Origin of the sequence: Marinobacter sp. F3R08, from assembly GCF_018860425.1 — a bacterium.
In the GTDB taxonomy this organism is placed as follows: domain Bacteria; phylum Pseudomonadota; class Gammaproteobacteria; order Pseudomonadales; family Oleiphilaceae; genus Marinobacter.
On sequence record NZ_JAHKPI010000008.1, the window covers coordinates 171,529 to 228,094 of the forward strand.

Annotated in this window: 60 protein-coding genes and 1 pseudogene (1 of these 61 cut by a window edge); 13 read left to right on the forward strand and 48 right to left on the reverse strand. The window is 52.6% G+C overall.

Features of this window, described 5'->3' with window-relative positions; genetic code table 11:
* The 8 genes from rpsA to purU form a co-directional block, all read right to left on the reverse strand.
* Positions 1-1,190 carry the 5' portion of a 30S ribosomal protein S1 gene (gene rpsA / locus KO499_RS02555; protein WP_215982150.1) on the reverse strand. It extends 505 nt beyond the left edge of the window, so only the first 1,190 of its 1,695 coding nucleotides appear in the window; it begins with the start codon at positions 1,188-1,190; the stop codon falls past the left edge of the window.
* A gap of 130 nt (positions 1,191-1,320) precedes the next feature.
* Positions 1,321-2,001, reverse strand: a complete 681-nt coding sequence (gene cmk / locus KO499_RS02560) for a (d)CMP kinase (RefSeq protein WP_215982151.1) — start codon at positions 1,999-2,001, stop codon at positions 1,321-1,323.
* On the reverse strand, positions 2,001-4,229 hold the full coding sequence (locus tag KO499_RS02565) for a bifunctional prephenate dehydrogenase/3-phosphoshikimate 1-carboxyvinyltransferase (RefSeq protein WP_215982152.1): 2,229 nt from the start codon (positions 4,227-4,229) through the stop codon (positions 2,001-2,003). Before KO499_RS02565 ends, cmk begins: the two co-directional genes overlap by 1 nt.
* A 1-nt stretch (position 4,230) precedes the next feature.
* Positions 4,231-5,355: a histidinol-phosphate transaminase gene (gene hisC / locus KO499_RS02570; RefSeq protein ID WP_215982153.1), complete on the reverse strand. Its 1,125-nt coding sequence runs from the start codon at positions 5,353-5,355 to the stop codon at positions 4,231-4,233.
* Between the two features lie 45 nt (positions 5,356-5,400).
* Positions 5,401-6,498 (reverse strand): prephenate dehydratase, encoded by a 1,098-nt coding sequence (gene pheA, locus KO499_RS02575; RefSeq protein ID WP_215982154.1) that lies wholly within the window; start codon positions 6,496-6,498, stop codon positions 5,401-5,403.
* 2 nt (positions 6,499-6,500) lie between these two features.
* A complete protein-coding gene (gene serC, locus KO499_RS02580) occupies positions 6,501-7,583 on the reverse strand; it encodes a 3-phosphoserine/phosphohydroxythreonine transaminase (protein ID WP_215982155.1) in 1,083 nt (360 codons plus the stop codon).
* A 50-nt stretch (positions 7,584-7,633) separates the two neighbouring features.
* The gene (gene gyrA / locus KO499_RS02585) at positions 7,634-10,246 is read right to left on the reverse strand and encodes a DNA gyrase subunit A (protein ID WP_215982156.1); all 2,613 of its coding nucleotides are present in this window, start codon (positions 10,244-10,246) and stop codon (positions 7,634-7,636) included.
* A gap of 128 nt (positions 10,247-10,374) precedes the next feature.
* Positions 10,375-11,229 carry a formyltetrahydrofolate deformylase gene (gene purU / locus KO499_RS02590; protein ID WP_215982157.1) on the reverse strand — a complete coding sequence of 285 codons (855 nt, stop codon included), beginning with the start codon at positions 11,227-11,229 and terminating at the stop codon, positions 10,375-10,377.
* Positions 11,230-11,372: 143 nt separating this feature from the next.
* Between purU and ggt the strand changes: the two genes are divergently transcribed.
* The 3 genes from ggt to ftsH are packed head-to-tail and all read left to right on the forward strand — an operon-like array spanning position 11,373 to position 15,337.
* Entirely contained in the window at positions 11,373-13,136 is a 1,764-nt protein-coding gene (gene ggt, locus KO499_RS02595) for a gamma-glutamyltransferase (protein ID WP_215982158.1), read from the forward strand.
* Positions 13,137-13,178: 42 nt separating this feature from the next.
* A complete protein-coding gene (locus KO499_RS02600) occupies positions 13,179-13,427 on the forward strand; it encodes a thiamine-binding protein (protein WP_215982159.1) in 249 nt (82 codons plus the stop codon).
* Positions 13,424-15,337: an ATP-dependent zinc metalloprotease FtsH gene (ftsH, locus tag KO499_RS02605; protein WP_215982160.1), complete on the forward strand. Its 1,914-nt coding sequence runs from the start codon at positions 13,424-13,426 to the stop codon at positions 15,335-15,337. The genes KO499_RS02600 and ftsH overlap by 4 nt, the downstream gene beginning before the upstream one ends.
* A gap of 13 nt (positions 15,338-15,350) precedes the next feature.
* Here the strand turns inward: ftsH and KO499_RS02610 are convergent, their stop codons facing one another.
* From KO499_RS02610 to KO499_RS02640, 7 genes are all read right to left on the reverse strand, one after another.
* Positions 15,351-16,664: an MFS transporter gene (locus KO499_RS02610; RefSeq protein ID WP_228339728.1), complete on the reverse strand. Its 1,314-nt coding sequence runs from the start codon at positions 16,662-16,664 to the stop codon at positions 15,351-15,353.
* Positions 16,665-16,802: 138 nt separating this feature from the next.
* The gene (locus KO499_RS02615) at positions 16,803-17,900 is read right to left on the reverse strand and encodes a sulfate/molybdate ABC transporter ATP-binding protein (RefSeq protein WP_215982161.1); all 1,098 of its coding nucleotides are present in this window, start codon (positions 17,898-17,900) and stop codon (positions 16,803-16,805) included.
* A 9-nt stretch (positions 17,901-17,909) separates the two neighbouring features.
* On the reverse strand, positions 17,910-18,740 hold the full coding sequence (cysW, locus tag KO499_RS02620; protein ID WP_215982162.1) for a sulfate ABC transporter permease subunit CysW: 831 nt from the start codon (positions 18,738-18,740) through the stop codon (positions 17,910-17,912).
* A gap of 3 nt (positions 18,741-18,743) precedes the next feature.
* On the reverse strand, positions 18,744-19,616 hold the full coding sequence (gene cysT, locus KO499_RS02625) for a sulfate/thiosulfate ABC transporter permease CysT (protein WP_215982163.1): 873 nt from the start codon (positions 19,614-19,616) through the stop codon (positions 18,744-18,746).
* 18 nt (positions 19,617-19,634) lie between these two features.
* Positions 19,635-20,669: a thiosulfate ABC transporter substrate-binding protein CysP gene (gene cysP / locus KO499_RS02630; protein ID WP_215982164.1), complete on the reverse strand. Its 1,035-nt coding sequence runs from the start codon at positions 20,667-20,669 to the stop codon at positions 19,635-19,637.
* A gap of 164 nt (positions 20,670-20,833) precedes the next feature.
* Positions 20,834-21,106: a hypothetical protein gene (locus KO499_RS02635; RefSeq protein WP_215982165.1), complete on the reverse strand. Its 273-nt coding sequence runs from the start codon at positions 21,104-21,106 to the stop codon at positions 20,834-20,836.
* 67 nt (positions 21,107-21,173) lie between these two features.
* Positions 21,174-22,226 (reverse strand): YHYH protein, encoded by a 1,053-nt coding sequence (locus KO499_RS02640; protein ID WP_215982166.1) that lies wholly within the window; start codon positions 22,224-22,226, stop codon positions 21,174-21,176.
* 454 nt (positions 22,227-22,680) lie between these two features.
* Between KO499_RS02640 and KO499_RS02645 the strand changes: the two genes are divergently transcribed.
* Both KO499_RS02645 and KO499_RS02650 read left to right on the forward strand, forming a co-directional pair.
* Entirely contained in the window at positions 22,681-24,165 is a 1,485-nt protein-coding gene (locus KO499_RS02645; protein ID WP_215982167.1) for a hypothetical protein, read from the forward strand.
* The gene (locus KO499_RS02650) at positions 24,162-25,202 is read left to right on the forward strand and encodes a succinylglutamate desuccinylase (RefSeq protein ID WP_323133308.1); all 1,041 of its coding nucleotides are present in this window, start codon (positions 24,162-24,164) and stop codon (positions 25,200-25,202) included. Before KO499_RS02645 ends, KO499_RS02650 begins: the two co-directional genes overlap by 4 nt.
* 63 nt (positions 25,203-25,265) lie before the next feature.
* Here the strand turns inward: KO499_RS02650 and KO499_RS02655 are convergent, their stop codons facing one another.
* From KO499_RS02655 to KO499_RS02665, 3 genes are all read right to left on the reverse strand, one after another.
* A complete protein-coding gene (locus KO499_RS02655; RefSeq protein WP_215982169.1) occupies positions 25,266-25,616 on the reverse strand; it encodes a RidA family protein in 351 nt (116 codons plus the stop codon).
* A 193-nt stretch (positions 25,617-25,809) separates the two neighbouring features.
* Positions 25,810-26,361 carry a hypothetical protein gene (locus KO499_RS02660; RefSeq protein ID WP_215982170.1) on the reverse strand — a complete coding sequence of 184 codons (552 nt, stop codon included), beginning with the start codon at positions 26,359-26,361 and terminating at the stop codon, positions 25,810-25,812.
* A 25-nt stretch (positions 26,362-26,386) separates the two neighbouring features.
* Entirely contained in the window at positions 26,387-27,427 is a 1,041-nt protein-coding gene (locus tag KO499_RS02665) for a YHYH protein (RefSeq protein ID WP_215982171.1), read from the reverse strand.
* 405 nt (positions 27,428-27,832) lie between these two features.
* Between KO499_RS02665 and KO499_RS02670 the strand changes: the two genes are divergently transcribed.
* Positions 27,833-28,915: a hypothetical protein gene (locus KO499_RS02670; protein ID WP_215982172.1), complete on the forward strand. Its 1,083-nt coding sequence runs from the start codon at positions 27,833-27,835 to the stop codon at positions 28,913-28,915.
* Between the two features lie 49 nt (positions 28,916-28,964).
* Here KO499_RS02670 and KO499_RS02675 read toward each other — a convergent pair whose 3' ends face one another.
* The 5 genes from KO499_RS02675 to KO499_RS02695 form a co-directional block, all read right to left on the reverse strand.
* Positions 28,965-29,144, reverse strand: a complete 180-nt coding sequence (locus tag KO499_RS02675) for a FeoB-associated Cys-rich membrane protein (RefSeq protein WP_215982173.1) — start codon at positions 29,142-29,144, stop codon at positions 28,965-28,967.
* A 23-nt stretch (positions 29,145-29,167) separates the two neighbouring features.
* Positions 29,168-30,988 (reverse strand): ferrous iron transporter B, encoded by a 1,821-nt coding sequence (gene feoB, locus KO499_RS02680; RefSeq protein ID WP_323133310.1) that lies wholly within the window; start codon positions 30,986-30,988, stop codon positions 29,168-29,170.
* A 58-nt stretch (positions 30,989-31,046) separates the two neighbouring features.
* Positions 31,047-31,355, reverse strand: a complete 309-nt coding sequence (locus KO499_RS02685) for a FeoA family protein (protein WP_215982175.1) — start codon at positions 31,353-31,355, stop codon at positions 31,047-31,049.
* Between the two features lie 191 nt (positions 31,356-31,546).
* A complete protein-coding gene (locus KO499_RS02690; protein WP_215982176.1) occupies positions 31,547-32,065 on the reverse strand; it encodes a hypothetical protein in 519 nt (172 codons plus the stop codon).
* Positions 32,066-32,068: 3 nt separating this feature from the next.
* Positions 32,069-33,766, reverse strand: a complete 1,698-nt coding sequence (locus KO499_RS02695) for a YHYH protein (RefSeq protein WP_215982177.1) — start codon at positions 33,764-33,766, stop codon at positions 32,069-32,071.
* 295 nt (positions 33,767-34,061) lie between these two features.
* On the opposite strand from KO499_RS02695, the gene rlmF reads away from it, so the two are divergent.
* On the forward strand, positions 34,062-34,991 hold the full coding sequence (gene rlmF / locus KO499_RS02700) for a 23S rRNA (adenine(1618)-N(6))-methyltransferase RlmF (RefSeq protein WP_215982178.1): 930 nt from the start codon (positions 34,062-34,064) through the stop codon (positions 34,989-34,991).
* An 86-nt stretch (positions 34,992-35,077) separates the two neighbouring features.
* Here the strand turns inward: rlmF and KO499_RS02705 are convergent, their stop codons facing one another.
* Positions 35,078-35,908, reverse strand: a complete 831-nt coding sequence (locus tag KO499_RS02705) for a mechanosensitive ion channel family protein (protein WP_215982179.1) — start codon at positions 35,906-35,908, stop codon at positions 35,078-35,080.
* 78 nt (positions 35,909-35,986) lie between these two features.
* Positions 35,987-37,120, reverse strand: coding sequence for a YbfB/YjiJ family MFS transporter (locus KO499_RS02710; RefSeq protein ID WP_323133311.1), 1,134 nt, complete (start codon positions 37,118-37,120; stop codon positions 35,987-35,989).
* A gap of 162 nt (positions 37,121-37,282) precedes the next feature.
* Between KO499_RS02710 and KO499_RS02715 the strand changes: the two genes are divergently transcribed.
* Positions 37,283-38,152, forward strand: a complete 870-nt coding sequence (locus tag KO499_RS02715) for a LysR family transcriptional regulator (RefSeq protein ID WP_215982181.1) — start codon at positions 37,283-37,285, stop codon at positions 38,150-38,152.
* Positions 38,153-38,226: 74 nt separating this feature from the next.
* Here the strand turns inward: KO499_RS02715 and KO499_RS02720 are convergent, their stop codons facing one another.
* Entirely contained in the window at positions 38,227-38,577 is a 351-nt protein-coding gene (locus tag KO499_RS02720) for a winged helix-turn-helix transcriptional regulator (RefSeq protein WP_215982182.1), read from the reverse strand.
* A gap of 109 nt (positions 38,578-38,686) precedes the next feature.
* On the opposite strand from KO499_RS02720, the gene KO499_RS02725 reads away from it, so the two are divergent.
* Positions 38,687-39,454: an SDR family NAD(P)-dependent oxidoreductase gene (locus tag KO499_RS02725; RefSeq protein ID WP_215982183.1), complete on the forward strand. Its 768-nt coding sequence runs from the start codon at positions 38,687-38,689 to the stop codon at positions 39,452-39,454.
* Positions 39,455-39,557: 103 nt separating this feature from the next.
* Here KO499_RS02725 and KO499_RS02730 read toward each other — a convergent pair whose 3' ends face one another.
* The gene (locus KO499_RS02730) at positions 39,558-39,959 is read right to left on the reverse strand and encodes a hypothetical protein (RefSeq protein WP_215982184.1); all 402 of its coding nucleotides are present in this window, start codon (positions 39,957-39,959) and stop codon (positions 39,558-39,560) included.
* A 293-nt stretch (positions 39,960-40,252) separates the two neighbouring features.
* On the opposite strand from KO499_RS02730, the gene KO499_RS02735 reads away from it, so the two are divergent.
* A complete protein-coding gene (locus tag KO499_RS02735) occupies positions 40,253-41,446 on the forward strand; it encodes a GGDEF domain-containing protein (protein ID WP_215982185.1) in 1,194 nt (397 codons plus the stop codon).
* A 724-nt stretch (positions 41,447-42,170) separates the two neighbouring features.
* Here KO499_RS02735 and KO499_RS19950 read toward each other — a convergent pair.
* From KO499_RS19950 to KO499_RS02780, 9 genes and pseudogenes are all read right to left on the reverse strand, one after another.
* Positions 42,171-42,312 (reverse strand): annotated as a pseudogene (locus tag KO499_RS19950) (M24 family metallopeptidase); the annotation flags it as partial.
* Positions 42,287-42,454 (reverse strand): ParD-like family protein, encoded by a 168-nt coding sequence (locus KO499_RS02745; RefSeq protein ID WP_215982187.1) that lies wholly within the window; start codon positions 42,452-42,454, stop codon positions 42,287-42,289. The pseudogene KO499_RS19950 and the gene KO499_RS02745, both read right to left, overlap by 26 nt.
* Before the next feature lie 536 nt (positions 42,455-42,990).
* Positions 42,991-43,746 carry a class I SAM-dependent methyltransferase gene (locus KO499_RS02750; RefSeq protein WP_215982188.1) on the reverse strand — a complete coding sequence of 252 codons (756 nt, stop codon included), beginning with the start codon at positions 43,744-43,746 and terminating at the stop codon, positions 42,991-42,993.
* A 77-nt stretch (positions 43,747-43,823) separates the two neighbouring features.
* A complete protein-coding gene (locus KO499_RS02755) occupies positions 43,824-44,366 on the reverse strand; it encodes a DinB family protein (protein ID WP_215982189.1) in 543 nt (180 codons plus the stop codon).
* A 180-nt stretch (positions 44,367-44,546) separates the two neighbouring features.
* Complete coding sequence (locus tag KO499_RS02760; protein WP_215982190.1) at positions 44,547-45,173, reverse strand: FMN-binding negative transcriptional regulator; 627 nt, start codon at positions 45,171-45,173, stop codon at positions 44,547-44,549.
* 86 nt (positions 45,174-45,259) lie between these two features.
* On the reverse strand, positions 45,260-45,856 hold the full coding sequence (locus KO499_RS02765) for a glutathione S-transferase family protein (RefSeq protein WP_215982191.1): 597 nt from the start codon (positions 45,854-45,856) through the stop codon (positions 45,260-45,262).
* 44 nt (positions 45,857-45,900) lie between these two features.
* Positions 45,901-46,284: a DUF3592 domain-containing protein gene (locus tag KO499_RS02770; protein ID WP_215982192.1), complete on the reverse strand. Its 384-nt coding sequence runs from the start codon at positions 46,282-46,284 to the stop codon at positions 45,901-45,903.
* 73 nt (positions 46,285-46,357) lie between these two features.
* Complete coding sequence (locus KO499_RS02775) at positions 46,358-46,918, reverse strand: NADAR family protein (RefSeq protein WP_215982193.1); 561 nt, start codon at positions 46,916-46,918, stop codon at positions 46,358-46,360.
* A 71-nt stretch (positions 46,919-46,989) separates the two neighbouring features.
* Positions 46,990-47,586: a GNAT family N-acetyltransferase gene (locus tag KO499_RS02780; RefSeq protein ID WP_215982194.1), complete on the reverse strand. Its 597-nt coding sequence runs from the start codon at positions 47,584-47,586 to the stop codon at positions 46,990-46,992.
* A 465-nt stretch (positions 47,587-48,051) separates the two neighbouring features.
* Here KO499_RS02780 and KO499_RS02785 point away from each other — a divergent pair, with 465 nt between their 5' ends.
* Positions 48,052-49,491, forward strand: coding sequence for an esterase-like activity of phytase family protein (locus KO499_RS02785; RefSeq protein WP_215982195.1), 1,440 nt, complete (start codon positions 48,052-48,054; stop codon positions 49,489-49,491).
* Positions 49,492-49,603: 112 nt separating this feature from the next.
* Here KO499_RS02785 and KO499_RS02790 read toward each other — a convergent pair whose 3' ends face one another.
* From KO499_RS02790 to KO499_RS02820, 7 genes are all read right to left on the reverse strand, one after another.
* Entirely contained in the window at positions 49,604-49,972 is a 369-nt protein-coding gene (locus KO499_RS02790; RefSeq protein ID WP_228339730.1) for a hypothetical protein, read from the reverse strand.
* 77 nt (positions 49,973-50,049) lie between these two features.
* A complete protein-coding gene (locus KO499_RS02795; RefSeq protein ID WP_215982196.1) occupies positions 50,050-50,511 on the reverse strand; it encodes a methyltransferase family protein in 462 nt (153 codons plus the stop codon).
* Between the two features lie 94 nt (positions 50,512-50,605).
* The gene (locus KO499_RS02800; RefSeq protein ID WP_215982197.1) at positions 50,606-51,007 is read right to left on the reverse strand and encodes a GFA family protein; all 402 of its coding nucleotides are present in this window, start codon (positions 51,005-51,007) and stop codon (positions 50,606-50,608) included.
* A 94-nt stretch (positions 51,008-51,101) separates the two neighbouring features.
* Entirely contained in the window at positions 51,102-51,515 is a 414-nt protein-coding gene (locus KO499_RS02805; protein ID WP_215982198.1) for a PaaI family thioesterase, read from the reverse strand.
* Between the two features lie 135 nt (positions 51,516-51,650).
* Entirely contained in the window at positions 51,651-52,067 is a 417-nt protein-coding gene (locus KO499_RS02810; protein ID WP_215982199.1) for a VOC family protein, read from the reverse strand.
* Between the two features lie 25 nt (positions 52,068-52,092).
* Entirely contained in the window at positions 52,093-52,497 is a 405-nt protein-coding gene (locus tag KO499_RS02815; RefSeq protein ID WP_215982200.1) for a hypothetical protein, read from the reverse strand.
* Positions 52,498-52,587: 90 nt separating this feature from the next.
* Complete coding sequence (locus KO499_RS02820; RefSeq protein ID WP_215982201.1) at positions 52,588-52,920, reverse strand: MerR family transcriptional regulator; 333 nt, start codon at positions 52,918-52,920, stop codon at positions 52,588-52,590.
* 63 nt (positions 52,921-52,983) lie between these two features.
* Here KO499_RS02820 and KO499_RS02825 point away from each other — a divergent pair, with 63 nt between their 5' ends.
* Positions 52,984-53,754 (forward strand): MBL fold metallo-hydrolase, encoded by a 771-nt coding sequence (locus KO499_RS02825; RefSeq protein WP_215982202.1) that lies wholly within the window; start codon positions 52,984-52,986, stop codon positions 53,752-53,754.
* 529 nt (positions 53,755-54,283) lie between these two features.
* Here KO499_RS02825 and KO499_RS02830 read toward each other — a convergent pair.
* Both KO499_RS02830 and KO499_RS19880 read right to left on the reverse strand, forming a co-directional pair.
* Positions 54,284-54,571, reverse strand: a complete 288-nt coding sequence (locus KO499_RS02830; protein ID WP_215982203.1) for a GFA family protein — start codon at positions 54,569-54,571, stop codon at positions 54,284-54,286.
* The gene (locus KO499_RS19880; RefSeq protein WP_215982225.1) at positions 54,562-54,792 is read right to left on the reverse strand and encodes a GFA family protein; all 231 of its coding nucleotides are present in this window, start codon (positions 54,790-54,792) and stop codon (positions 54,562-54,564) included. The genes KO499_RS02830 and KO499_RS19880 overlap by 10 nt, the downstream gene beginning before the upstream one ends.
* Positions 54,793-55,063: 271 nt before the next feature.
* On the opposite strand from KO499_RS19880, the gene KO499_RS02840 reads away from it, so the two are divergent.
* Positions 55,064-55,546 (forward strand): hypothetical protein, encoded by a 483-nt coding sequence (locus tag KO499_RS02840; RefSeq protein ID WP_215982204.1) that lies wholly within the window; start codon positions 55,064-55,066, stop codon positions 55,544-55,546.
* A gap of 7 nt (positions 55,547-55,553) precedes the next feature.
* On the opposite strand, the gene KO499_RS02845 is transcribed toward KO499_RS02840, so the two are convergent.
* The 3 genes from KO499_RS02845 to KO499_RS02855 all read right to left on the reverse strand — a co-directional run bounded on the left by KO499_RS02845 (position 55,554) and on the right by KO499_RS02855 (position 56,487).
* On the reverse strand, positions 55,554-55,838 hold the full coding sequence (locus KO499_RS02845; protein WP_228339742.1) for a GNAT family N-acetyltransferase: 285 nt from the start codon (positions 55,836-55,838) through the stop codon (positions 55,554-55,556).
* A 101-nt stretch (positions 55,839-55,939) separates the two neighbouring features.
* Complete coding sequence (locus KO499_RS02850; RefSeq protein ID WP_215982205.1) at positions 55,940-56,242, reverse strand: type II toxin-antitoxin system RelE/ParE family toxin; 303 nt, start codon at positions 56,240-56,242, stop codon at positions 55,940-55,942.
* Positions 56,230-56,487 (reverse strand): type II toxin-antitoxin system Phd/YefM family antitoxin, encoded by a 258-nt coding sequence (locus tag KO499_RS02855; protein WP_215982206.1) that lies wholly within the window; start codon positions 56,485-56,487, stop codon positions 56,230-56,232. Before KO499_RS02855 ends, KO499_RS02850 begins: the two co-directional genes overlap by 13 nt.
* Positions 56,488-56,566: the final 79 nt, after the last annotated feature.

Sequence of the window (56,566 nt, forward strand, 5' to 3'; positions counted from 1 at the left end):
CTGATGTCAGACAGGTGAACCAGACCGTCGATGCCGCCATCCAGACCGATGAAGATACCGAAGTCAGTGATTGACTTGATCTTACCGGAGATGCGGTCGCCCTTGTTGAAGTTGCTGGAGAAATCTTCCCACGGGTTGGATACGCACTGCTTGATACCCAGGGAGATACGACGACGCTCTTCGTCGATATCCAGAATCATCACGCCCACTTCGTCGCCCACCTGGACAACCTTGGACGGATGGATGTTCTTGTTGGTCCAGTCCATTTCGGATACGTGAACCAGACCTTCAACACCCTCTTCCAGCTCAGCAAAGCAGCCGTAGTCAGTAAGGTTGGTAACACGTGCAGTAACCTTGCTGCCTTCCGGGTAACGACCCTTGATATCAACCCAGGGATCTTCACCCAGCTGCTTCAGGCCGAGGGAAACACGGTTGCGCTCACGGTCAAACTTCAGAACCTTGACGCTGATTTCGTCGCCCACATTGACGATTTCGCTCGGATGCTTGATGCGCTTCCAGGCCATATCGGTAATGTGCAGCAGGCCGTCAACACCGCCCAGATCTACGAACGCGCCGTAGTCGGTCAGGTTCTTGACGATACCCTTGATTTCCATACCCTCGGTCAGGGTTTCCAGCAGAGCTTCGCGCTCAGCGCTGTTTTCAGCTTCCAGAACGGCGCGGCGGGAAACAACCACGTTGTTACGCTTCTGGTCGAGCTTGATAACCTTGAATTCGAGTTCTTTGTTCTCCAGGTGCGCGGTGTCGCGAACCGGACGAACGTCTACCAGCGAGCCAGGCAGGAAGGCACGAATGCCGGCCAGATCGACGGTGAAACCACCCTTGACCTTACCGTTGATAATACCTTTAACCACTTCCTCAGCTTCGAAGGACTTCTCGAGTACCTTCCAGGCTTCTGCACGCTTGGCCTTTTCACGGGACAGACGGGTCTCACCGAAGCCGTCTTCCACAGCGTCGAGAGCAACGTCGACAACGTCGCCGATAGCAATTTCCAACTCGCCTTTTTCGTTCAGGAACTGGGAGGCGGGGATAACGCCTTCGGACTTAAGTCCGGCGTTAACGGTGACCCAGTCGTTATCGACGTCAACTACGGTTCCCTGGACGATGGAACCTGGTTGCATGTCAATTTCTTTTAGGCTTTCTTCAAAAAGATCCGCAAAGCTCTCGCTCATTATGAGTCCTATATGATCAACGCAAGTGTACTCCGTGCCACCAGTAACACGGTCTGTTAACAAGTTCCGGATTAAGCCTGTGACTGGCAGATAACGCTACATCCGGCATTTCAACGACAAAAAGGTGTAGTCAGGCCTGACCTGCTGCGGCCATACACCTGCCTAACACCTCTTCTATACTCAACCCCGTAGAATCAATGACTTGCGCATCATCCGCGGGTTTGAGAGGGGCTGCAGAACGGTTCATATCCCGTTCATCACGAACCCGTATCTCCTCTAAAAGGGCGTCAATACTAACATTGACACCCGCGTCCTTCAACTGTCCATAGCGTCGCTGGGCCCTTTCTTCGGCACTGGCTGTCAGGAAAATTTTTACCGGCGCATCGGGAAACACAACGGTACCCATGTCGCGACCATCGGCCACCAGACCCGGCGCCTGCCGGAAATCCCGTTGCCGCTGCAACAGGGCATCGCGGACCGACTGCATCACAGCCACCTTCGACGCGTTATCGCCGGCCGACTCCGTACGTATCTCGGCGGTCACATCCCGGCCTGCGAGAATGACTTTGACCGGCTCACCTTCGGGTGTTGGCTCGAACGCAACGTCCAGCCCCGCTGCCACCTTTACCAGCCCCTCTTCGTCAGCCAGTGACACTCCCTGACGACCTGCGGCCAGAGCTGTGAGCCGATACAAAGCACCACTGTCCAGCAGATGCCAGCCCAGTTTCCTCGCCAGCATCTGGGTAATCGTGCCCTTGCCGGAGCCGCCCGGACCATCCACGGTTATCACTGGCGCGACACCATGCACCATTATTCAGCTCCCTCAGCTGAGATATTGATCCCCGTACCACGGGCAAGCTCCACAAAGCCCGGAAACGACGTGGCAACGTTGGCGCAGTCTGTAACAGAAATCTCTCCCTTGGCACGCAGCGATGCCACCGCGAAAGACATGGCGATCCGATGGTCACCGTGGCTGTTGACGGTTCCACCACCAATGGCCTGACCGCCCTCAATGATGATGCCATCTGGCGTTACGGTAGTTTCAACACCCAGTTCAGCCAGGCCATCCGCCATAACCTGAATACGGTCACTTTCCTTGACACGCAGTTCCTCTGCGCCACGCAGAACCGTGCGGCCTTTGGCGCAGGCTGCAGCAATGAACAACACCGGAAACTCATCAATCGCCAGAGGCACCTGATCTTCGGGAATATCGATACCCTGCAGCTCCGCAGATCGGACCCGCAGGTCGGCAACCGGCTCGCCACCGATTTCCCGCTCGTCGAGCATTTCGATACTGGCGCCCATCTGGTTCAGGATATTGATCACCCCGACCCGGGTCGGATTCATACCCACATGCCGCAGGATCAGGTCGGATCCGGGCGCAATACTGGCTGCGACCAGGAAGAAAGCAGACGAGGAGATATCCGCGGGCACATCGATGTTTGTCGCTGTCAGCTTGCCACCACCGCTGACACTCGCCGTCGCGCCGTCACGATGCACATGGTAACCAAAGCCCGCCAGCATTCGCTCGGTATGGTCCCGGGTCGGCGCCGGCTCCGTGACAGAGGTGCTGCCTTCTGCGTAGAGACCAGCCAGCAACAGACACGATTTGACCTGTGCGCTGGCTACCGGCATTTCATAATGAATCCCGGACAGCGTCTGGCCTCCCCGGATTTTCAGAGGCGGCCGGCCGCCTTCTGCGGTGTCTATAACCGCCCCCATGGCCCGCAATGGATCGGCAACCCGGCCCATCGGGCGAACAGAGAGGCTGGCATCCCCGGTCAGCTCGGAATCGAAAGGCTGAGCCGCAAGCAAACCCGCAAACAAGCGCATGGCAGTGCCGGAATTACCCAGGTACAGAGGGCCTCTTGGTGCCTGCAGCCCCCTGATACCAACACCATGAATCCGTACGAAGCCGTCGTCCGGCCCCTCTATAGTGACGCCCATGTCCCGGAATGCCTGAAGGGTGGCCAGACTGTCCTCCCCTTCCAGAAACCCCTTAACTTCGGTCACACCGTCTGCTAATGCGCCCAGCATGATGGAACGATGCGACATGGATTTGTCACCAGGTACCCGGATGTCACCAGTAATCGCGCCACCGGGCTGTAGACGGAACGTTACCTGCTTTTCACTGTTGTTTTTCACGTAAGCCTGTCCTGAGAGCATCTTGGAAAAATGTTCACGCGCCGCTTTGGCGCGACTGAAGACCCGTAGCAACGTGGCACTGTCCTGATTGGCGATAGCGGTGCGCAGTTGCTCCAGGTCGTGGGTAAAGTGATCAATCCCACGCAGAACCGCATCACGGTTCGAGAGAAAGATATCGTGCCACATCACCGGATCACTGGCAGCAATCCGCGTGAAGTCCCTGAAGCCACCGGCGGCATAACGGAAGATGTCCATATTCTCATCTTCGCCCGCCAGGGTATCCACCAGGGAAAAAGCGATGAGATGTGGCAGATGACTGGTAGCCGCCAGCACTTCGTCGTGATAGGCCACCGACATGGTCAGCACCGTGGCACCACACCCCTCCCACAACGCTTTCAGACGGGCAAGGTGTGGCTGGCTCACGTTATCCGGAGGTGTGAGGATCACCTTATGATTGGCAAAAAGTTCCGGATTGGCGGCCCGAATACCGCTTTTCTCAGATCCGGCAATCGGGTGGCCAGGTATCACGAATGGCGACAGCCCCCCAAGAACCGCCTCGACATCCGTCACAAAGCTCGACTTGGTACTGCCAACGTCGGTCAGAATGGCGCCTGGCTCCAACGCGGGGCGCACCTGATCAAGAACAGCCCGGGTTGCCCGTACCGGGACTGCCAGCACAACCAGATCGGCGCCCCGAACAGCATCAGCGACTGAAGAAGCCCCCTGGTCAATGACGCCCAACTCCTTACCTAGCTGAAGCTCTTCATCGCGCTGGTCAGCACCAACAACCGTATCAGCCAACCCATTGCGCCGGATCGCACAGGCCAGTGAGCCACCAATCAGACCCAGACCAATGATCGCAACCCTTTTGAACAGAGGCTTGGAAGGCACCATATCAGTCGCTGAGCCCCGATGCTGTCAGGGCCTTGGCCAGAGCCTCGATAAAGCGTTCATTTTCTTCCGGAAGCCCGACAGACACTCTGAGATGGCGTGGCATGCCATAGCCGGCAATCGGCCGGACAATCACACCATGAGCCAGCAGGGACTGGTAAACACCCATGGCCTGCTCTCCCACTTCCACCGCCACAAAATTTCCTGCGGACGGAATGTAACTGAGCCCCATTTGATCGAACGCCGTCTCCAGCTGACGCAAACCGGCCGCATTAACATCCCGGGAACGCTGGAGATAGTCCTCGTCTTCGAGAACGGCCGTGGCCGCCGACAGGGCAACCGTGTCCACATTGAACGGCTGACGCACCCGGTTCAGGATGTCAGCTATAGCAGGAGAGCTGATGCTGTACCCTACCCGCAATGCCGCAAGCCCCCAGGCTTTGGAAAACGTCCGGCAGACAATCAGGTTCGGAAAGCGCGCCAGCAACTCGACTCCGTCCGCATACTCGTCACCGGTAAGGTATTCGCAATAGGCCTCATCCAGGACTACCAGAACCTCTTCCGGGATCTTTTCCAGAAACGCTTCGATTGCCTCCGCCTTGTGCACCGTACCTGTCGGATTGTTCGGGTTGGCCACGAAGACCAGGCGAGTGCGCTCAGTGACTGCCTCTGCCATGGCATCCAGGTCATGCCCCCACTCCCGGGCTGGCACAGACACACCCTTTGCACCAATGGCCTGGGTCACCAGGGGATAGACGGCAAAAGCATACTGGGAGAAGACAACCTCTGAATCGGCATCGGCAAAACAGCGGGTGATCACTTCCAGAACGTCATTGGAGCCATTGCCGAGCGTAATCTGATCCATTCCCACACCCAGACGCTTTGCCAGCGCCTGCTTGAGATTGAACCCATTACCATCAGGATAGAGACACAGCTCGGATAACGCTGCCCGCGCCGCCGAGAGGGCTTTGTCGCTGGGGCCGAGAGGATTTTCATTGCTGGCAAGCTTGATAATTTCTGCAGGGTTCAGTCCCAGCTCGCGGGCCAACTCTTCAATAGGCTTGCCTGGCTGGTAAGGTGATAGCGCCTGTACACCGCGAACCGCCAGACTCTGGTAATCAATGGCCATAAATCGTCCTCGATATTCGTTACTCAAACACGCCGGTTCAGGTATTCAAAGGACGCCAATCGGGTAGGAGCCCAGACGCTTGAGTTCTACCGCTTCATCGTCCACCTCTGCCAGCACCTTCCGCACCTGCTCATCCTCCATGTGTCCCTCGAAATCGATGTAGAACACATAAGCCCAGGTTCCGCTTGGCGACGGCCGTGTTTCAATCCGGGTCAGGCTCAAGCCATGACTATGGAAAGGCTCGAGAAGCTGATACAGAGCCCCCGGCTTGTTGCGCATGGATACCAGAATAGAGGACTTGTCATGACCGCTGGCAGGCACTTCTTCCCGGCCGATGATCAGAAAACGGGTGGTATTGTCCGGACGGTCTTCAATGCTGTTCGCCAGCATCTCCAGACCATAGAGTTCTGCGGCCATATCACCTGCGATGGCCGCTGTCCCCGGTTCTGCGGCCGCACGCCGGGCCGCTTCCGCATTGCTGGATACAGTGACCCGCTCAATACCATAGCGGTGGGTATCCAGCCATTGGCGACACTGGGCAAACGATTGCTGGTGGGAATAGATCCGGGTAATTTCCTGATCCCCGTGCTTGGGTGACACCAGGAGGTGGTGGTGAATCCTCAGCTGTACTTCACCGCATATCTTCAGCGGAGAGGACATGAACATATCAAGAGTATGATTGATCATGCCCTCAGTGGAGTTTTCCACCGGTACCACCCCGTAATGAGCAGCTCCGGATTCCACCTCCCGGAACACCGCATCAATCGCCGGCAAAGGCACACTGACAACGGAATGCCCGAAATGCTTGAGCGCCGCCGCCTGGGTAAAAGTACCAATCGGCCCCAGAAAGGCTATCTGCATGGGCTTTTCCAGTGCCAGGCACGCAGACATGATTTCCCGGAACAGACGGGCCATTTCCTCACCGGACAATGGCCCTGGATTCTGCTCCTTGATGCGCCGAAGCACCTGAGCTTCCCGTTCCGGGCGATAGAAAAAGACGTCTTGCCCCGGATTGGCTGACATTTTGACGTGCGCCACTTCCTGAGCACAGGCTGCCCGCGCACTGATCAGATCCATGATCTTCTGATCAATCTGATCAATCTCGTCCCGCAGCTCTCCGAGCCGGATCTGCTCATCACTCATGATCAGCCCCGCTCCTTCGCAAATTCGGTCATGTAGGCAATCAACGCATCGACACCCTCCTCGGGCATCGCATTGTAGATGCTGGCACGCATTCCACCGACCGATCGGTGGCCTGCCAGATTCAGCAGGCCGCGGTCACCCGCTCCTTTAAGGAAATCGCCATTCAGGGCATCATCCGCCAGAGTAAACGGTACATTCATCCAAGACCGGAAGCGAGGATCGATGGGGTTGGCATAGAACTCATTGGTATCGATGAAATCGTAAAGCTTGCGGGCCTTGCGCAGGTTAATCTCACCCATCGCCTTAACACCGCCCTGCTCTTTCAGCCACTTGAATACCAGACCGGCCAGGTACCAGGAATAGGTAGCCGGCGTGTTGTACATGGATCCGTTATCCGCAATCACCTGATAATTCATCATGGTCGGGGTCTCCTTCCGGGCCTTGCCAAGAAGATCCTTGCGAATGATGACGACTACCAGCCCGGAAGGGCCGATATTTTTCTGGGCACCGGCGTAGATAACACCAAATTTCGAAACATCCACCGGACGGGACAGCATGGTTGACGACATGTCTGCCACCAGCGGAACACCCGGACTCTCCGGAACAAAGTCGTATTCCAGCCCACCAATTGTCTCGTTCGGCGTGTAATGCAGGTACGCTGCATCGGCACTGGTCTGCCAGGAGGACTGATCAGGAATCGTGGTAAACCCACTTTCTTCAGAGCTGGCCACCACGTTCACAGTGCTATAGCGGCGCGCCTCGGCAATGGCCTTTTTGGACCAGATACCAGTATTCACATAATCAGCAGAGCTTTTCTCGCCCAGCAGGTTCAGTGGAATCGTAGAGAACTGGCTGGACGCCCCGCCCTGCATAAACAGAACGGCATAATCATCCGAAACGCCTGCCAGTTCACGCAGATCCTTTTCTGCAGCGTCGGCAATCTGGACAAAATCTTTGCTGCGATGGCTCATTTCCATCACCGACATGCCGGTGCCGCGCCAGTCGAGCATTTCATCCCGCGCCTGACGAAGCACGCTCTCCGGCAGAGTTGCCGGACCTGCACAAAAGTTATACGCCCTGCTCATGTTGCTGTGTTCTCTCAAGTCTTGCTGAATCTTTCTGTGGCAGTGCCGGCTTATTCTTCGCCAGCACCTTCACCGCTTTCCGGGCTGTCGTCTGCAGCCACCGGATTACCGTCTTCGTCGAGCTCTTCATCGTCGGTTTCCGCGATGCGCTCAACCCCAACCAGACGCTCATCTTCCTGGCTAAGTTTGATCAGGCGCACACCCTGGGTGTTACGACTCAGAACGGACACCTCATCTGTGCGGGTACGCACGAGCGTCCCCTTGTCAGAGATCAGCATCATTTCGTCGCCATCAAACAGCTGCAGGCCCGTGACCAGGTTGCCGTTTCGCTCGGAGCACTGCATGGCAATAACGCCCTGACTGCCTCGGCTGTAGGTCGGGAACTCGTCGATGGCAGTACGCTTGCCGTACCCGTTCTCGGAGGCCGTCAGAATAACGCCACCTTCCTCGGGGATAATCAGGGATACCACATGGTGACCTTCCGGCATCTTGATGCCGCGAACACCACGGGCTGTCCGACTCATCGGGCGTACCGCTTCCTCGTTAAAGCGCACGGCCTTACCAGCAGTCGAGAACAGCATGACTTCGGCATCGCCTTTGGTGATGGCCGCGCCGATCAGGGTGTCGCCCTCATCCAGAGACAGCGCAATCAGGCCACTGCTGCGCGGACGTGAGAAGTTCGGCAGCGGCGTTTTCTTGACGACGCCCGCAGATGTTGCCATCAACACAAACTGGTCTTCCGGGTAATCACGAACCGGCAGGAAGGTGGTGATACGCTCACCCTCATCCAACGGCAGTATATTCACCATCGGGCGGCCGCGGGATGCCCGGCTGGCACGCGGAATCTCGAACACCCTCAACCAGTAAACCTTGCCACGGTTGGAGAAGCACAGAATGGTGTCGTGGGAGTTGGCAACCAGAAGCTTCTCGACAAAGTCCTCGTCCTTCATGGACGTAGCCGCTTTGCCTCGACCACCACGACGCTGGGCCTGGTAGTCTTCCACCGCCTGAGTCTTGGCGTAGCCACTGTGGGAAATGGTCACCACAAGGTCTTCTTCATCGATCAGGTCTGCGATGGTCAGATCGCGACGTGAACTGGTGATCTCGGTACGACGCTCGTCACCGAACTCGGAAACAATCGCTTCCAGTTCTTCCCGGATCACCTGGAGCAGCCGCTCGGGGTCGCCCAGAATATCCAGCAGATCGGCAATCTTTTCGAGGATTTCCTTGTATTCGTTCTCGAGCTTCTCGGTTTCCAGACCGGTCAGACGATGCAGGCGCAAATCCAGAATAGCCTGAGCCTGTTCAGGAGACAGGTGGTACAGGCCTTCACGCAGCCCGTAGATTTCCGGCAGGTCGTCCGGACGGCAGGCATCTTCACCTGCACGTTCCAGCATGGCCATGACATCACCCGGAGACCAACCCTTGGCAATCAGCTTTTCTTTGGCTTCGGCCGCAGAGGGCGAAGCCTTTATCAGTTCGATGATCTCGTCGATATTTGCCAGAGCAACCGTCAGGCCTTCCAGAATATGGCCACGCTCGCGGGCTTTGCGCAATTCGTAAATGGTCCGGCGGGTGACTACTTCACGACGGTGACGAATGAACGCATCCAGCAACTGCTTCAGATTCAGCGTTTTCGGTTCGCCATTGATCAGGCCAACCATGTTGATACCAAACACGGTCTCAAGCTGGGTCTGGGCAAACAGGTTGTTGACCACAACGTCGGGATTCTCGCCCCGGCGCAGCTCAATCACCACCCGGATACCTTCCTTATTGGATTCATCCCGCAGCTCGGAAATCCCCTCAAGGCGCTTCTCTTTAACCAGCTCGGCAATCTTCTCGATCAACCGGGCCTTGTTCAGCTGGTACGGAAGTTCCGTGATGATGACTGCATCGCGATTGGTCTTTTTATCATGCTCAATCTCATGACGGGCGCGAATGTAAATGCGGCCACGACCGGTACGATAGGCCTCCACAATGCCGGCACGGCCATTGATGATGCCCTGGGTCGGAAAATCCGGGCCCGGAATGAATTCCATCAATTCATCCACGGTCAGATCCGGGTTATCGATCAGTTCCAGACAGCCCTTTACCACTTCCGTCAGGTTATGGGGCGGGATGTTGGTTGCCATACCCACGGCAATCCCCGAAGAACCATTCACCAGAAGGTTGGGTACCCGGGTGGGCATAACCTCGGGAATCCGCTCGGTGCCGTCGTAGTTATCAACGAAATCGACCGTTTCCTTGTCCAGGTCCGCCAGCAGGGAGTGGGCAATCTTCTCCATGCGAATCTCGGTATAACGCATGGCAGCCGCGTTATCACCGTCAATGGAACCAAAGTTGCCCTGACCGTCGACCAACGGATAACGCAGCGAGAAAGGCTGGGCCATACGTACGATGGTGTCGTAAACCGCCGAGTCGCCGTGGGGGTGGTATTTACCAATAACGTCACCAACCACACGGGCAGACTTCTTGTAGGCCTTGTTCCAGTCGTTGTTCAGTTCGGACATGGCGAACAGAACACGACGGTGGACCGGCTTGAGGCCATCCCTCACATCCGGAAGCGCCCGCCCAACGATGACACTCATGGCGTAATCGAGATAGGACTGCTTTAACTCGTCTTCAATATTAACCGGCAGGATCTCTTTGGCTAACTCACCCATCGAGAAAGGTTCCTTTGCGTTATCTGAAAGTCGTATCGGGACCTTGTATCCGGGCCCCATAGTTATTCTTCAACAAGCCGCCAAGTCTACCACAGTCACACCCTCTCCGGGGCAACCGTGAGACAGCCTTAATCAAACACCACGGTCTTGTTTTCGTAGGTAATCACCCGGTCCTCAATGTGCGAACGCAGGCCCCTGGCCAATACATTCTTTTCCACATCCTTACCCAGGCGAACCATATCCTCAATGGAATCGCTGTGGGTGATCCGGATAACGTCCTGCTCAATGATCGGACCTTCATCAAGATCCTGAGTCACGTAGTGGCAGGTCGCACCAATCAGCTTCACCCCGCGGCTGTATGCCTGGTGGTAAGGGCGGGCGCCCGCAAAAGAAGGCAGAAAGCTGTGATGGATATTAATTACCTTGCCCGCGTGCTTTTCGCACAGCCCGCCAGGCAGGATTTGCATGTAACGGGCCAGCACCACTACATCGACTTCGTATTTATCAAACAACTCGTCGATGTGAGCGAACGCTTCCTCCTTGTTTTCCTTGCTGACCGGCACGTGGTGATAGGGTATTTCATGCCACTCCACCATCCGGCGCAAATCTTCGTGGTTAGAGATAACCGCCACGATCTCCGCATTGATCTCCTTGCTGTGCCAGCGATGCAGAAGATCAGCCACACAGTGAGATTCCTTGCTGCACATCAGAATCACTTTTTTCGGCTGAGCAGAATCAGCAATGTGCCAGTTCATATTGAACTCGCGGGCAATTGGTTCGAACGCAGCTCGAAACTGTTCCAGACCAAACGGAATCGAAGTGGCCTTGATCTCATGCCGCATGAAAAACCAGCCGTTCTGAGTGTCCGAATGATGACTCGCTTCGGTGATCCAGCCATTGTAGGTCGACAGAAAATTACTCACCTTGGCGACAATTCCCACCCGGTCGGGGCAGGAAATCACAAGACGATAGGTATGCTCCATGAAAGCCTTTCCTTACGTGGAATCCGGGAAAGCAGGTGCGCCGGGGAGTCACCGCCGGAATTAACGGCAGGTTAACGTTACGCACCTATCAAAATGACCGGCTATCATAGCCTATCTGAACGTCAGAAACGAGGAATGGAGATATGGACAGAGGCCTCTACCAACATAAAACCGAAAACCTTGCCAGCAGGCTCTCAGGCCGCCTTTCGATTGCCGCCGTTCTGGCCTTGATCCTGGGCGCCGGCCCCGCCTTTGGGCAGGCCATCCTTGAAGGCGAGCGGTTCCACCCGGTTACTGCGACCCAGGGCATGGTTGCCACCAGCCACACCCTCGCTACCGAGGTTGCCCTGGACGTATTGAAATCCGGCGGCAATGCTGTGGATGCAGCGGTGACGGCCGGTTTCGCCCTGGCGGTCACCCAGCCACGGTCCGGGAATATCGGCGGCGGTGGTTTCATGCTGATCTCCAAAGGCGACGGCTCAGAGCCTGAAGCCATCGATTATCGGGAAAAAGCGCCCGCCGCCGCGACGGAAACCATGTATCAGGACGAATCCGGAAATGTGGTTAAAAACCGCAGCCGCTTTACCCACCTGGCCGCAGGGGTGCCCGGAACGGTCGCAGGTCTGGCTCTGGCACTCGAACGCCATGGCACCATTTCATTGACACAGGCACTGGCCCCGGCCATCACACTTGCAAAAGACGGCTTCGTCGTGCCCCAGCGCTTTACCGAGGGCCTTGAGCAGGCAAGGAGCAGGCTTGAGCGCTGGCCGGCTTCCCGCAGTACCTTTTATAAAGAAGATGGCAGCGCCTGGCAGCCTGGTGAGCGCTTTCGTCAACCAGAACTGGCCGCCACGCTCCAGCGCATTGCCGATCAGGGTGTCAAAGGCTTTTACGAAGGCAAAACCGCCGAGTTGATCACCAGCGAGATGGAGCGCCATGATGGCCTGATCACACTGCAGGATCTGAAAGACTATAGCCCGGTGGTCCGGGCTCCGGTTCACGGCAACTATCGCGGGTACGATATTTTCTCCATGTCACCACCCTCCTCCGGTGGCACCCATATTGTCCAGATCCTGAATATACTCGAAGGCTTCCCCATGGCCGATTTCGGCCACAACTCCGCCGATGCGATCCATCATATGGCCGAAGCCATGAAGCTGGCCTATGCCGACCGTTCGAAATACCTGGGCGACACAGATTATGTCGACGTACCGCTGAAAGGGCTGACCAGTAAAGGTTACGCGGAGGAACTTCGCAAAGGCATTGATCCGAACCAGGCACGGCCCGCCAGTGACATCAATCCGGGCCAGCCAGCTGCCTGGGAAAGTCCGGAAACCACTCACTTTTCCGTGGTGGATAAATGGGGTAATGCGGTATCGAACACCTACACCATCAATTTCAGTTACGGGTCTGGCATCACCGTGGAAGGAGCCGGCTTTCTGCTCAATAACGAAATGGATGATTTCAGTGCCAAGCCCGGCGTGCCCAACGCCTACGGCCTGATTGGCGGCGAAGCCAACAAGGTTGAGCCCGGCAAACGCATGCTGAGCTCCATGTCACCGACCATTGTGAAGAGAAATGGCAGGAACGTGCTCGTCACTGGCAGCCCGGGTGGCTCCAGAATCATTACCACCACCTTGCAGGTGATCCTCAATGTGATTGATCATGGCATGAACATCCAGACCGCGGTCAGTGCACCCCGCATGCACCATCAGTGGCTGCCGGATGAAATCCGTATCGAACAGGGTATCAGCCCCGACACAATCCGGTTGCTGGAAGAGCGGGGGCACACCGTGGTTGGCAAATCTGCCATGGGCGCCATTCAGAGCATTATGGTTGGCGAGGACGGCGTGCTGTACGGGGGTGCTGACCCCAGACGGAGCACGTCGTCAGCAATGGGCTATTAAGGCACGCAATTGACCAGGATCACTGACCTGACCGGAGGCATTATGTATCTTTCTGTACAACTGAGTTGTTACCCCCTGAAAGAGGAATACAAGCAGCCAATCAAGGACCTTATCGCCCGGCTGGAGCAATCTGGCCTGGAAGTCTATCCGGGACGCATGAGCACGGAAATTTTTGGCGACTATGATGAGGTTATGAAGGTTCTCTCGGACACCATGAAATGGTCGTTCGAGACCTACGGAAAATCCGTCTTCGTGGCAAAGATCATGGAGGGCGACCGGAGACCTAGATGACAGCACCGAGTGGGCCAGACAATCAACCTCAGAAGCCGGAGCAGACACCACAACCGGCCATTCCGAACCAGTTCGCGTTCCTGTGGCTCAGCGCCGCCATTTTTCTGATGGTGCTGTGGCTGCAGGAAAGCGGACAGCCCCGAATGCAGGATCTGGCCTATTCTGAATTCAAAACAGCGGTCATGAATGAGCAGGTCGCGGAAGTTACCCTGAAGGAAGAGGCGATTACCGGCCTGTTCACCGATAGTGGTACGTCGGCCTTCAGTTCGGACACGGTTAATCAGAGCGGTAAAACCAGCTTCCAGACCATACGCCCGCCCATGGAAGACCCTTCACTGCTGAACCTGCTGGAAGAACACGACGTCATAATCCGGGCCACCCCGTCAGGACTCCCCTGGTGGCAGGAGTTGATACAGGGCTTCCTGCCCTGGATTCTGATACTGGCATTGATGTTCTGGTTCTGGGGTGCAGCCCAGAAACGGATGACCCAGGGTGGCGGGCCTTTTGATTTCAGCCGCTCGAAAGCCCGAAAGGCCCGCAAGGAAACCTCTACGACCACGCTGGATGATGTAGCCGGGATCGAATCCGCGAAGCGTGAAATTGCCGAAATCATCGATTTCCTGAAATCCCCGGAAAAATACCAGGGCTTGGGCGCCGTCATGCCCAAAGGCGTGCTGTTGGTCGGCCCGCCAGGCACCGGCAAAACCCTGCTTGCACGGGCCATCGCTGGCGAGGCTGAAGTGCCCTTCTACAGCATCAGCGCCTCGGAATTCATCGAGATGTTCGTGGGCGTTGGTGCCGCCCGGGTCCGGGATATGTTCAAGGAGGCCCGCAAAGACGCACCGGCGTTGATCTTCATCGACGAACTGGATGCCATTGGCCGATCCCGGGGTGCGGGACTTGGTGGTGGCCATGATGAACGGGAACAGACCCTGAACCAGATACTCACCGAAATGGACGGTTTCGAGGCCCATGAGAATGTGCTCGTGCTGGCTGCCACCAACCGGCCGGATGTGCTCGACAGCGCCCTGCTCCGCCCTGGACGCTTCGACCGCAAGATCACCCTCGATCGGCCCCACAAAGAAGCTCGCACCGCGATTCTTGAAGTTCACGTGCGCAAGGTGCCACTAGCCAGTGATGTTGACCTTGAACAACTGGCAGCTCGCACCATCGGTTTTTCAGGGGCGGATCTGAAGAACCTGGTGAATGAAGCGGCACTCACCGCAGCCCGCGAAAACCTGCATGAAGTAAATGCCCATTGCTTTGAGCTGGCCCGGGACAGAATTATCCTCGGTGAAGAGCGGGACACCAAACTCACCCCGCAGGAACGCGAAGCCGTCGCCTACCACGAATGCGGCCACGCCATCATGGCCTACTACATGCCTAACGCAGACCCCCTTACCAAACTGACCATCATTCCTCACGGCATGGCGATGGGAGTCACGGAACAAACGCCCAGAGAAGATCACTACACCTTCACGGAGAGCTACCTGAAGGATCGTATCAAGGTGATGCTTGGCGGCCGCTGTTCAGAAAAGCTGATCTATGGCGAAGTCAGCACCGGCGCCCAGAATGATCTCAAGGAAGCCACCGCGCTTATTCGCAAGATGATCGGTCAATGGGGCATGAGTGAAAAGATAGGCCCCCTCGGCCTCAGCATCGGAGAAGATCATGTATTCCTTGGCCGGGAGATGGGCATGCCACGGGAATTCAGCGAGAAGATGGCAGAGATGATCGACGGGGAAATCCAGTCCCAGCTTCTGGCTTTGGAGAAAACGACTCTGGATTTCCTGACTGAGCACCGGAACCAACTGAAGGCGCTGGCCAAAGCCGTATTGAAGCACGAGACACTGTCTGCCGAAGATGTCGAAGACATATTGCGCAAGCAAGACCCTCGCAAAATAGCCTGATTGCCCCCTCCTGTCAGCGCAAAGGCTCGCGGCTTCGATCGGGCATGACCATCAGCGCCAGCACCGCAATAAACGCAGTAACCGCAAGGTATATAGCCGGTGCGGTTGCCTCACCGGTAGTTGCAATCAGAGAGGCGGCCACCACTGGCGTCAGCCCGCCAAATACACCCAGACCCAGGTTGAACGCTATGGAATAACCGGATAAGCGATCACTCTCGGGAAACAGCTCTACGAAAAGAGCTGGCGCAGAGCCCAGGGGAACCGCCAGCAGCAGAAACACGAGTGTATGCGCTGCAATCACAACAGTCAGAGCGCCCCCTGAGCTGAGCATCCAGGCGTGGAGCGGCCAGGCAACAATGGCGAGCAGTAGCAGCGACAGTGCTATCCAGCTCCTGCGACGGAGCCAGCGATCACCAATAACGGCAAACAGCGGCATCGCCGGAATCACAAGCACCATCATGCCGGTGTTGATCAGCAAAGCGGTGCCGCGGGAAAGGAGTTCCTGAGCTGAGAGCCATTCAGGCAGATAAACGAAAACAATGTAGTAGCAGGTGCCATAGCTTGAGGCGAACGCCAGAGCCAGCATAGTTTCCCGGCGATTGGTGGTGAATGCCTGCAGTAACGGCGATGTTTGGTCGCGATTCTCGTGATGTTGGGTAAAACGCTCGGAATTATGGAGGTTGCGTCGGATAGCAATGGCCGCAATACCCAGAATCGCCCCGCCGAGAAACGGCAGTCGCCAGCCCCATTCCCCCAGCGCTTGCTGGTCAAAAAGATTGGTCACCAGTGCGGCCGCGGCGACCCCGAGCAAAGATCCCGTCATGGAGCCTATATTGGCCCAACTCCCCGTTAAACCCCGCCGACCCTCCGGTGCCGTTTCGACCAGATAGGTTGCAGAGGAGGAAAACTCGCCCCCAACCGAAAGGCCCTGGAGCAGCCTGATCAGAACCAGTAAAACCGGCGCAAGCAAGCCCGCCTGCTCAAAAGACGGCAGCATTCCGAGCAACAAGGTGGGCAAAGCCATCAACATGACCGAGATCTGCATGGTGCGTGCCCGCCCATACCGATCCCCGAACCAGCCAAAAAAGACTGCGCCAAGCGGACGCATGATAAACCCGGCAGCAAAGATACCGTAGGTACCTATCAGGGCAGCCGTAGGATTGGCCGACGTGAAAAACACCGGCGCAATGACGCCCGCCAGATAGCCATAAACGGCAAAGTCGTACCATTCAACAACATTACCGATAAAGCCCGCCATGATGCGGTGTCGAAGTTCTGGAGAGGGCGCCGTTGCGGCATTTCTGGTGCTTTCGGTACTGTCACTCATGTCCGGTACATCTCTGAGGCGCCCCGTCCTGATCAAATGATCGTTAGCAAACTCTCTATTGCAGAGAATTATATACGAAGCAGACCCTCTGAAGATGATCTGGGGCAAATCGTAAGGTCATGAATGACCTTTTGAATCTCAGCGCCGCTTCCACTCAAGGGTTTTTGGCTCTGTGTCGTGCTCGCAGAACAAATGCCCTACCTCCGGAATGGCAAAGCAACGATCACCGCGCTGGGGTTGTCGGGCGTTGAACTCCGTGTGGCTGATCCCCACTTCCCACAGCTCCTCGCAGTCCCAGCCATCCGGCTTGAGCTCGATCCGAACTTCCGCTCCAATCAGGTTGATGGCCTCAATGCGAAAAGGCAGATGAGACTGATCACTGGCGGCCTGGGCCAGACGCACTTCGTGGGGCCTCAGATAGAGCTGGGCGTCGTCGTTCTCACAGCCCTCAGGCAGGCGGATCCAGGCGTCGCCCTGACGCATGACACCATCACGAATCCTGCCGGAAAGCACGTTCACCTGGCCCAGAAACTCGAATACAAACCGGCTATCGGGACGGCCATACAACTCCAGGGGCGAGTCAACCTGCTCGATACGGCCGTTACTCATGACAACGACCTGGTCCGAGAGCTCAAGGGCCTCCTCCTGGTCATGGGTTACAAACACACTAGTGAAATGCAGTTCGTCGTGCAGGTTACGCAGCCAACGACGCAGATCCTTCCGGACCTTGGCATCAAGTGCACCGAAGGGCTCATCCAGCAGGAGAATTTCCGGGCGCATGGCCATGGCCCGGGCCAACGCGATCCGCTGTTTCTGGCCACCGGAAAGCTGCGCCGGGTAGCGATCAGCCAGATGTCCCAACTGCACCATTTCCAGCAGGCCATCGACGCGTTTGCGAATCTCCGGCTTTCCCGGGCGCTCCTTTCGGGGCAATACATTAAGCCCGAAGGCAACGTTCTCGGCCACCGTCATGTGCCGGAACAGCGCATAATGCTGGAAAACAAAGCCTACGCGGCGGTCCCTCACGTGCAGGTTAGTCACATCCTTACCACTGAAGCCTATCCGGCCCTGTTCCGGTGTTTCCAGACCAGCAATAATGCGTAACAGCGTGGTCTTGCCCGAACCGGAGGGGCCCAGCAAAGCCGTGAGCTGGCCTTCCGGAATGGTCAGATTGATGTCATGCAGGGCCTGGAAGTTGTCGAAAAACTTGTTGATACCCTGTATCTCGATGCTCATGAAAAACCCTTAGTTACGACTCTGACGCCATTCAACGATGGCCTTCACGACAAGAGTGATCAACGCAATGCCCGCCAGCAAAGAAGATGCTGCAAACGCACCTGCGGTGTTGTAATCCTGATACAGCAATTCCACTTGCAGTGGCAGTGTATTGGTCTCGCCCCGGATATTGCCGGAGACTACCGATACCGCACCGAACTCGCCGACCGCCCGGGCATTGGTGAGAATGACACCGTAAAGCAAAGCCCAGCGGATGTTCGGCAGCGTCACACGGCGGAACAGCTGCCAACCGGAAGCGCCCAGCACCACACCGGCTTCTTCCTCTTCCCTGCCTTGCTGCTGCATCAACGGAATCAGCTCTCTGGCCACGAACGGACAGGTCACGAAAACGGTAACCATCACAATTCCGGGCCAGGAGAACATTAACTGGATATCGTATTCACCGAGCCATTGCCCGACCCAACCATTACTCCCGTATAGCAACAGGAAAAGCAGGCCCGCGACCACCGGTGATACGGCAAACGGAATATCAATTAGCGTAGCCAGCAGTTTTCTTCCGGGGAACCGGAAACGGGTAACCAGCCACGCCAGAAACACACCGAAAACCAGATTCAGCGGCACGGTTAGCAATGCAACCACCAGCGTCAAACCGATCGCATGAAGGGTGTATTCGTCAAGAATATTGCTGACGTAACCAGCCCACCCTTCAGTAAATGCCTGTACAAAGATAAGAACCAGCGGCATGAACAACAGTAGAACCGTCAGGGTAACGGCCAGGCCAATGAGAGTTCGGCGCACCAGCGGGCTATCACCAACACGGCGATGTTTACGTGTTTTCATGCCCTAGCCCCCGTGCAGACGCTTGAGATAGCGCCCCTGCCAGACATTGATCGCCAGCAACAGCAACAGGGACACGGTCATTACCACCGCGGCGATGGCACTGGCTGCCGGGAAATCGTATTCCTCAAGGCGAACGAAGATCATCAGACTGATCACTTCGCTGATATAGGGGGAGTTACCGGCGATAAAGATAACCGCACCATACTCCCCAAGGCTTCGCGCGAACGAAAGCGCACCGCCGGTGACCACTGCGGGCCAGAGTGCGGGGAACAGGATCTTGCGGAAAACTGTCATGTCCGAAGCGCCCAGGCTCATGGCTGCTTCCTCGTCCTCCGGCGCCAACTCTTCAAGCACCGGCTGAACCGTACGCACCACGAAGGGCACGCTGGTGAACGCCATGGCCACCACAATGCCCAGCGGTGTAAAGGCCACCTCAATACCCAGATCTGCCAGGTACTGGCCATACCAGCCGTTCTCAGCGAACAGGGTCGCCAGCGTGATGCCCGCCACCGCGGTCGGCAAGGCAAACGGCAGATCCATAATCGCATCCAGCAGTCGCTTGCCGGGAAATTCGTAACGCACCAGCACCCAGGCCATCAACAGCCCAAATACACAATTAAACAGAGAGGCCGCGAGCGCCGCCAGTGCAGTCACCTTATAAGAGGCCACCACCCGTGGATCGGTGATCACGAACCAGAACTGCTCCCAACCCATACCAGCTGCACGGATGAACAGGCCGCTGATTGGCAGAAGCAGCACCAGGCTGATAAAGAAAAGCGAAATGCCGAGGCTCAGTCCGAACCCCGGCAATACTCGCTTGGTGGCAGCAGCGCTCAGCTTTTTCGCCGGGCGCTCTGAAAGATCTGTTGTGGCCATGGATCAGTTGCGCATCCCTTAACGGCGACGCTGCAACTGGTCCAGTTTGCCGCCGCTGGCAAAATGGGTTTCCATGGCATTTTCCCAACTGCCGGCGATGTCCTGAATCGGCATCAGCTTCAGTTCCGGGAACTTGTCAGCGACTTCTTTTTTCACGGTTTCGTTGTGAACCCGGTAGTTGAAGCCGGCCAGCATGCGCTGGGCGTCTTCGGAGTACAGGTGCTCCAGATACGCCTGAGCCAGTTCTTCCGTGCCCTTTTTCTCGATATTCTTATCGATCCAGGTCACCGGAAATTCAGCAAGGAAGCTCACTTTCGGAACCACAACCTGGAAATTCTTGTCCGGATTCAGCGCCGGGATGTTGTTCACTTCAGACTCAAACGTCAGCAACACATCACCCAGACCGCGCTCAACAAAGGTGGTGGTAGCCCCACGGCCGCCGGAGTCGAACACTTTCACCTGACCGAGCAGATCGCTCAGGAAACCATCAATTTTCTCCTGGTCATCACCGAACTTGTCCTGAGCGAAACCCAGAGCTGCCAGATAGGTGTAGCGACCATTACCAGAGGTTTTCGGATTCGGCATGATCAGCTCGACATCCTCACGGATCAGGTCATCCCAGTTCTGAATATTTTTGGGGTTACCCTCACGCACCAGAAAAGCCATGGTGGAATAGTAAGGCGAGCTGTTATTAGGCAAACGCGATGCCCAATCCTCGGGAAGCAGCTTGCCCCGCTTGGCCAGAACATCGACATCTGTTACCTGGTTGTAGGTCACTACATCAGCACCCAGCCCCTGAAGAATCGCACGTGCCTGTTTTGAGGACCCGGCGTGGGACTGTTGGATACTGACCGTTTCACCCGTTTTTTCCTGCCAGTAGTCCTGGAACAGAACGTTGTATTCGGCGAACAGCTCGCGAGCAATATCATAGGAAGAGTTCAACAACTCCCGCTCCTGGGCCGTGGCAGGTCCGGCCAGAGAAAATGCCAGCACCAGAGCGCTGAACCACAGACTCTTGCGAGTTAGAAAACCAGAGGAAATCGAAGTCGGCATTACGGGCAGAGCTCCCTGTTTACTGAGAATCTTTATATGCACTGAAGGAATAAAAGAAGTGCCTGATTAGAACGTAAAGATAAAGTAGGAGCCTACAAACAACAATGCCCCGGCTAGATGATTTACGACTGCCATAAGAACCAGACGTTATAAAAATCAGGGAGCTAGTTGGTATTTTCTTTTTCCCCGGGGTTCTCCCCGGAATTCTTTTGGGCAGGGTCCAGCTTCTGGACAGGCTTGTTGCGGACACATATCAGATCCTCATCTGATACATACTGGCAGGTTCCAATATACAGATCGTTGTGATGACCATGATACTGACAGGCCTGTGATCTGGACTTTTCCTGGCACACCTCCAGGGCGGCTGTGTTCAATGGCCCGGAATGGGACCACGCCTGCCCTCCGATCGCGAGCAGGCCGAAGAATGCCAGACTCACGCACCATGCTTTCCCACGACGACCTGCGGGCACCCTTGAGCAATGTCCGATCACGATTCCCACGGGCTTAACCCTCGGCTCCGGGAGGTGGCCCACCGGCTCCCTCAGGCGGGCGACCACCGCCAGGAGGCGCACCGAGCGGTCGAACGATTTCGCCCCGAAGGCATCCTATGATCATGTTCTCGCTCGGGCTGGCCGCGCGGTAATGATAGCCGCGAACCGGATCGCTGGTACCACGGCATTCATCGAGAGACTCCGCCTCTCTGCCGCTGGCGTCTTTCATGGCATAGATTCCATAACCGTCCGGTGCATAGCCGATCAACGGCGCGTATCCGTCAGCGATCGCAGGGGCAGCTGTACAGTCTGTCGCCGCATGGTAATGATAACCCTGGTGTTCATTGATGTGGCCGCCACAATCATCGAACGCCGCAATCGTGTAGCTGCCAAGAATGGCGCCAATCGGTGCAGGGCCAGACAACTCCGCGCCATCAAGGGCTATTCCGGCAGAACGAACCCTGCCTGGTCGGTCCGCAGGAATTGGCGTGGTTGGTATCAGATAGGTCACAGAGAAACTGTCATCAAGATACGCCAACTGACATTCGATGCAGTTCTGCTTGTATTGCTCGTCAACATCCGGCCTCGCCGCGCCGAGACAGGCTTCTTTAGTCGAGGTGTACCGCACTTTACCGGTTTCCGGATCGTATAACTTCCAGTTCGGATCATCATAGTACGTTGGCAGGTTGACAATGAACTCACCGGTCAGATCAACCAGATCCCCTTTACCCTCGCTATCGAACCATCCACCAACCGCATCCGGACCGTCGGAGACTGTTCTAGGGCAGAATGGACCTGGCTCACGCTCAGCCGGAGCACCTCCCGATACCAGCTTGTAACAGGTGGTTTTGGTTCCGGCCGCCGTTTCACAATCAACGATTTCGGGTTCCTGAATGAAAGCGCCTGGTTTGAACAGAGAAATATCCATTCCTTCAGCGACAGCATCCTGATTGGAAACAGCCCCGGGAAAACCAGAGCATCCCGCCAGAGTCAGCACACTAACTGCTGTCGCAGCCAATAGCCGCCAGCACTCTGACAGGCCCAAAACCTTCAATTGCTTTTTCATTCTCAGGTCTGCCTCTTTACTCAGTAATGCGCTTCGCGTCCTTGCCCGGCGGCCGCGGCCGAACCAGAATTGCGCCGCTTACTGCTGGCGTGGGTAGTCAGGAGGTTATTTGACGCGCACGCGGCAAGCGCGATGACGCATAGGAACAAGTAACATACCGTCTTCATAGTTTCTCCCAAAACCCAGCTCCCTGGCATGACTTTCACAGCCCGGGATTAAGCAGAAGAATCGTAAGCGAGACGCCGGGAGGTTGACCAGCGTTTCCACAGCCATCCCCACAAACTCCTCAATTTCTTCATAATTGCCCGTCACCTGTGGGCGCCTTAAACCCGGGTTACGCAGGCCCACCGCACCCATTGCGGTACTCGCCTCAAGAGATTGCCCCAATGGTCGGCGCAGATTGGCAGATCTTCCACTACTATCAAGGTAGGTTAGCCCGGGAGGCGACATTACCGTGGGACTGTCGATCAACAGGTCAGAATTTACTGCGGATGAATTTGAGCGTTTTGCAGCCAAGGTCCGGATGGATCTCAAAGCACTCACTCGCCTTTTCAACCGTCCCGGTTTTGGCGAGGGAGAAAGCTCCATTGGAGCCGAGGTCGAGTTCTATATCGTAAATCACGATCTGCAGGTTCAACCTATCAACACAGAAATCGCCGCCAGGGTCCAGGATCCCCAGCTAACACTTGAGCTCAATCGATTCAATCTCGAATACAACCTCAGCCCACAGGCGTTCAAGGGAAATCCGTTTGCCAGAACAGAGCAAGAGCTGCTCGCTGCGATCCAACAGATCAACCAGCAGGCCGCAGCACTGGATGGTGAACTGGTACCGATCGGCATTCTTCCCACCCTTCGCCAGTCAGATATGGGCGCCAAGGCGATGACCGACGAACCTCGCTATCATGCCCTGGCCAAAGCCCTGATCAAGCAACGGGGAGAACCGTTCAGCATCCACATCGGTGGTAAAGAAGTCATCAATCTGGAAGCCGACGGCGTCTATATGGAAGGGGCTAATACCTCATTCCAGTTACACTGGCGCGTCCCGGCCCATCGTTTTGCCGATTACTTCAATGCCGTCCAGCTGGTCACGCCCGTCGTCCTTGCGCTGGCCAGTAATTCCCCCAGTCTGTTCGGCCACCACCTGTGGGACGAGACCCGTATTGCCCTGTTCAAGCAATCCATCGACAGCCGGTCCCCCAACCGTAAAACCTGGCGCCACCCACCAAGGGTCTATTACGGAAATGGCTGGACACGCAGTGCCTGGGAACTGTTTGCCGCCTCGGCATCGCTGTTTCCGCCCATTATTCCACTGCTGTCGGATGAAGATCCGATGGCGGTTATTGATCGTGGCGACGTGCCGAATCTGGCCGAACTGCGCATGCACCAGGGCACCACCTGGCCCTGGAACCGGGCCATCTATGACCCTGCCGAAGGTGGTCATTTGCGTATCGAGATTCGCTCCATGCCTGCAGGACCAACGGCCGTTGATATGTGTGCGAATGGCCTGTTCGTGATCGGAGCTGCGCTGGCTGTGCTCGATGACATCCCGCACCTGACATCGATTCTCCCCTTCCATTACACCGAACATAATTTCTACCGGGCAGCGAAATATGGCATCGGCGCAGACATCATCTGGCCCCACAAGGATCAGGTACAGTTGCAGGATATACCCCTGTTAACGGTAGCCCGAGAGTTACTGCCGCGGGCCAGGGAAGCATTGAAACAAACAGCCGTAGACGAGACGGAAATTCACCGCTTGCTGGGAATCATCGAAGGTCGCGTTGATAGCGCCATGTCTGGCGCCCGGTGGCAGCGCCACATCACCGAGTCTTTCTCAAGGTCGATGAGTTCTGATGAGGCGTTCCGGAGTATGCTGTCTCTTTATATGGCCAACCAGAAGAAAAACCTGCCACTCCATGAATGGACACTGTCACCGTGAGCAATTCGAATGTCCTTGATTATCTGAATGACCCGTCACCCCGGACACTGGGCCGCTCCCCCCTTGAGTGGCTGGAACGGCTGCAGAAACCCACGGTTATTCGTGTTGCCGGACGCGATCGATCCCGTACCCGGGCCATGGCAACCCTTCTTCACGGGAATGAGCCTTCGGGTCTGTTTGCGCTTCACCGGTGGCTACTGGAGCAGCACACACCCGAAGTGAACATGCTGTTTCTGCTCGGAGGCGTCTATCCCGCGAAGATCCCACCCACTCTGTCAGTGCGCCAGCTAGCTGAAGGACGGGATCTCAACCGGTGTTTCAAGGCGCCTTTCGTGGGGATAGAGGGTGCCATTGCCGAAGCCCTGCTCGCAGAGCTTCGAAAAGCCAGACCCGAATGCCTGCTGGACGTGCACAACACCTCAGGCACAGGCCCGGCCTTCGCTGTCTCCATCACCAACGATGCTGCCCATCAGGCGCTGACCTCTCTGTACACCGACCGCCTTATAGCAACGGACCTCCGCCTGGGCGCGTTGATGGAATATTCAGAACAGGAAGTGCCTACAGTCACGATCGAGTGTGGCGGTTCCCAGGATGACCAGGCTCATGAACTGGCGTACGACGGACTGGTTCGGTACGCCTCACGGCCGGACGTACTGTCACTGGAAAACGCCGAGTGGGATATAGACGTACTGAGAAATCCGATCCGGGTGGAGATCGCCCTTGAGGCAACCATCGAATACCGGCTGAAACCAAGCGGCCAGGCTGATCTCACCTTTCCGCCAGACATCGAACACCGCAACTTCGGTGTTGTTTCCACCGAAGAACCCCTGGGATGGATTGGGGAAAAAGGCCTGGAGATACTCACCGCGATTGGCCACAACCGGGCGGAAAACATGGAGCAGATTCTGCAAGTCAAAGGCGGGCAAATCTATCCCGCCCAGGCCATCAGAGCCTTCATGATTACCACCAATCCGGTGATTGCGAAAAGTGATTGCCTGTTCTATGCCGTTAAGGCAACGGGCGAACCTATTTTTTAAACGCCGAAGAGCCCGGACGCAACCGGACTCTTCGGCACCTGGTTTTGCCCAACGGCTCTGGGATCAGGACGTCGCCGCAATGACCGAAATTTCCACCAGCAACTCCGGGGACGCCATCTGAGCCTGCACGCAGGCTCGTGCCGGAGCATGCCCTTCAGGTACCCAGTTATCCCAAACCTCGTTCAAGGCTTTGAAATCCGCCATGTCGGCAAGGTAGATCGTTGCCGACAGCATCTTGTCACGGCCAGAACCGATACTCTCCAGCAGCTCCTCCACTTTCTCCAGCATCCCGGTTACCTGGGTCTTGATGTCGCCATCCCTGTCCTTGGCAACCTGACCGCAAAGATAGGCGGTGCCGTTGTGTTTAACGATCTTGCTCATGCGATTATTAGTGGAAATACGCTCTATGGTCATTGCTGTCGCCTAGTCGATAAATGTCATTGATACAGCGAAAAACCTGGCTTGCGCACCGGGTGCACTTACCAGGCTCGTAAAACCTCCGCCGATAACCAAGCATAATAGGCAAAAACAGGCGTTCGATACTAACCAATAGTGGAAACAGTACGGGTGCCAGTACCTTCCCCTCTCGAATCTAACCGGGTTTAGCTCATTCGCTGTCTGCTGACGGGAACAGCAATCCTGTCGGTTGCTCTGGTGTCAGCTGAAACTCATGGCGCAGATTCTCGGCTTTTCGCGAAGCAGTGATCTTCAGTGCCCGGGAGTGCTCCGTATGACCAAACAGGTCCACATGAAAACTCAGTGGCGTGCTGACCTTATCCAGTGCGAACCGGCCCATCACGATAACTTCGGACACATGATCAAGGTGCGTGCCGTGATGATCATGAGATTCCTCGGGGGACAGTACAATATCTTCAAGGGGCAGCTCACGGTCCTGGTCCCTAAGCACAACATGCTGGGTCAGGGTCTCAATAACGGCAGCCTGATGACGGTTGAACTCAGCCAGGTCAATGTCACCATCACCATTATCATCAATGCCATCGAACGCCGACAAAGGCAATGACAACACCATGAATGCGCTGTCATCGACAATATTCAGTGTGCCATGGCCGGCCACCATCAGGTGCGCCATGACGGGGGTTGTGAGTGTCAGCGCCAGCCCTGAGAAAGAGGCGGCCAGAAACGCCATCGGAAATTTCATGCTTCAGGTCCCGTAGACTAAATGATCAGAAGGCCGGAGGGGGTGCTAACTCCCCGGATGTCGCGACTTCGCCCTTAACGCAACGCTGGAAGTAAGGGTAAGAATCGGTGGCATAGTAGTGATAGATACCGTCCGGAAATTCAGGGGTGACACCAACACGACCGTTGCATTCGTCCAGATCCCCCGAGCCTTCAACATACTCCCAATCCTGCTGGAAGGTGCCCAGAGCATAGGTATCAGTTGATGGCCGAGACGCACTCACCTCGCTGACCAACTGATAACTACCGGTCATGGCTCTCACCTCGGAGCTGGCATCATCGGCCACGCTGTATCCATATCTTGCATATATCGGAAAGCCGTCCGCAGCCCAACCAATCAGAGTCATGACAGAGCTGTTACCACCGCGCTTGGTAATAAAACCTTCCGGCATACCGTGGTAGTGATAGGCGCCATCCGGTTGCACATGGGCGTTGTTTTGGTCGGTCCCGAAATCGAAGCTGGTCTGCCCAAGGGCTTCAATATTCCAGTTGCCAGAGTTGTCTATCAGGCTGCAGGTTGAGCCAGAGTCATCGCAGCTGCCCGCTGTACTGGCGTCTATTTTTACACCGTTCAGCACGTAACCTGTCGCACCCCGCGGGCCGCCAAGCTCCGTAGGTGTAGTGGTTTCTTCAGGCTCCAGGGTATAGCTGGCGGAAACCGTCTGTTCGGAAATAACGTTTGGATTACCCGGATTCGGGAAGGTGCCCACTTCGTGGTCTGGTATACCGTTGGCACTGAGCTCCCGGGTACTGTCAGTACAGGTCCAGACGGAATAACTGGTGTACGTCAGCGACGTCTGACTGTTGTAGGTGGTGTCATCGTAATCACAGAGAACTCCGGATGTGGAACCGGGCGTGGTGCTGACGTCGCCTCCGTCAGAAATAAGGCTGCTGTCGTCAGAACTGCTGTCGTCAGAGATACTGTCATCAGAGCTGCTGTTATCACCGCCACAGGCGGCAAGGGATACGAGTAAAATGGAGATACCTGCTTTGTGCAGTAGTTTCTTTTCCATGAACGGATGTGTCATCGCCTGGCCTGCTAACTGAGATTGTCCGGTGCCTCGACCGCTGTAAAGGCAGTTGAAATTTCATGGTAACAATACAATGTGTAACAAATATGGAGTTTGCCTCCCGGAAGAATGGATAGTGATCGCTTATCCTGACTCCCGACACGGGGAATCGATGCCCAGTGGCGACAGGTCAATATGCCTTCCATGCAGCGTTGCTGCTCGACTCTATCGCCTTTCGCTTTATCACCAGCAACACTCTTTTCTGCCTTTCTTGATGTAGTGGGCACCGTTGCTCTACTACTGTTTGATTACCAAGGATTTCTTCGTTGCCAGCCACCTGGGAAGCGGCGTACTTGCCGGGTAGTAATCGATCGGGTATAAACAAGCGCTTTCATGGATTAGCCCCTCCTTCAAGGAACTTTTATGCTTTATGCACCTATGCGCAGCTTGATCACTGTTTCCAGTTTTGCTCTTATCGCAGGCTGCGCAAGCAACCAGCAACAGGACACTACCCCGAAAAACCCTACGTCCGTCGTTCACGCAACCTACGTACTCAACGGCGGTTTCGTACCAGATGTATCGGGCAATCAAACGGTATATACCCGCCCGACCATGCGTCGTATCGATAGCACCAACGAATTCGATAATTTCATGATGCGCTGGGCTAATTCGGATACCAGCAATATTTTCCGCATGGATCGCAACCTGCTTTGGCTGCTCGACAATGACGAGCATACATATCGGGAATGCCCTCTCTCAGGGTGCCTGGTTTCTCCCCTGTTCCCAACGGAAGGCAATAGTGATGAGGAAGAGGAATACGAAACCTACGAAGACCGTCAGTGTGAGGTTACTCTGGCCCTGAATGAATTCAGTGTTAAGGAAACCGGAAATACGCGCCGCATCGGCGGTCTTGATGCGAGCGAGTATGTTGTTAGCTGGCAGACAAACATGGAGGATGAACAGGGCCGTGCTGACGTGAACCTGCTCCAGTTCGTATTCTGGACAGTCCCTCCCACACAGGAGATGAGCACAGCCTGGCGTGTCCATTCCGAGGCACTCGATAACTATCTGGATGCCGTCGGAGACAACAACATTTTGGTTCGCTTGCTCGGTCGCGAGGGGTACAAAGCCATAGGTTCGTTTGTTGGTGACATCGAGAAAACAGATGAGCCTGCGTTCAACGCCCTGACCAGTGAGCTTGCTGTCATCAAGGGCTACCCACTCTCCTTGAAAATGGAATGGTTCCAGCGCAATGAAACCTGCCCGGAGGCAGTAAAGACCAAATCCACTGATATTGATCTGACCAAGGGACTCGACGGCCTGAAAAGCGCTGCTGGCAACTTGCTCGACAATATGGTGAATGAGAAGAAAGCGGATCTGCTTGCCGAATGGCAGAAAAAACCCATGGTTCGTTACATTTACGAAGTGGACTCAGTGACTGAGGAGCTTGTGCACGACAGTGTCTTCGCTCTGCCTGAAGACTACAAACTTCAGGATCGTCAGTAATCCTGATCCGGCCCGGAGCCTGGCTCCGGGCCTTCTTGCAGACGCAACGTTACGCGCCTGTCTGATGATGCCTCTTGTCGGCGGATTTTCCGCAATCGCCACCAGCACTGCTACATCCGTTGCAGCCACCACAACCTGACGTTTTCTTGCTCATTCCGGGTAGCCACTGGCGCACCAAGAAGACCACCGCAGCCAGCACGCAAGCGCCCACGATAATGTCTTGCCACATACCCCCTCCCTTCAACAAGATTTTCAGTGAATCAGTAACGCTGAGATTTGATAGGTTACCCAGGCCGCGAGATAAGCCAGTCCAAACAGATAGACCGTAAAAAGCGCTGTTGATTTCAGGGAATTGGTTTCTCTTTTAACCACCGCAATGGTGGAAATACACTGAGGCGCGTAAACAAACCAGGCAAGGTAGGCAAAAGCCACAGGCAAACTCCAGCTGCTGTGCAATGCACTACCCAATGCGAGTTCTCCGCCAGCCACAGCGTAGACTGTCGCCAGAGCACTGACCGCCACCTCTCTGGCACCCATAGCTGGAATCAGTGCGATACACATCTGCCAGTTGAATCCCAGTGGTGCGAACAGAGGCTCCATCCAGCTGCCCAGCATGCCGGCAAAGCTGTATTCAATCGCTGGGCGAGTGGCCTCCGCAGGAGCACCGGGATAAGTGGCGAGAAACCAGAGGATTATCGAAAGCGACAAAATTATCGTGCCCACGCGTCGCATGAAGATCCAAACCCTCTCACGCAGACCAATGTAGACGTGATAAGCCATAGGCCACCGGTAACTGGGCAGCTCCAACAACAGCGGGAACTCTTCACGCGTCTGACGACGTCGCATAACCCAGGCGACCAATGCGGCACTCACAACTCCCGCAAAATAGAGCCCGAAAAGGGTTAAACCTTGCAAATTGAATATGCCTGCTACCGTCTGGCGAGGAATAAAAGCACTGATAATAAGGGCATAAACCGGCAATCGCGCAGAGCAGGTCATCAACGGCGCCACCATTATCGTAATAAAACGCTCACGCGGATCCGATATGGTTCGGGTCGCCATAACACCCGGTACTGCACAGGCGAAGCTGGACAGCAAAGGGATGAAGGATCTTCCTGACAGCCCGAGTCCGCGCATCGGGCGATCCAGAAGAAAGGCTGCACGGGTAAGGTAGCCGCTGTCTTCCAGTAACAGAATAAACAGGAACAGCAGGATGATCTGGGGGAGAAAAACGATGACGCCGCCTACACCGGCGATAATCCCGTTCACCAGAAATTCGCGCAGAATACCGGCTGGCAAAATCTGGGTCAGCAAACCACCCAGCACTCCAAAGCCCGCATCCATGCTGTCGGCAATGGGGGTAGCCCAGGCAAAAACCGCCTGAAAAACCACCAGCAGAATGCTGAAGAGAACCATCAGCCCCAACACAGGATGCATCACCACCTGATCCAGACGATCCTGCCAGCGAGGCATGTTTGCTGGTTGAGTGACATGGGCACGCACCAGGCTCTCGATCTTGTCGTAGATTGCCTCAACCGATTCCTGGCGGTCGCTTAATGTCAGTCTCTGGGTATCCCCGGCCTGGTGGTGAGTATATTGGTCCAGCTCATGTTTCAGCGCATCCACACCCTGGCTGTTTACGGCGACCGTCTCGATCACCGGAATGCCCATATCCTGAGACAGGCCAGCGGTATCAATGGTTATGCCCCGCTTGCGGGCCGCATCCATCTGATTCAGCGCCAGAATCAGGGGCCGGTTCAAACTGCGCAGTTCCATCACCAGGCGAAGTCCCAGGCGCAGATTGGTAGCATCCACCACGGCGATCAGTAGATCAGGCCTGGCTTCGCCCTGGATATTTCCCAGGATAAAATCACGCGCCACCTGCTCGTCTGGAGAGGTGACAAACAGACTGTAGGTACCGGGAAGATCCAGGAGTTCAGCGTTGTTAGCCAGCCCGCTGATCATGCCTGAACGCCGCTCAACGGTAACACCGGGATAGTTGGCCACCTTGGCGCGGGCCCCGGTTAAACAGTTGAAGAGAGACGTTTTTCCGCAGTTAGGGTTTCCTATCATTGCGAAACGCAGTGGCGCATTGCCACTGTCGATACTTGCTGCAGTTTGATTCAATCTACTACCTACCACCGGTTACGGTGACCTCTTCAACACAGATTTTGGCAGCCTCAGCTCGGCGCAAGGCAAACTTGGTTCCATTGATTTGCACCGCCATGGGGTCGCCACCAAACAGACCAAAGCCAATAACCTTGAGTTGAGCCCCGGGAAGAAACCCCAGCTCTTTAAGCCTCAGGCCAACCTGCTCGTCATTCGAGCCGAACAGAGATTGCGGGAGCAAACCAATAACCCGTAACGTCGCACCCTTTCGGCACTGATCCAGGCGCGCGGAGGCGGCATGCCGTGCATCGGGAAATACTGCAGAATTCATGGAGAGAACACTCGTTGAGCGCAAATGCGATTGGATGTTATTCAGAATATCGAATTTGCAGGTCTCCCGCAATCGACACTGACAGGATCAACGCCCGGCCAACAGGCGGGTTTGCGAATAATCATCGCTGACGCCCCCTCTGTAAACGGTTTTTGAAAAGACGAAACCGTGCACATAACATTGCGCGCCTGCTAGTACAGCACATCAGCCGGCTCCCCGGGCGACAGAACCCGATACAGTGGCTTCACCACACTGAGATGCACGCCCCCCAGACTGGCCGGAAACGTCACTGACAGCTGTTCAACCTGATGGAAGCTGTGCCGGGCAAGCACAACAATTTCGATATCATCAGAGCCCGAAGGCCGACTGATACTGACCCGGTCAAAAGGGAGTGTCCTGCCGTTGACAAGGAGCTGGGTCTGCTCTGTCATGACCTGTTGCAAAAATGCCTGTTCCTGAGCATCCGTCAGGTTCTGCGGCATCAGTGCATCCGTGTCTCCCAGCAACCAGGACTCACTGCTGCTGAGGATCGCCCGCCAGTGGTCAGCGTTCGTAATAATAGTCAGCTCAACCTGGCCAGCACGCAGTGTGGCCCTGGCACTGGTGGCATCCGTTTCATGGGCCTGGGCCGCGGCAAGCGGCAGCACCAGCGCCACCAGACCGGCAACCAGCATTGCAAGACGAGAAAGAACCTTTGCCCTGGACACCATGGCTTATTGCTCTGCGGCCGTTATGGTCACACGGCACAGCAGGGTGTTGTCTTTTTTAAGATCGCTGCCCCAGATCAGTTTCGCCTGCGGCGCCCAGTCAATAAGGTCGTATCCTTCTTTGGGGCCAACCTCTGAGGCGCTGTGCTCGATGGCGAAGGGCCACTGACGGTCATCAAAGCCCGTTGTCATCCAGCCCGCCGGTTCCGGATCGATCTGGTTGCTGCAAGGCGCCACCCCCGCCTGAGGGTTTTGCTCTGCCGCACAGGCTTCATCCAGTGGCGCACGATGGATGACCTGGCACTTCCAACCGCTGTCAGACTGGGCAATGACTTCGTTTGTATCCAGATCGGTAATCTGCAGGATAAAACCACCATCTCCCATTTGCTGCCGAGGGGATCCGATATACTCCAGCCCGGTATCGTTTTCCCGGAAGTCCTTGATGATCATATTCAGGTGCAGTGGGTACTCGGCGGTGAAATTGACCACCTCAGCGTTAAAGGAACGCTCGGTGGTAATAGGTACCGAATCCTCCACCAGCAACTGGTCACCCAGATAGGCGGCAAACCAGTTGTCCGCCCAGGCTTCGAGCCTGAAGGTGTGACCGTCCGGAGTTACCTTCACAGGTTCCGCATAGTGCACCTGACGGGCGTCATTCTCTGGTCGAGGTGGCGGTGGACGCTTTCCGGGCTCATCACGGCAAAACGTGCCCCGCTCGACAATACCGCCATGGGTGATGGTTTTCTGTTCAAATTCATAGCAGTCTCGCTGACCATCTTTGGGCCGGTAGGTAACGTAGTATTCTTCTCCCTCATAGCTATAGGACATGGTCCGGCTGCCATCTTCAGCAACGGTATGGCGCAGGTTTTCAACCCCCTCCCTGGGCGGCCGAAGATCGGCCCGAACCGGGTTATCACCGGCCAGCGGAGCAACCCGGGGAAGACGTTTCTCATCCACGCTGCCCACCAGACACTGGATAATGTACGGCGGAGTGGCAGAGGTGTGATAACGATAACCGTACACCGGATCAGTCTGACCGTTGCAAACATCCAGCCCGCCTTCAGGAATGGAGCTTCCCTCAGGATTCAGATCTCCGTAGATCGGATACCCGTCATAGGCCCAGCCAATAATCGGGTTATCCTCCCCGTTCGCCATGACCTCAATCATGCAAGTGGGCGCGGCATGGTAGTGATAATCATCGCCGCGACCTGCATGGCCTCCGCAGTTATCCAGCTGCCCCAGTTTCACCGTGTCATGCTTTGGATCATAGTGCTGCACATCCAGTTCACCCTGAGATGAATAGTCGTAAATCGGAACACCATTGACGGCCACGCCCACAGCAGCATCAATGGTCGTCAGCTCGTCAGAGGAAACCGGATTCAACCGGACGGGTGCCGCATAGCCGGCAGCGGGAACGGGAATCTGTTCGTTGGTGCCGGTAATGCCATTCATCATGTCATGGTCGGGATAGGTCGCCGAGGCCACATAGGCATAATCAGAATCGCAGGTAACATCAACGCTGCCGGCAAAGCCCGCATCACGGACCGAATTTTTTATCGCTTGGCAACGTTCCTGAGCAGAAAGTGTACCAGCCTCAGTTAAGGCGTTACCTATGGCTGGCGTCTTCACAGCCTCATCAACACTACAGGCAGCCAGGCCCGACAGTGATGCCGTCAGTAACAGGGTAATGTTGACGCTGCGCATCCCAGGCTCCTTCAATTGTGGGTGTATCTGTTGAGTTTCCGGACATTACCCCGCCATTATTCTCGGACAAGGGCATCCTGGACAGAATCATCCTAGCGCCGGCCCGGTTAACACCGGGTTAACGGCCTGCAGTCATGACAGTATGGGTTCTGCCGTTCGCCTTGAACTCAACGAATGATTTATGCCGTCCTCTTAAGATTATCTGTACCTTTGCAGAGAAAGTCGTCGTAATACAGAATTCTCTCTTCGTTTAAGAACAGCCTTTTTAAATCCATAAGCCCCCGGTGCGATTACTGTGAGTACTTTTCAGCGAACAAAAAAACAAACCAACCCCGTTCGCAAGAACCTGCATCCAAGGAATCGACACAACCAGGGCTACGATTTCCCCGCTCTGGTAAAAAGCCACCCGGCATTAGCGCCTCATGTAAAACCGAACGCGTACGGCAACCTGTCCATCAATTTCGCAGATCCGCTAGCAGTAAAAACACTCAATGCCGCGCTACTACACCATTACTACAGCATTCTCGGCTGGGATATCCCCGAGGGTGCGCTTTGCCCTCCTATCCCGGGCAGAGCCGACTACATCCATTACGTAGCTGACCTGCCCGGACTTGAAAATCCCGATATCAGACTGCTCGACATCGGAACTGGAGCAAATGGAATTTACCCGCTATTAGCCTGCCAAATTTACGGCTGGCAGTGTGTCGGCACTGACATCAACACTCAGTCTCTGGAGAACGTTGCCGAAATCATCGCGAAGAACCCAGGGCTCAAAGATCGGCTTACACTGCGCACCCAGCAGGATAAAAACCGCATGTTTGAAGGCATCATTCAGACCGGGGAGTTCTTTGACGTCAGCGTATGCAACCCTCCCTTTCATGCCTCGCTCGATGAGGCACTCAAAGGCAGTCAACTTAAGCTGAATAACCTTGCCCGTAGCCGTGGTGAACAAAAAGCAAACACCCAATCCCCTACTCTGAATTTTGGCGGCCTGGGGGCAGAGCTATGGTGCAAGGGCGGCGAGCAACTGTTTCTTAAAAAGCTCATTAAAGAAAGCCGGGGGTATTCAACTCAGTGCCGCTGGTTTACCAGCCTGATTTCAAAGTCCGACAATGTTAAACCCGCAAAGAAGTGGATTCGTAAACTTGGGGCATTGGATATCCGGGAAATAGAAATGCGGCAGGGGAACAAGGTTACGAGAGTGCTGGCCTGGACATTCATCTGATTTGAGGAAAATCGCAGCCCCGGGCAGGACACCCGGAGCTGGTGGGCAACAGATTTGTTTACCCCCTGGATTCAGCTCATCAGGAGCTATGCCTGTTCGTTTACCACAATCACCTTGCGATGCGGGAAAGGAATTTCAATGCCGGCATCATCGAGAGCTTTCTTGATCTGCTCGGGTACGGAGTAGAGAACATCAAAATAATGCTCACCCTGACAAAAAGGCCGGACCAGAAAGTCCACGGAACTGTTATTGAGTGTTTCAACTTCAACGAACGGTGCAGGATCTTTCAGTATTTGGGAATGCTCCGCAAGCACGCGGTCTATGACTTTCCGGGCTTCATCGATGCTTTCGTTATAGGCGATGCCGAAACGCATATCCACCCCACGCACTTCGTGGTAAGAATGGTTGGTAATCTGGTCTCCCCATATCTGGCTATTCGGAATGATGATTTCCTGGTTATCGAATGTTTGCAGGATGGTGGTGAACATATCGATTTCCCGGACCTTGCCAAACTTGCCGGCTGCTTCGATAAAATCCCCCACCTTGTAAGGCCGGAAAATCAGCAACATGACACCCGCCGCCAGATTCGACAGCGTACCCTGCAATGCCAGTCCTACAGCCAGACCAGCAGCACCAAGCAACGCAATGATGGAAGCAGTCTGAACGCCAAAACGGTTCAGTACGGCAATTATTACAAAAGCCAGGATGGTGTAGCGGGCAACACTGCCAAAAAATCTGAACAGTGTGTCGTCCAGCTGATCGTAATTTGTAGAGATACGAACAACTGACTTGTAGGCTTTGCCTGCAACCCAGAAACCAACAACAAGAATTACTATCGCTAACAGGATATTGGTTGCCCAATCCAGAGCAGCGGGAAGGTATTGATTGATGTCCAGTCTATCGATTAATTCCTGCATTGCGTTAAGCTTCCTGATTATAGAGGTTAATGAAAATAGATTAACTTCTATAAACGCGCAACAGATTTTCCTGTCAGGTCAACGCAGTACGCCCTCCTTCCCCACAGATCGCCTTTCCAGGTTCACCAATCGAAGCAAGAACCCAGTGCCAACAACCATGACACCCGCCGACATATACAATCCAAGGTTATAACCACCAAACGTTTCAGCAAGATACCCGGTAAAAACAGGGGCGATGATCTGGGCTGCCCCATAAGCCAGTGTCATAACGCCCATAAACCTGGCCGGATTGCTTGGAAAAAATTTGCCAGCCATAGTGAGTACCAAGCTGACACAGGCAATAAAGGTTCCACCAAATAGCAGTGCACTTAGCAAGACGATCGGTAACGTGTCATTAAGGAGCGGCAGGATAATACCAACCATTTGCAGAACATAGGCCGCCAACAAGGCGTGAAGATAGCCAATCCTCCTGGCAACTCTATCCCACACCAGGGTTGCTGGCGTGGCAGCAAAACCGATCAGTAAGAAAGCAAGTGTTCCCCGCCCTTCCAGTCCTTGCGTTCTTTCTACAATACCGACAATAAAGGTGGAACTAACAGCGTATCCATAACCGGCGCAAAAGTAGGCCAGCATCATGAAAGTGGTAAATACTCGGCTTGGGGGATTGTCTTTTGCGGTCGTTACGTCTTGCCCATCCACAAACGGGTGCGGAATCCACAACCATGCGGGAATAGCAACAATGACTGCCATCGCAGCCAACGCCAACCACTGCTGCTGCCAGTTAGCCGAAAGCGTCAGCATTACTTCAACTAAAACGGATGTGGCGATAATGCTCACACCGGCACCGGCGAAATGAATGCCCAACTCAGCGCGATGATGATTTTTGACCAACCACTTCAGAATCAAACCAGAGGCAATGATAAAGCCCCCAGATGCGCAAATCCCCGCGATGAATCGCAACACAGCCCACACAACAACATCAGTGGTGAACACCATGGCTGCTGAGGTCACAACGCTTAATACAAGATAAGCCCGGTGCAAGTTGTATTTGTAGTTGAGGTTGTGCAGCCTGGAGGCAAGTAAAACTCCAGCCATGTACCCCATAAAATTAGTGGTCGCCAGCCACCCGCCGCCCAATTCAGTCAGGCCTGCTCCATCCTGCATGATCGGCAATAACAGGCTGTAAGAAAAACGGGCGACGCCAACGGTCACGATCAAACTGCAGATTCCTGCCAGATAAACGCGAAATCGGGTTAGCCTCGTGAACATACCTTCCACCCTGTTACTCAGACGATTTTCAGCAAAGATTACTCCGATCTGATAATCTCAAAAATTGAATTATCCAGAATGTTTACTTCTTTTTTAGAGAACCTTATGGAAATCCTGGCGCTGAAAACCTTTAAAACGGTGGTTGATGAGGGTGGCATTAAAGGGGCCGCGGAAAAGCTTCATACCGTACAATCCAACATCACCAATCGAATTAAAAAGCTGGAAAGTGAGCTGGATACCAAGCTCTTCACATTGGCAGGCAGAAAACTGCGACTAACTCTCAGCGGACAACAGTTGTACAAGTATGCAGACGACATTCTGCAGCTAGAGTACCAGGCTAAAGCCGCCATTCTGCGTGACAAAGGCAATTATGAATTAAGGATAGGAATGCCAGAAACCTTTGCTGCAGTGCACATGCCCTTAGCACTCAAGCAGCTCAAACAGGACTACCCGAATATTCAGACAAAGATCTTTACGGATACCAGCGACAGGCTCGTACTCGACGTCCTGAACAACAAAGTGGACTGCGCCGCCATTGGGAATGCGCCCAAACATGACAAGCTTGAGGTTATCCCCATTGTGAAGGAAAAGCTGGTTATGGTAACCCCGGCTGAAAGTGACTATGCCCCGGTACTGCTCGTGCGTGACGAAGGTTGCGGCTACAGAAATCATGCGCTTTTATGGCAACAACTGGCAGGGCGCGGCAGCGATCAACTCATGATAATGAGTAGTGCGGATGGCGTTCTGGGCTGTATCTCTGCAGGTCTGGGCTACACCATCATTGGCAAAAACATGGTGGTCGGCAGCCGATATGAAAAATCTCTCACGATGACCCCCGTCACCGAGGGCCCCAAACACGTGCAGCTCTCCATTGTTTATCGTAAAGGCAGCCCGTTAGAAGCCGGCACACTGGCCCTGGCGAACATTTTTACAGAAAACGAGGAATCCCCTACCACCGAATTCTGTCATTCCTGACCCATAAACCCTGCAAATCACCTCACTCACCGCCATCGAGCATCAAGGGAACAGCAGTCAGGTTCCGCATCGGATCAGATTCTCTTCGGCATAACGGCAATTTCACTTTCCAGCTCAACCAGTTTATCCAGAATATTAATAAACTTTTCACCAAACGGCGTAACGACATACTCAACTTTAGGTGGAACTTCGTGATATTCAATTCTTTCGATGATTCCGAATTCTATATTTTTACGCAGACATTCATTAAGTACTTTCGTTGTTAACCCTTCAACACTTCGTACCATTTCACCAGGTCTATTTATCTTTTCAGCCAGTAGCTGGTACACCGTCAACGACCATTTACAGCGAAAAACAGCTTCGACGATGCGCTTGCTGCGCTCCGGCGCCGAATTTCTTGAAAATATTTTTTCTTTATTAATCATGAAGATGTACCTGAAAGTACCTAGGTTACTGAAACGTGCTTACTTTTCCAAAGAAAATTGCGTTTGTAGTCTTGCTCTGCACTTTACATATGACCATTAGGATTTTCAAATGAAAAACACAGAACAATCTATCGCATTAATAATTGGTGGAACCAGTGGAATGGGGCTGGAGAGCGCCAAACTTTTACTCTCTCGCGATATTAAAACTGTTATTGTCGGCCGTAATCCAGAAAAGCTGAAGCAGGCACAAAATACCCTTTCTGAGTTTGGTGATGTAAGTACAATAAAAGCTGACTTATATAATTCCGAAGATGTTCACCGTATTTTTACATTTGCCAGCGAGAACGACCTTCATATCAAGTACCTTCTAAACTCTGCCGGGTACTTTAAGCCAAAGCCGTTTATTGAGCATGACAATAGTGATTATGATATCTATCACGAATTGAATCGTGCAATATTCTTCATATCACAAGCAGTGGCTAAAAACATGATTGCACACAACAGCGGATCCATTGTGAACATTGGTTCGATGTGGGCAAAACAAGCAATTAAAGCAACACCATCGTCTGCTTACTCTATGGCGAAAGCTGGATTGCATGCGCTTACACAGCATTTAGCAATGGAATTGGCCGACAACAATATTCGAGTCAATGCAATTTCACCAGCTCTGGTCAAGTCCACAATTTTTGAATCGTTTATTGATCCAAGTGTAATGGATGAAACTCTTTCCACCTTCAATGGCTTCCATCCAATTGGCCGCATTGGCCAACCTGAAGACGTAGCCAAGGTTGCCAGCTTTTTATTAAGTGATGATTCGAGTTGGGTAACGGGAGCGATATGGGATGTTGATGGCGGCGTGATCGCTGGTAGAAACTGATATAGCGTTGCAGCTTGGCGCTCACTGCCTGGGCAAGTACTGCGAAAGCCCACGAACACCTGCCACCTGATTTCATGGGGTGAAGGCCGGGCTTTCGCAGGCATCAATAAGTGAAGTCACTCCGGCCTGGTGAAGTAAGTGAATTTCTCGGGTTGTGCTTTGACATAGCCCTTTTGCTCCACTCTTTAAACGTTCCGATGTCATTGAGCTCTTCATCAAGTACGATGCCTCGACCGGGATCCGTGCATAAAATCTCTACCAGCTCCGAGTATTCTTCAGCGTCAATTTCAAAAGAACTCCACCCCACTCCGCCACTCATCCCGGTATCTGACTCTGATTGTCGAAAGGCATCATTCAGCACTGCCAAAGGTGGCATTACCTTGAAGCATGCGAGCGCGAACCCTAACAACGGATGCATGAAAATAAACTTATCCAACGGATGATTTTCCCACGGAGCGGAGGTTTCACCTGCGCCATACAAGTGCCTTACTTTAACTGTGCGCATATCCTGGGTCCTAAGGTTAATGCTGAAAGCCGTTCGGTTGCGGCCCACCATCGGGCCGGAACGAATTAAATTCACAGGTCAGGGGCATCACATTCAGCACTGGAACTTCTCGCCTTTATAGCACGAGATTTTGATCTGATGCAGAAGCTCAGAAACCTGCTGGTACAACACCGAGGTGAATTCCATGCTGCATTAATTGCCGCATTTACTGGCTGCATAAAGCAGGGTTAAAGGCTAGAATGGCGGCATTGTAGGGCGCTGGGCGCTTCTGCGGAGCGCTCACAGGAAAGCCCATGTCCATTCAGCTTGATTTTCGCACCCTCAGCCTGACACTCATGCTTTTTAGCCTGGTGTTCGGTCTAGGTATGTTCGCTTACTCCCGAGAGCATGCCAAGTTCTCTGGTATAAAAACCATCGGTGCAGGTTACTTTCTGATTGGTGGTGGCTGTGTACTTCTCGGCCTGCGCGATTTTATTCATGATTTCGCGTCCATAGTGCTTTCCAACACCGCGATCATCTTGGGTGTAATACTGATCTACAGAGGACTGTTTAACTTTCTCGGTATCTCGCTGCGCTATGAGCGTTGGTTGAGCCCGACGCTGGTGCTGCTGCTGGCAGCTGTACTGTATTTCTATACCTTCCATGTTCCAGATGTAAACGTGCGTATACGGGCTTTGTCTGTAACCTTTGCAGCCGCCTGTTTTATTGGGGCCAGCGGGTTGTTGCAACACCGTGAAATCCATAGTCGTATGGCCGCAAATCTGCTTATCGCCATGTTTTTACTGGTGGGCGCCTTCTTTATCTTTCGGTGGGTTTGGTCATTTCATGAAATTTCCCCTGATGATTTTATGAATTCAGGGTTGCTCAGCGCGCTGGCAATTATTGCTGGAGAGTTTATGGTTATTTCATCATCGTTTGCCACTACATGGATGGCGTCCAATCGGTTGCAGGATGAGCTCTCGAAAATAGCACGGATTGACCCTTTGACGGGGATCTACAACAGGCGGGCATTTAACGAATTTTGTGATATTGAATTCAGCCGCGCACTGCGTTCGGGTACGTCGTTCGCCATTATCATGTGCGATTTAGACCACTTTAAAAAAGTAAATGATCAACACGGCCATCGCGTAGGTGATGAGGTATTGAAGCGCTTCGCTGCTCTGATCAGAGACAGGATACGACAGCATGATGTGGTAGCCCGCTTTGGTGGTGAAGAGTTTATATTACTGTTACCAGACAACGGTACCGGGCAGGCATTGCAGGTTGCGGAGCAACTCAGAGCACAAACGGCAGCAACCCAGATTACGATTGATAGTCATATCAGCTTGACCCTGTCAGCCAGCTTCGGCGTGGCTCATTACTGCGCTGATGACAATGAATGGAGTGCGGTGCTGCACCGTGCTGATAACGCACTTTACGCTGCAAAAAACCAGGGACGCAACCGAGCGGTCTATCTGCCATCAGCGAACCGTGAGCTTGCAAGCTGAAATAATGAACCAGGTATCAAAAACGAACTGCTTCGAGTCCTTTTCAATAACTTTTTAAGTTTCATTTGACAAAAACACAAAACCATTCAGATGATTTTTATCATCATATTTAAAACTGATTTCCAGTTTTGTTTTTTATCACTCAGGTGCGTTATTCGGTAGCTGCCTGTTGAGATTACCTGATTATCGGATGTAGGAGTATGGATAGTTATATTTTCAGATGCTGAAAAATTCCCCCCATCTCCCTTAAGATTTAAATTAGAAACAATTAACTTGGGCAAGACGCAATCCCCAGTAAATTCTGCGTCACAATCCTCAGGGTGCAAAGATGTATATATAGTCTTTTTACTACCCCAATCAACAAGCCTGGCATCCACTTTTTTAATTGTCCATTCCTGACCGTTTATCTTACCTGTAAGCTCGGAGCTATAGAAGTCATAACAATATTTTTTGATCGGATCACTATTAACACTGGCCACTTCAAACAAATTTTTAATAGTTGCTTTCGAATCTATTTTTCTTATACCACCTACCTCAATCACTTCGGTCCTGAAGATCAAATCTCGGTAGCAATAACGTTTAATATCCACAAAAACATCGCCATTATCATCGGTGGAAACAGAAAAGCCATCTCCGATAAACTTCATATGTTTGAATGTTTCCACATCTTCTGGCACGGCCAGCAACTCTTCAAGTGCGATTAAGTTGTTATTTTTTTGAGTATCCCAATGCAAAACCTGAGGTTCCTCATGCATTTCTCGCCCAATTCCATGCCTGCAATACTCGCGAACAACAGAATAGCCGTTCTTCTGAGCGTGGCTCTGAACGGCATGACCAATATCACCAAGGGTCGCGCATGATTTCAGAAAAAGACATGCTGGGATTCGCCTCGGCGAGCATACCAACCTTTATCCAGTACTCAGCCTGAGCATTGATAGAGCGAACCATCACCGAGCTCGCCTTGCGAATCTCCCCATGAAGTTCGTCGTCAATCTTAACAATTCCCATAACAAAACCCCGATATACGATTCATATACGAATCGCATACTGTCAGTGCCCGGTTGGCAATATGGTCTGTCGGTGAGCCAGGGCGGCCCTGGCAAGTGGGTCCTGCGGCCGCATACTACCGCGCCTTGTTATCTCAGGTTTACATTGAAGTTCGGTGAATGGCATCTATGGGGAACACACAGCCTGTCAATGCATTTGAACCAGCATTCACACCCTAGGAAGGCCACGAAAAGGGCTGTGCCAGCTAGAACAGCTGTTTGCTCCTCGTACATATTCTTGCCCGCCTGAATGCTCCGTATCAAATCGCTCGCTTGAGCAGGGCCTACCATCACATCCATGCAATCACCATCTGATGCCTGATCGGCTTTTACCAAATTATGATATTAGAACTCTGTTGGAATGGGCCCGATACCACCGATCAGTCCAATGGGCATAGATACTTCCATGCCGTGAGTTCTTAGCGCAGAACTAAACCTCATAAAATCGGTGGAGAGGTCGTCAATTTTATAGCCTTGAGATACTTCAGAATCACAACGTTATTCGTTAATAGCTTTAGCGCAGAAACGCATTGCACTCACAAATACAGCTGTCGGCTCCTTCTCAACTTCTATTAATGCTATCAACTCATCAACTTCAGAAATGGCGGCAATGTTTGAAGACTCCAGCCGTGGTTTAACCAACTCCAAAAGCTCACCAAGAGAATATTGGTCACCCTGCCCATCTATAACCGCTTCTGCCCAGATTGCCTCAAACTTTAACCCAGCTTTAGAGTAAGTAGCCGGTAAATGGAACCCCATGGACTGATCAACGCCTTCTTTGGCTAACATTTTATCGAGCAATGAGGCCGCTCTTTGGTGCGCCGGCATAGCAGAAACAACACCTGGACACATAGTAGAGTCATACTCTTCAAAAACGACCAGGCCATCTTTTCGTAACCAAGGTAACAGGCTGGAGAGAACACTGTCAGGGCTCGGTAAGTACATCAGCACTCGACGCCCAACCACTGCATCAAAAGACGCAAGATCAATGTTTTTCAGATAGGTCGGTGCATCATTCAAGTCAGCTTGTAAAAAGCGAACATTATTCTTCCCGGATTCTTCAAGTTTTTTTTGAGCTGAAGCTATCAGCTCTTTACTATGATCAATCGCCAGGACACTGCCAGCAGAACCGACAATTTCACTTAAAAGTTCTGAGACCTCACCGGGCCCACTTCCCAGCTCAAGAACGGCCATACCCTCAGAAACACCCGCAAACCTAAACAGCCTTTCTGTTGTTGCATTACTTCGCTTCACATATCACCTATTTATGTATTTAAATCAAACGCTGAGCTAAGAGGCCCCTCGGGCCAAGGACGCACTTGAACGGCTGGTTATACCTGTGTTTCCTCCGGAACCAGAGCCAATAGGTCAGTAACTCCAACGTCCACACCCGCCTGAGACAATAAGGCAGAAACCTGCCCTCGATGATGAGTCTGATGATTAAAAAAATGAAGAATAAGACTCGAATATCGCTTGTTGACCGGAATTCCTTTGGTGTTGTGGTAGCTGAGAACGGAATCCAGATCACCTTCGGGTAACTCGGCTATCCAGCTGATAATTTGCCGGTCGAGCCAGGCCCGATGTTCAGATAAGCTACCAATATCGTCATAGACTATCTGGCTTAGGCTTGTCGGATTTGGAAGGTTGGCGACCTCCTGCAACGAACTCACCCGGGATGAGTGGTCGGCAAACCGCTTAAGCCAGAGGGTGTCACCAACGAGGATGTGATTCAGGGTCCCAAGAATGGAGCCAAAAAAGGCCCCACGATCCTTAGTTAAGTCTGTTGCAGCGAGCAAACTTGCAGACTTGTAGATTTTCGAATTCATCCATTGGTTGTAAATGGACAGCAATTCAAATTGATCCTTCAGGCTCATCCGAACTCCCTCTCATGTATGACGCGAAAACACCAAAGCTGCACTGAAATATGGGTACAGAAAATATATAAAATCGAAGGAAAATTTCGATTTCCCCCCATCGTCACCCTCAGCCAGATTTTCACAGTAAATAGACGCTGAACATCTCAGCGGCCATCGACCGCGTACTACTGCGACTTGTTAGCTCATGAATTCTGACATTGCATCCGAACCTGGCGCACTCTCACCTTTCAGGGCATCTTTGACACCAGCCTGATTACGTTCAGGCTGGTTTTGACTAGCTTTCAACTTTCCAGTCAACTTCTCGATCTTGACTTCGATTCCAACGATCCCCTGCACCAAGCGCTCAGTGAAATCCGTTGGCGCGTCACTTACAGCCCAAGGTTGCACTCTCCCCTTTTCGTGCTCATCTGTTAGCTGACTCACGTGCTCCTTGAGCCAAGCAGGGTCCTGTATAACTCGAGCACTACCTTCAACATGCACCGCTAGATAATTCCAGGTGGGAACGACGCGACCAGTCTCCGCTTTAGTCGGATACCATGATGGCGATACGTAAGCATCTGGGCCCTGAAAAATGGCCAGGACAGACCCACCGTTTCGAATCCGCTGCCAAACCGGGTTATTTCGTGCCAGGTGGCACTGCAATGTGCCGAGAGAGTGGTCTGCTTCAATGTTCAAGCGGAACGGAACATGGTTCGCTTCTATACCCTCATCGTCAGCGGTCACAAGTACCCCGAAGCCATAGTCGCGGATATATTGATGGAGCTTTTCTGTGTCAGCTTCCTTGAAGTGATTCGGCACGTACATCTAACAACTACTCCCTTGCAGATCCTTTGTTCAGGCAAAGCCACATTTCAGTATCCGTCGCCGTGCCTGTGGCTGTTACAAAGCAACTACTCCATGCCTTTAAAATTCGGCAATGAAACCACTCTGTCTAGCCATGCTTGCACAGCTGGATAAACTCCCAGCTCAAAGCCGCCCTCATGGGCCACATGAGTGTAGGCATATAGCGAAATGTCTGCGGTGGTGAAGCTTTCACCGGCTATATATGGCGTTCTCCCAAGCTGCTTCTCCATAACCTGCAACGCTTTGTGCCCACCAACCTGCTTTGAGGCATACTCCTCTGCCTTGTCGTCGGGCAGGCCCAGATACTTGTTGATAAAGCGCGCTACTGCAATAAACGGCTCATGGCTGTATTGTTCAAAAAATTGCCATTGAAGAACGCGAGCTTGAGCCAGGCTTTCGTCTGGATAGAGGGCGGACCCACCTGCCAAAAAGTTGATAATGGCGTTTGACTCAGAGAGGGGCTCGCCCTGGTCAAGCTCAAGCAAGGGAATTTTGCCATTCGGGTTCCTTTCCAGGAACTCACCGCTCTTAGTGTCGCCAGCCAGGATATCAACATCAATCCATTCGTGGTCAATTTCCAGAAAACCACAAACGAGCTGAACTTTGTAGCAGTTGCCTGATTTTCTATCACCGTAAATTTTCACGCACACTCCTTTACCTCAAAGCTAACCGTGCTACACAGGAACACCTACACGTTCAAACCTAAATAAATTCCAGGCACAGAAAGCCCTATGAAGAGAACACCTAAAGCATAGCCATTCCCTTTAGCTAATCTAGCATTGCTCTCATCCCCTATTTCATACAAAACCTTTGCAACTTGCCCTACAGGTATTACCTTGGAATTAAATGACACTTTCGATTTAACTTCGTAATTATTTCCATTAACCGAATATTCGAAGCTAGGCCTGTACATTGTACACTTACGATTATTATGTTTCGTTTGATACTCATCGTATCGAAGTATTTTTCCATAGGTTTTAATTGATTTTTTATTAAAACGGTAATAATCAAATAGAATATATCCACCCAAGCACCCAAAAACAATGCCTGCTACAAATGGAACAATATTCATATAGAATCCTTTATAATATGGAGCACTTAAAAATCAGAATCAAAAATATAACGCCTGACTCATCCGCTATTTATTAAACACCTTCCTGACTTGTAAGCTGATCTCTAACCTCCATGAGCGCGAACCCTAAAAGATTGAGACCTTTCCAGGTATTGGGGTTTTCAGAAGCTGGATTGTCTTGAGCTAAACCAATTCCCCATATTTTATCTACTGGGCTAGCCTCGACTAATACTCGATTTCCGGTATTTAGCAAAAATTCCTTTAGTTCTGAATTTTGAGAGAACTTCGCTAGATTAGCATTTACCACAATCCCGAACCGTTTCTCATCCCATAATTTTTGATCGAAACCAAGTACCTCACGGCCAACAGCTTTTGCATCTCCCGGATTACTGGCGGAAAGAACTTTCTCAGATGCTTTATGATCACCAAACAACCTGGCCTTGTGATACATCATATAGTGTTCAGCCGTGATAAATTTTTTTCCGTCTTCTTCGAATTTTGAATCATACCACTGGCTAAAACAGCTCTTTGTTACCTGTCCGTCTTTTTCCTGATGCCCCCAGAAAAAGACATAATTAACCTTGTCTCCGTGGTTTACGAAGTTGACAAGTTCATCTCTTGATCTAATTTTCACGTTTCTTCCAATACTTGAGGTATGCGGTACGGATCCTCCGCTATCCGCGCTAACAGTTCCTGAGCTTTTGGTTAGAGGCCGCTGAAGGCCCAATTCTTTGCATCTTTCTGGCCGCACCTCAAGTCCCACTGCTCTCGTCGTAACCGGTAAAGTACATGCGGCCGCAAGAGGCTGGCCTCGGGCAAGCCGGGATGCTCGAACTGGCCATTGTACTTCATGCCTATGCGTTCCATGACGCGACGCGATCGCTGATTGCCCACAGCGGTAAAGGATACAATCTCGGGGAGCTCTAACTGTTGAAACGCAACATTTAGTGCACCACGAGCCGCCTCTGATGCATAGCCCTTCCCCCAGTGAGCTGGCAATAACCGCCAACCAATCTCGACACACGGAGAAAAAGGCAGGGGTGCAGTGGGTACGTGTAGCCCACAAAAACCAATAAACGACTCGGCACCCTTGACCTCGACTGCCCAGAACCCCCAACCGCGCTGCTTTATGAGTGAGCGAATTTTCTCCGCCATCTCAGCACTTGCTTGGCCACTCAGCAGTTCGGGAAAGTACTCCATAACCTTTGGATCGGCGTTCAGGGTGGCGAACGACTTGAAATCGCTTTCCTGCCATTGCCGCAAATACAGCCGTTCGGTCTCATATTCTATTAATTCTGCCATAGCAGGGTATGCCTAGCTTCTGAAGCCTGACGCTTTTGTTTAACGGCGGCGCGAATGTCAGAAACCCCAAGCTTTCCTTCAGGGACAATGCCGCCAAGTCTAGCAACTTTGCCGGGAGCGACCAGACCTTCAGCTACCGTCACCGTACTGTAATTTTGTGCATTTAAATTAATTCTCGCTTCACCGCCATCCAGTTGTCACCTGGCGGCTTGCTCCACCAAGTGCATGCCAATAGCGCTTCAGTGGACATAGAAAACGCTCTGGCCGGTCAGGCACCAGAGGGCACAAGAGCTTCTTCGAGGCGCTCAAGGGCCTCAGCGGGTGGGCTGATTAGGATTCCAAGCCCACCTTTGTCTACGAATATTCCAACGTTTTGTCGTTAGCGCGGCAGCGCTTGTAGCCGGTGGCCTTATGCCGAAACGGTTTCGGCGAATTTCGTTGCAAAAGAAAAAGGAATGAAAACTGATGTTCAAGAAAAAGGCGTTGATAACCTCTGTGCTGGCCACCTCCCTACTGGTCGGTTGCGATAGCGACAATGACGACAAAACAGGCGGTATAGATACTGCAGCGGTCCTGGAAAGCTATCCGGCGGCAGGTGTATTCCTACCCTATGATGTCTTGCGCAGTGACCTGACCGATGCCAAGACCCAACAGACATTCGAGGTGCGCAACGGTGGTTTCGGCTCAGCAATGACTGCCCATCCCAGCGAACCCACCCGCTTCTACGCCCTTACCGACCGAGGTCCTAATGCCGCGTTCACCGGCGACTACGGCACCGGGAAGAAATTCCCCACCCCTGACTACACCCCGCGTATCGGTCTGTTCGAGGTTTTGGAAAACGGCGAGATAAATCACGTCGACACCATCGAGCTCAAAGACCGCAACGGTAATAACATCAGCGGGCTGCCCAACAGCGCTGCCCTGGGTGGCACCGGTGAAACCCCTTACCACTCTAACGGCGATCCCATTCTGATCGACGACACCAAACCCTACGACGAGACCGCCAACCCGTTCAAACTGGATGATTACGGCCTCGACGGCGAAGGTCTGGTCGCGCTAAGCGACGGCACTTTCTGGGTTAGCGACGAATATGGGCCGCATATGGTCCACTATGATGCCAACGGCGTGGAGATCGACAGAATCAACGCCTTTGCCGACGACGCTCGCACCAGCATCAACCTGCCAGCCGAGTTCGCCAACCGCCGTGCCAACCGCGGCATGGAAGGCCTGGCGATCACACCGGACGAAACAACCCTCGTCGGAATCATGCAGTCGACCATGTACAACCCGGACAGCAGCGTCAAGAACCTGAACATTACCCGTATCGTTACGGTTAACCTGGAGACAAAAGAGGTGGGGCAGTACCTGTACAAACAGGACAAGACCCAGAACTCCAACTCAGAGATCGTCGCCCTGAGCGACACAGAGTTTCTGGTCATTGAGCGTGACGGCAGCTTCCTCTATGGTGGCCCCGAGGGCGCTAGTGCCGCCACCCCCGGCGCCCAGAAGCATGTCTACCGCATCGACCTCTCGAACGCCACCAACCTTGAACAGATCGCCGCGACCGGAAACATAGATCAGGACAACGCGCTAGGCCTGACCATCGACAGCAAGACCCTCGAAGAAGTGGTCCTTGCAGACGGTGACTGGAGCAGCCTGACCGCTGCAGGCATTGTGCCGGCTGAGAAAAACCTGGTTGTAGATATGGTCGCTGCGGTGGGGTTCCCGCACGACAAGATGGAAGGTCTGTGGGTCATTGACGACAGCCACCTTGGCGTTCTGAACGATGATGATTTTGCCACCTGGTCCACAGATGGTGAGCTGGAGCAGAAAATGCTCGACACCAACACCATCGACGGAAACCGACTGTTCATCATCAACGGATTAGATCTGTCCAGCAACTAAGACGGTATAAATAAGGGCGATTGGGCCATTGCATAAGCGGCCGGCCATTGTATGGCCGGCCCCCATTTGGACCGGTCCAATGCCCAGGGCCGGAACGAACTTGCTTCACTTGTTACGTGTCATCGCTGGATGAAACCAGATGAATGATATTCGCCGGGCTAGATACCCAGAATGCCTTCAACTCTTTCGGAAGCGGCTCGATCTCATCCCTACGGTGACAACCCTTCTCTTTCAGATACTCAGATGCGTTACTGGTATCACTTGTGACGACTTCCAGCCATATTTCTGACTGACTCAAACCAGGCATGCAGTCTAGCCAAAGCACTTTATCGCCAAATTGAAATCTTGGCGTATCGCCCGCACCACTTCCCGTCAGCTCTTTGAATCTCAAAACGTCTCGGTAGAAACGGACGGTATCGTCATACTGGTGCGACGGAATTTTCATCGCAATGTTTTTTCCCGGTTCAAACTCTAAATCCATGATCAGCTCCTTAATCCCCGGAACACATAACGCGTTACTGCTACCGACCACATCTGGCATCGACGCATATTCGGGCGTCAAACCCACCTGCGCACCTCTGCTTCATACTGACAGTAAGCCTTACCAAACTTCTCTCGCATGTGCCGCTCCTCTGGGAGGATTTGAAAGCGGTTCATATAAACAACAAAGGCCGGAAGCAACACAAGACTTACCAGGTTGCTCAGAAAGATCCCCCAAGCAATGAGAACGAACAGGAATCCCACGTACATCGGGTTTCGACTTATTCGATAGACACCGCGAACGACAAGGCTAACGGATTGATCTGGCACTCGCGGGTCGACGGTTGTGCCTGCTGACCGAAATTCCCAAACACCCAGTAAAGCAAAAGCAAAACCAATGGCCGCAAACACCAGTGCTACAAGCGGAGATGCGGACAACGTGAAACCAAGACTCGGAACAGCTACCGCCAATGTCCACATAAGGCCTGCCACAGCAAGCACCTGAACAACCGGTGGGATTTTTAACTCTAATGCCTGCACGATGATTCCTTTGTCGCCTAACGCTTGGCTTTGCGGCGTGCCGGAGCCCAGTGCGGGTGCGTCCGACAACGGCCACTGGCTATGTGATGGTAGCTCAATCTGGCAGCCCCTCGAATTCTGGCACTTCCCCTGCCTCCCCATCCCAGGCAGCTTTGCTGGATAAAAAGATGTGCGCTGTTGGTGCCATCGATAGTTCAGTGTCCAGGCATCCAGCGGGAACAACGAGCAGACCTGCAATCTGAGTGTTTGGCAACGCTGAGCCACACAGCTTACAAAAGCTTTTGGTATGACGAGTGCCTGGAAGCGTAAAGGACGTCACAGCATCTGCACCCGACAGCCAGATCAATTTCGCTGACTGTGAGAATAGATTTGCCGCATGAGCCGAACCCGTATCTTTCTGGCAATGCTGACAATGGCACAGGTAAAAGCTATCGAAGTCACCCTTTATCTCAAAACTCACGGTGCCACACAGACAAGAACCGAAATAATCAGTCATCAGAACCCCTTCCATGGCTTGTGGATGAAATGCACATAACGCCGAAGCACAGCGGAGCCAGTAGCGGCCATCGCCCGCGTACAAGCGCGTATGGTTATATCTTTTGATTCGCTTTGTTGATGGTTCCCTGGGCAACCGCAACCGTGCGTTCACCATCGTCGCCAATCGCAATGACATGACACTGGCAAACTGCCTGGTTTTTCCCTGACGACAATACCGAAGCTTTAGCTACTAGTTTTTCGCCCAGGGCGGGACGTAGGTAATTGATCTTGTACTCAGAAGTAACTGAATCACCCAACACAGAACCACCCGCATAGGTTAATGCGTTGTCGGCAAGGTAGCTGACAACACCGCCATGAACGAACCCGTGTTGCTGCTTCAACTCATCACGCACAACCAGTGTAAGAACAGCCGTACCCGGTTCAAACATTTCCAGCTCAGTACCTAGCATGGTGCTGAAAGGCTGACTCGCCAATATCGCCTTACCAAACTCAAATAACTCACTCATGATTCGCAAACCCTATAAATATGACGCTCGTCTCACGCGTCGGTTCTGAGCCGCGAAGCGGCGCCCTTGCAATGGAGGCGCAGCCGCAATAGAAAGAGCGTCTAGCGGCCCTTGGCCGCGAACTGATGCGATTGGTTATGGGGGTTCATCGGAAGGACCGACCCAGAACAATGGATTGTGTGCGATTTCCCAAAGATAGCCATCAGGGTCTGAAAAATAACCTGCATAGCCACCCCACTCCGTCTTTCGGGCGGGCTTCGTAACAACAGCGCCCGCGGAAGCAGCCTGAGACATAACCTGGTCAACTTCATCTTCTGAACTTACATTGTGCGCCAGACTGAACCCAGCGAAGCCTTCGGAAGCTGCACCTACCTGCGCATCTTCCGCTAGTGCCTCACGACCGTACAAGCCCAGCCATGTGCCGTTCAAAGTAAAAAAGGCTACTTCCGGCGGTGAGTCTATTCGGGGAAAGCCAAGTCCCCCTTCATAGAACTCAATCGAACGCTGCATATGCCTCACGCCCAAAGTGATCATACTAATCCGTGGCTTCATGATTCCTCCCTGCAAAACGCCAATATTAAGCGGTGCCCCTTCCTCTCAGCTTAGCAGCGATGTACGGTGCAAGAACCGTTGTTACAAGAACAACAGGCCAGATGTTGCCACCCTTGAATGTGAAAGCCTCAACCAGCTCGTACCACGATTGGCCTTGCCAAAGCCCAAACGAAAACTCAAAAACGAGCGTAAGAATGAGCCACTCCATCCCAACGATAAAGAGTACAACTGGGTAATTGATGTGCAGCCATGGAAGGGAAAAGTATGCCACGCCAATAATTAAGGTTGAGAGCAACAAACCGCTAAGCACGAGCGCCGCCGGAGTTCCGAGACCTGGTGTGAGTACCAATTCTCGCAGCACTCCATTGGCGACAGCTAAAGCCAGGATGCCAACCCAAATCACTAGAGCTTTTGAAGCGACTACCACCACTGCCTGCTCTCCTGGAGCCTAACGCCTAACGCTCAATCAAGAGGCGGCTGTAAGGCGTCCTTATGAATTTATTGTTATACATATCATTCTTCATCTCAACATCTTATTAATTTCCGCGATTGCTTTCTTGTTATTGCTAATTTGCAGTGATAATTGGGCCTTTTTTTCACGCAGTTGTTCCTTGAACTCGGGGCAAAAGTAGCCCAATTCCCTATAGCGTCGATATCCTTCCTTTATAGCTGTAAGCGTAAACCCTATTTTCTGGCCCTTTTGAATAAACGCCAGCTCCTCAAGCTGAACCTGTCCATAATTTCGATAGCCGTTCACCCCTCTGGCGGGCGGAGTAATCAAACCAATCTTCTCATAATATCGTATCGTATCCCTTGATATTCCAGACTTTTTTTCAAATTCGGAAATTTTCATAACACATAACTTGACTATGGAGTAAGTCTACAGATTACCATAGTTCAAAAAGAGGAGTACACAATGAAAATCACCCAAATTAGAAATGCCACAATCATTATCGAAATAGACCAAGGGCGTATTTTGATCGATCCAATGCTTTCTAGAAAATCCACGCTACCAAAACTTAAATATTATAAAAGTAAACATCGTAACCCCCTAGTTGAATTGCCAGAAGCATTCGAGGAATTAAAAGGAAGCATAGAGTATGCAATGATCACTCATTGTCAAAAGGGGCACTTTGATCATTTAGATAGAGCTGGGGTGCGTTGGCTAGAAAAAAACAATATTAAGACTTTTTGTACTCTCCACGATTATTCGTACCTGAACAAGAAAGGAATTAATACTCAGTTATTGAAAGATAAATGTAGTCCATTTTTCAATGGAACAGTTGAGCAAGTGCCTGCCAAGCATACCACCGGTTGGCTAACTCCATTTATGGAACATGGCACAGGTTACTATATTAAGTTACCAAATCAGCCCAGCCTATATCTGATGGGTGATACTATATTAACTGACGATATTCGACAGTTTGTAGCCATCAATCAACCAGACTACATCGTTGCTCCTACGGGAAAAGCACAATTTGATATTGGCGCTCCTCTACTGTTAAACGAAGAAGAAATTCTTGAGCTAGCATCCTTGTCTGAGGGGAAAATCATTGCTAACCATATGGATGCTCTAGATCATTGCCGTATTACGCGCTCTGACTTAAGTGCATTAGTGAAAAAACACGATTTATTGAAAAAATTCGTAATACCAAACGACGGAGAAACATTGATTATTAATGGATAACACCGCGCACGATGGCACTCGCGAAGCGAGTGTCCGGAGCCGTACGGTGATCAGATAAGATTGCAATATACGCAACTTAAGAATGCAGCCGGAGGCACAATTAAAAGGGCGTCGCCGTGCCTGCACTTGTTAGCTTGAATTCTTCACACCACCTATAATAGCCAATGTTACGAATATTGAAATAATAAAGACTACAAAGATTAATAATTTGTTTATTCTTTTCTTAGTTGCCGGGTCATCCTTAATTTTACTGAGCCTAACGTTTGAACCGCACGATAAACATGAATAGTCCCGGCTACGGGCAAGGTGCAATTGCATTTTCCCACTACAACTTTTATTTGAACACATCGGCGGGAAATAAAAAATCATTATCAAGCGAATAATTACAACCGCAACAATTGGCCCCACAAAGAACACGATTGGATTTAGTGCATTTTTCTCTTTAAGGAAATCTATAGAAAGAAAAATCAATAGGAAGCTTATAAAAAAGCCAATAAATTGAAACACCCCAACTAGATTCCTGTGGCGACTAATGTCCATGTAACACCTTCAAGCTAACGCCAATGATAAGCGGCGTCCGGTGGAGTCCGCGGTGTTTGCAAAAATGACGCAATTTCCCTGGCAAAGACTCGAATGTAGAAATAGATCCTGAGCCCGTTAGCCAATGGAAATGCTCGCGCTTTACGCCAACCGTAGACGCAAACGAAGCAGCATGGGCTTTACGACAAGTTTGGCAGTGGCAATGCACAATGAGCATATCCACAGAGTCTATTTCGTAACCTATCTCGCCACACAAACAACTTCCCTTCAGCCCCATAAGAGGATCTCCTTCTGTACATTCAACGCCGAAGCACAGCGGCGGTCCACACGTACACCTGGATCGGTGTCTAGGGTGCCCAATGGAACCGCATAGACTTCCGGTTTCGAATCGAACTTTGTACGGATGCTTGAAGCGCAGTTTGCACAGGTTCTGAAGGGCGCCCGGCGCCCCTCGGCCGCGCACTTCAGCGACTTGCATGGATAATTTCTGCCTACCAGGGGCTAAATCATTGTATGCTGGTTGAACGGATATATCTAAAGCAGTATACGTCGTGTGACATATAAAATCCGAGAAGATGCGAATCTGGATATTTTTGACTATATCGAAGGTCTCTAGAACTCAAGAAGCAATCATGGTGCAAATAACGAGCTGTCACCTCAGGTTTACGGGGAGCTGTATTTGAGGAAACCGAAATTCGTTCACATTTCTCGGGTCGCACCATGGTTACGGAAAATGAATAATTAACAGTTATTACGAGTTATGAAATAGATGAATCTTGATAAACTCAAACTTTCGGTTGTTGCATTGTTTTATTCGAGTATTGCGGTATTGGTACTAGTTAGCATGATCGAACTTAAGGGAGTGAATGGTGGGCCATTTGGTCGTTATCTACATACCGCTAGTCACGATTTTGATAGAGTTGTGACTGCAGAGATTATAGAAATTAATATGGTCTATGTATCATCTAGAACCAACACTATTAATTATTCAATTACATATGAGTGGGAAAATGAAGGCGAAGTTTGTCAGTCAAGCTTTCTTGATGCCAATGTAGCAGTGTTGACAGCTGGAGAAGCGTCTTCGCTTAATGTTGGCGATAAATTAAATATTTATACCACTTCAGCAGGTTGTAATGGAATTTTAAGACGCGTACAACCTGACTCCATGTTTTATGCCTATATCGGATTAATTGCACTAACGTTTGGAGCGACTTTTTCTTTAACTATTTTATATAAAGTCATGGTAAATTAACAAAGTTCTAATGCAATCTTCCCATTTTTAACTGCGTTTCTGAGAAGCCGATAAAATGCCCCGATTCCTTCTCGCATAATGCCCATGGCCCTATTCCTTGAAAGGCGTAACACTCAAGGCACCAATCAACGAACTTTCGGGTTGCTTCTTCGTCGCAAACTCCACGAATGGAGAACTTCATGACTTCCGGATCACGGAGCATTGCGCTGAGCATCGGAACGTCTTGATGGGCTAGCTTTCTTGCAATCAACCTTTCTGTTTCAAACAATGGCACCCATCTCTCTCTGTGCATAACGCTTGCAGCATGCACACCTACACTTGTTAGCTAAGAAAGCGCAAAGGTGACTTTAATGTAGCGAAGCGGAGACAAAGGCATCCGAGTGGCACGCCCGGTTAGCTGATCCCAAGCATGTAAGCCCTGAGCTGCCGCTCCTCTCGCATAACATAGAGGACGAGAACACGCTTCCCATCCTCACGATAGAAAATGCGACACGGTTGAACCACTAACTCCTTGTATACCGAATTAGGAAGCTCGGGAGGAATCCGTCCGGATTGGGGAAAATTCTCCAAACGCTCGGTCTTATCGAAAATTTTTTGTACCAGATGACTTGCTGCAGCAGGATTATCCAGAGCGATGTACTCAACAATGGCATCCAATTCATGAAGAGCGGGCTCTGTCCAGATTACTTCAGCCATTTACTCATTTTATCCCTGGCCTCACTTTGGCTGTACGTTCTTCCCTCAAGTACAGCACGCTCTCCCCGCGAGAGCCCCTCAAGCAGCTCAAGTCGGCGCTGCATAAACTCGAAATCTTGCACATCAACAAGGTATGCGGATGGCTGACCGTGCTCCGTGATCAGTATCGGCTCTTTAGACAAGTGCAGATCTGCCAGAATCTTTGTGGCTTGGCGCTTGAGGTTCGTAACAAGCTCAACCTTCATGGACTCACCCTGAATCAGACTAATAGTGACACTATAGTATCACTTTCCGGGACGGCGCAATAACAGCTAACGCTGAAGC

Excerpts from the sequence above, each read along its gene's own strand:
- cmk (WP_215982151.1), bottom strand. The coding sequence starts at position 2,001 with ATGGTGCATGGTGTCGCGCCAGTGATAACCGTGGATGGTCCGGGCGGC.
- KO499_RS02565 (WP_215982152.1), bottom strand. The coding sequence starts at position 4,229 with ATGGTGCCTTCCAAGCCTCTGTTCAAAAGGGTTGCGATCATTGGTCTG.
- hisC (WP_215982153.1), bottom strand. The coding sequence starts at position 5,355 with ATGGCCATTGATTACCAGAGTCTGGCGGTTCGCGGTGTACAGGCGCTA.
- pheA (WP_215982154.1), bottom strand. The coding sequence starts at position 6,498 with ATGAGTGATGAGCAGATCCGGCTCGGAGAGCTGCGGGACGAGATTGAT.
- serC (WP_215982155.1), bottom strand. The coding sequence starts at position 7,583 with ATGAGCAGGGCGTATAACTTTTGTGCAGGTCCGGCAACTCTGCCGGAG.
- gyrA (WP_215982156.1), bottom strand. The coding sequence starts at position 10,246 with ATGGGTGAGTTAGCCAAAGAGATCCTGCCGGTTAATATTGAAGACGAG.
- purU (WP_215982157.1), bottom strand. The coding sequence starts at position 11,229 with ATGGAGCATACCTATCGTCTTGTGATTTCCTGCCCCGACCGGGTGGGA.
- ggt (WP_215982158.1), top strand. The coding sequence starts at position 11,373 with ATGGACAGAGGCCTCTACCAACATAAAACCGAAAACCTTGCCAGCAGG.
- KO499_RS02600 (WP_215982159.1), top strand. The coding sequence starts at position 13,179 with ATGTATCTTTCTGTACAACTGAGTTGTTACCCCCTGAAAGAGGAATAC.
- ftsH (WP_215982160.1), top strand. The coding sequence starts at position 13,424 with ATGACAGCACCGAGTGGGCCAGACAATCAACCTCAGAAGCCGGAGCAG.
- KO499_RS02610 (WP_228339728.1), bottom strand. The coding sequence starts at position 16,664 with ATGAGTGACAGTACCGAAAGCACCAGAAATGCCGCAACGGCGCCCTCT.
- KO499_RS02615 (WP_215982161.1), bottom strand. The coding sequence starts at position 17,900 with ATGAGCATCGAGATACAGGGTATCAACAAGTTTTTCGACAACTTCCAG.
- cysW (WP_215982162.1), bottom strand. The coding sequence starts at position 18,740 with ATGAAAACACGTAAACATCGCCGTGTTGGTGATAGCCCGCTGGTGCGC.
- cysT (WP_215982163.1), bottom strand. The coding sequence starts at position 19,616 with ATGGCCACAACAGATCTTTCAGAGCGCCCGGCGAAAAAGCTGAGCGCT.
- cysP (WP_215982164.1), bottom strand. The coding sequence starts at position 20,669 with ATGCCGACTTCGATTTCCTCTGGTTTTCTAACTCGCAAGAGTCTGTGG.
- KO499_RS02640 (WP_215982166.1), bottom strand. The coding sequence starts at position 22,226 with ATGAAAAAGCAATTGAAGGTTTTGGGCCTGTCAGAGTGCTGGCGGCTA.
- KO499_RS02655 (WP_215982169.1), bottom strand. The coding sequence starts at position 25,616 with ATGACCATAGAGCGTATTTCCACTAATAATCGCATGAGCAAGATCGTT.
- KO499_RS02660 (WP_215982170.1), bottom strand. The coding sequence starts at position 26,361 with ATGAAATTTCCGATGGCGTTTCTGGCCGCCTCTTTCTCAGGGCTGGCG.
- KO499_RS02665 (WP_215982171.1), bottom strand. The coding sequence starts at position 27,427 with ATGACACATCCGTTCATGGAAAAGAAACTACTGCACAAAGCAGGTATC.
- KO499_RS02670 (WP_215982172.1), top strand. The coding sequence starts at position 27,833 with ATGCTTTATGCACCTATGCGCAGCTTGATCACTGTTTCCAGTTTTGCT.
- KO499_RS02675 (WP_215982173.1), bottom strand. The coding sequence starts at position 29,144 with ATGTGGCAAGACATTATCGTGGGCGCTTGCGTGCTGGCTGCGGTGGTC.
- feoB (WP_323133310.1), bottom strand. The coding sequence starts at position 30,988 with ATGATAGGAAACCCTAACTGCGGAAAAACGTCTCTCTTCAACTGTTTA.
- KO499_RS02685 (WP_215982175.1), bottom strand. The coding sequence starts at position 31,355 with ATGAATTCTGCAGTATTTCCCGATGCACGGCATGCCGCCTCCGCGCGC.
- KO499_RS02690 (WP_215982176.1), bottom strand. The coding sequence starts at position 32,065 with ATGGTGTCCAGGGCAAAGGTTCTTTCTCGTCTTGCAATGCTGGTTGCC.
- KO499_RS02695 (WP_215982177.1), bottom strand. The coding sequence starts at position 33,766 with ATGCGCAGCGTCAACATTACCCTGTTACTGACGGCATCACTGTCGGGC.
- KO499_RS02705 (WP_215982179.1), bottom strand. The coding sequence starts at position 35,908 with ATGCAGGAATTAATCGATAGACTGGACATCAATCAATACCTTCCCGCT.
- KO499_RS02715 (WP_215982181.1), top strand. The coding sequence starts at position 37,283 with ATGGAAATCCTGGCGCTGAAAACCTTTAAAACGGTGGTTGATGAGGGT.
- KO499_RS02720 (WP_215982182.1), bottom strand. The coding sequence starts at position 38,577 with ATGATTAATAAAGAAAAAATATTTTCAAGAAATTCGGCGCCGGAGCGC.
- KO499_RS02725 (WP_215982183.1), top strand. The coding sequence starts at position 38,687 with ATGAAAAACACAGAACAATCTATCGCATTAATAATTGGTGGAACCAGT.
- KO499_RS02730 (WP_215982184.1), bottom strand. The coding sequence starts at position 39,959 with ATGCGCACAGTTAAAGTAAGGCACTTGTATGGCGCAGGTGAAACCTCC.
- KO499_RS02735 (WP_215982185.1), top strand. The coding sequence starts at position 40,253 with ATGTCCATTCAGCTTGATTTTCGCACCCTCAGCCTGACACTCATGCTT.
- KO499_RS02745 (WP_215982187.1), bottom strand. The coding sequence starts at position 42,454 with ATGGGAATTGTTAAGATTGACGACGAACTTCATGGGGAGATTCGCAAG.
- KO499_RS02755 (WP_215982189.1), bottom strand. The coding sequence starts at position 44,366 with ATGAGCCTGAAGGATCAATTTGAATTGCTGTCCATTTACAACCAATGG.
- KO499_RS02760 (WP_215982190.1), bottom strand. The coding sequence starts at position 45,173 with ATGTACGTGCCGAATCACTTCAAGGAAGCTGACACAGAAAAGCTCCAT.
- KO499_RS02770 (WP_215982192.1), bottom strand. The coding sequence starts at position 46,284 with ATGAATATTGTTCCATTTGTAGCAGGCATTGTTTTTGGGTGCTTGGGT.
- KO499_RS02780 (WP_215982194.1), bottom strand. The coding sequence starts at position 47,586 with ATGGCAGAATTAATAGAATATGAGACCGAACGGCTGTATTTGCGGCAA.
- KO499_RS02785 (WP_215982195.1), top strand. The coding sequence starts at position 48,052 with ATGTTCAAGAAAAAGGCGTTGATAACCTCTGTGCTGGCCACCTCCCTA.
- KO499_RS02790 (WP_228339730.1), bottom strand. The coding sequence starts at position 49,972 with ATGGATTTAGAGTTTGAACCGGGAAAAAACATTGCGATGAAAATTCCG.
- KO499_RS02800 (WP_215982197.1), bottom strand. The coding sequence starts at position 51,007 with ATGACTGATTATTTCGGTTCTTGTCTGTGTGGCACCGTGAGTTTTGAG.
- KO499_RS02805 (WP_215982198.1), bottom strand. The coding sequence starts at position 51,515 with ATGAGTGAGTTATTTGAGTTTGGTAAGGCGATATTGGCGAGTCAGCCT.
- KO499_RS02810 (WP_215982199.1), bottom strand. The coding sequence starts at position 52,067 with ATGAAGCCACGGATTAGTATGATCACTTTGGGCGTGAGGCATATGCAG.
- KO499_RS02820 (WP_215982201.1), bottom strand. The coding sequence starts at position 52,920 with ATGAAAATTTCCGAATTTGAAAAAAAGTCTGGAATATCAAGGGATACG.
- KO499_RS02825 (WP_215982202.1), top strand. The coding sequence starts at position 52,984 with ATGAAAATCACCCAAATTAGAAATGCCACAATCATTATCGAAATAGAC.
- KO499_RS02830 (WP_215982203.1), bottom strand. The coding sequence starts at position 54,571 with ATGGGGCTGAAGGGAAGTTGTTTGTGTGGCGAGATAGGTTACGAAATA.
- KO499_RS02840 (WP_215982204.1), top strand. The coding sequence starts at position 55,064 with ATGAATCTTGATAAACTCAAACTTTCGGTTGTTGCATTGTTTTATTCG.
- KO499_RS02845 (WP_228339742.1), bottom strand. The coding sequence starts at position 55,838 with ATGCACAGAGAGAGATGGGTGCCATTGTTTGAAACAGAAAGGTTGATT.
- KO499_RS02850 (WP_215982205.1), bottom strand. The coding sequence starts at position 56,242 with ATGGCTGAAGTAATCTGGACAGAGCCCGCTCTTCATGAATTGGATGCC.
- KO499_RS02855 (WP_215982206.1), bottom strand. The coding sequence starts at position 56,487 with ATGAAGGTTGAGCTTGTTACGAACCTCAAGCGCCAAGCCACAAAGATT.